This window comes from Tsukamurella sp. M9C, from assembly GCF_020169415.1.
In the GTDB taxonomy this organism is placed as follows: Bacteria; Actinomycetota; Actinomycetes; order Mycobacteriales; family Mycobacteriaceae; genus Tsukamurella.
In genome coordinates this window covers 1-55,601 of record NZ_JAIULG010000017.1, presented here as the reverse complement: position 1 = coordinate 55,601, position 55,601 = coordinate 1, and the positions used below count along the sequence as shown (strand labels likewise).

Genomic DNA, 55,601 nt, shown 5'->3' with positions numbered 1-55,601 from the left:
TTCGCCGCGGGGCTTGCTAAGGTATTCGAGTTCCGCAAGGGGCTATAGCGCAGTTGGTAGCGCGCCTCGTTCGCATCGAGGAGGTCAGGGGTTCGATTCCCCTTAGCTCCACAGAGGGAGAACCCCTCCGACCACGGTCGGAGGGGTTCTTTCGTATCCGCGGTCGGTCACGTCGGGCGGTCGGCCAGGTGGGCGTAGTCGAAGAGGTCGACGTCGGGAGCCAGGGCGTCGTCGGCGACCCGCCCGTCGGGCCCGAGGTAGCGCCCGAACCGCTTGAGGGAGCGCACGGAGTAGTCGATGCGGTCGATGTGCAGATCCGGGACGGCGGCCTCGAGACGCGCGACCACCATGTCGGCGTCCGCGATCGACCGTCCCCAGAACTGGAGCAGGAACGGGCTCGCCCCACTGACACCCGCCACGAGCCGGGCGCCCGGCATCCGGCAGGCGACTCCGATCAGGCTGCGCCAGCGGGCGGTCCACCGGATCGACAGGAAGAAACCCGATTCCATGCCGAGAGTCTCGCGGCTCACGTCGCAGCGGGTGCTGAGCATCCGGTTCTCGAGCAGTTCCGGAAGGCGGCGGCGCACCGTCCGGTCGGAGAGCCCTGTCGCGGTGGCCAGTTCCGTGTAGGTCGCGCGCCCGTCGCGCATGAGAGCGCGGAACAGTCGGATGTCCGTCTCGGACGGCCGCGCGACATCGCCCGTCTCGCGTGCGCGCCAGATCGTCGGGTGCTCCTGGTCGACGGGGCCGGCCAGTTTGGGTTGCCACACGGTCCCGTCGTGCATGACTGATCGGCAGAGCTGGAGGTGGACGTCCATCACCCCGTCGATCTCGGCGATCTCGGTGGCGGTCGCCTCGATCCCGCGGAGCGACGTCGCGGCGACGCCGGCGAGGAAGGTCCGTTCGCCGTCGAGCTGGTCGACCCAGTAGGTCGCGGGATGCGCGGTGATCGTGGCCCCGACGTGCCGCCGTCGGCGCGGGGAAACAGTGATCCAGACGTATCCCGTCACCGGAAACAGTTGCGCGGGATACGCAGTGATCCAGGCGTACCCGTCGGTGACCAGACGATTCCAGCGCCGCGACGCCGTGGTGCCGCTGATGCCGAGCGCGCCTCCGATGTCCGTCCAGGGGGCGCGTGGCCTGGCCTGGAGCTCCGCTACCAGTAATTGATCGTCGTCCGCGAGCACGTCGTGACCGGAATTCGCCACGACCGGGCCGTCTGCGCCGTATATCAGCGCGGCGACTCGATCGATCGCTCCGCTCCATACGCTCTGCTCCACCCACTGAGTATGACGGCGATCACACGCCGGACCTGAACCGGGAGACCGATTTGCACCCCATCACTCGCACTACCGTGATCCTGCTGTTCACGGCCTGGTGCATCGACTACATCGACCGATCGGTGATCGGCGTCGCGCTGCCGCTGATCGGCAAGGATCTCGGCCTGGAGAAGGGCCAGCTCGGCCTCGTGATCTCGGTCTTCTTCCTCGCCTACGCCGCGGCGCAGCTCCCCGGCGGCATGCTGGCCGACAAGTTCGGCGCGATGCGGATAGCCGTGATCGGGCTCATCGCCTGGTCGATCTTCACCGGCCTCACGGCGCTGGCGACCTCTTTCGTCACCCTGATCGCGATCCGGATCCTGTTCGGTCTGGCGCAGGGGATCTTCCCCGGCGCGGCGATGAAGTTGCTCGCGGAGCGATCGCTGCCCGATGAGCGGATGACCGCCAACGGCTGGGTCAACAGCTCCAATGCGATCGGCGTCGTGATGGCGATGATCGTGGCCGCGATCCTGCTGCCGCTCGTCGGCTGGCGCGGCATGTTCCTCGTCATCTCGATCTTCGGCATCGTCATCACTTTCGTCTTCATCAAGGGCATGCCCGCCCCGATGCACGACGTGCCCGCGAACGACGTCGCCAAGGGCCGCACCGCCGCGTTGCTCCGCACCCCCGCCATGTGGTGGTTCGCCCTGGCCTTCTTCGGCTACGACATCCTGATCTGGGGCTGGAACGCCTGGACCGCGACGTATCTGCAGGAGGAGTTCGCGCTCTCCCCGTCGGCCTCGGCGCTGCTGGCCCTGCCGCCGGGCCTGGCCGCCGCGTTGATGATCGTGCTGGCGGGCCGCTACTCGGACCGGATCGGCGGCAACCCGATCCGGCTCATCGTGCCCGGCATGACGATCGCCGGCCTGCTGGTGATCAGTCTGCCCTTCATGCCTAACGTCTTCACCTACGTCGCCGCGACCACGCTCATCGTCGGCCTCGCGTCCTCTGCCTACATCGGATCGTTCAGCATCCCGATCAAGCAGCTCGACCCGAAGGTCACCGGCATCGCCGCCGGGATGATCCTGCTCGGCGGCATGATCGCGGGTGTGCTCTCACCCACGATCGTCGGCTTCCTCGCGCAGAACTCCGGCTGGACCGCGGCCTGGATGTTCCTCGGCCTCGGCGCGGTGGTCTCCGTGATCGCCGCCTACGCCGCTCCCCGCAACGCCGAGGCGTTCCGGGCCCGCGTCCCCTCGTCCCTGCTCTACCACGCTCCAGCCACTGATGTTGTTCCCGGAAAGGACCTCGCCAAGTGAACCGCGACCTCTGCTACCTGCCCGCCACCGAACTCCTCGAGTTGTTCCGCTCGCGCGAGGTGTCCCCGGTCGAGGTGCTCCGCGCCCAGCTCGAGCGGGCCGACGAGGGCGACGCCCTCCTCTGCTCCCTGGTCGAGCGCATGGACGACTGGGCGTTGGAGCGCGCCTGCGAATCCGAACGACGGTACGCCGACGGGACCGCTCTGCCGTTGGACGGGATCACCGTGGCCACCAAGGAGAAGCACGCCATCGCCGGTTACCGGGTGACCGAAGGGTCGCTCGCGTGGGAGGGCTACTCCGCGCCCGAGGACCATCCCGTGATCGAGCGGCTCCGCGCCGCCGGCGCCGTGTTCCACGCCCGCACCTCCACGCCGGAGTTCTCCATCGCGACGTACACCCACACCAAGAAGTGGGGCATCACCCGCAACCCGTGGAACCCGGACTTCTCGCCCGGCGGCTCGTCCGGCGGTGCGGGGGCCGCGGTCGCGGCCGGTTTCACCACGCTGGCCACCGTCTCCGACATCGGCGGATCCACCCGCGGCCCGGCCTGTTTCAGCGCTGCAGTCGGATACAAGGCGCCCTACGGCCGCGTGCCGGGCGCCGGCCCCATGACGCTCGACTACTACCGCGGCGACGGCGTCATGGGCCGCACGGTGGCCGACACGCTGCTGGCGACGAACCTCGTCGTCGGGCAGCATCGCCTGGACCAGACGTCGTTGCCGACGGTGACCATCTCCGACGATCGTGACGTGCGCGGCATGCGGATCGCGTTCTCACCGGACCTCGGTGGTTTCGCCGTCGACCCCGAGGTCGTCGCGAACGCTCGGGCCACCGCGAACGCGCTCGCCGAGGCCGGCGCGATCGTTGAGGAGGTTCGATTCGGCTGGAACATCGACGATCTGCGGGTCGGCACCGCCGGCCACTTCGCGCAGATGGTCGCGTCGCTGATGAACAGCATCGTCGGCGACCGGACCGCGCTGATGAACGACTACGCCCGCAACTTCCTCGATCTGGCGAGCATCGCCCGCGAGCACATGACGATGTTCGACGCCGTCCGCGCCGAGTACAACCTCATGCAGGGTCTCGCCGACGCGATGGACGGCTACGACGCCTTGATCTGCCCCACGAGCGCAGCCGTGGGCTTTCCCGCCGGCGACACCATGGCCGACGGAATCGAGATCAACGGCACCGTCGTCCCCTGGACCGAGGGCCTGTTGACCATGCCGTTCAACGTCAACAACCGCTGCCCGGTGCTCGCGATGCCCAGCGGCTTCGCCGCCAACGGCATGCCCACGGGCGTGCAGGTCGTCGGGCATCCGTACGACGACGACACCGTCTTCGCCGTCGGCCGGGCGCTCGAGGAGCTGCGCGGCAATCCGTTCGCGGAGCGCCGACCCGCGACCGGCGGATAGCGACGTCCGAGTCGGGGAGACGTGAGTCGGGCGGGGCCGGTGCATTCGGCCCCGCCCGATCACCTCGTGCGGGGTACCGTGAGTCGTCGATCCACGCCGAGGAGGCCCACCGTCATGTTCACCAAGAAGGGCGACGCCGCCGTTCTCGCCAAGCTCCGCGCCATGCCCGCGCCGTACGCCGAGATCGGGGAGCGCCTGCACGCCATCATCCGCGAGAACGCGCCGGGCCTGGAGCCCGTCGTGCGCTGGGGCCTGCCGTTCTACGTCGGCGGCGGCGAGGACATCTGCTACATCAAGCCCGGAGACACGTACGTGGCCTTCGGCTTCGGCGAGACGGTGAACCCCGCCTTCGAGGAGGGCGCCTCCATGCACCCCATCGTCTGGAACATCACCGCCCTCGACGCCGAGACCGAGGCGCGGATCGCGGCCCTGGTCGCGAAGGCCGTCGCCTGACGGCGCACCGTCGACGATGACCCCGCTCGAGCAGCTGCGGCGCTGGGAGGACTCCGGCGGCACCTGGACGGTCCTGCGCCGCACCGATGAGCGGGCCGTCGTCGCCCTGCTGCGCTGCGACGGCGGCGAGATCGTCGACCGCCTCGAGTCCGACGATGCCGCCCTCCTCGGCTACCTGGCCGGGGCGGCCGACGGGGCCTGACGCGCGTCAGGCCGCGACGATGCTGCGCTTGGCCAGCCCCATCCAGAAGCCGTCGATCGGCTCCTCGGGCGCGGCCTCGGGATCCGTCGCCGCGCCGAGCGTGACGAACAGCGGTGAGAAGTGCTCGATCCGTGGGTGCGCGTAGGGCATCCCCGGCGCCTCCTCGCGGAACCGCATGAGCCCGTCCACATCCCCGGCGGCGAACCGCTCGTGCGCCCACGCGTCGAACTCGACCGACCACCCGGGCGCGACGGCGTCGGCGCTCGGGTCGGTGAGGAAGGGCAGGCCGTGGGTGGTGAACCCGGAGCCGATGATCATCACGCCCTCCTCGCGCAGCTCCGCGAGCCGCCGACCCAGCCCGAACAGCGCCTTCGGCTCGAGCGTGGGGAGCGAGACCTGCAGCGTCGGGATGTCGGCGTCCGGGTACATCACCGTGAGCGGCACGTACGCGCCGTGGTCCAGCCGGCGCTGCGAGTCCCGGTGCACGGGTTGGTCGTCGGGCGCCATGGCCGCGACCCGGTCCGCCAGGTCGGGCGCGCCGGGGGAGGGGTAGACGGTGCGGTAGTACCGCTCGGGGAAGCCGCCGAAGTCGTAGGTGAGCGGGACACGGGAATCGGTGGCGCCCACGGTGAGCGGCGCGGCCTCCCAGTGCGCGGAGACCACGAGGATCTGCTCCGGACGAGGCAGGTCGGCGGCGAGGCGCTGCAGCTGCGCGACCCATCGCTCGTCGTCGACGAGCGGCGGTGCGCCGTGGCTGAGGAACAGCGCGGGCATGGTGGTCATGAGTTCCCTCCCGGAGGGGTCGAGGAGTGTCAGGGCAGCCGCGGCGCGGCCATCGCCGTCTGCACGGACTCGGCGAGCCGTAGTACGGCGTCGGCCACGCCGGCTCCCGCGGGGGTGAGTCGGTACTCGGTGTGCGGGGGATTGGTGCCGGCCGAGTAGCGGCTCACCAGCCCGTCGCGGACGAGGTCCCGCAGGGTCTGGGTGAGCATCCGGTCGCTGATGCCCTCGACCTGGCGCCGGATCTCGCCGAAGCGTTGCGGCTCCGAGCGCAGGCGCCCGAGGACGAGCGCGCCCCACCGTCCGGTGACGTGGGCGAACACCTCTCGCGAGGGGCAGTCCTTGGCGAAGACGTCGAAATCAGCCATGGCGGAAAACCTTACACGTACGGAATTATTGCGCTTACGTTTCGTCTGTGCTTCCATGGTAGCGACAAACGCTTGAAGCTTCAACCATCTTAGGAGATCTCATGGTCAAGAAACTGGTCGCCACCCAGTTCACGCTTCTCACGCTCGCCCGGGTCATCCTCGGCGTCGTCTTCTTCGCCCACGGCTGGCAGAAGGTCGTCACCAACGGCCTCAGCGGCACCGCCGGCGCCTTCGAGAAGATGGGCGTCCCGGCGCCCACCCTGTCGGCCTGGTTCGCCGGTCTCGCCGAGCTGCTGGGCGGTGCTCTCCTCATCGTCGGCTTCGCCGTCCCGATCGTCGCGATCGTGCTGATCATCGACATGCTCGGCGCCATCTTCACGGTGCACATCGACAACGGCTTCTTCGCCACCGGTGGCGGCATCGAGCTGCCGCTCGTGCTGATCGCCGGCCTGCTCGCCGTCGCCGCCGTCCCGCAGACCTCGCTGGGCGTCGACGCGCTGCTGCTCAAGAAGAAGCTGGAGGGCGCCAAGTGAGGATCACCGTCTTCGGCGCGTCCGGCTACTCCGGCGGCCACATCACCACTGAGGCCCTGAGCCGCGGCATCGAGGTCGTCGGCGTCGCCCGCGACGTCGCCAAGGTCCCGGCCGGCGCCACCGCCGAGGCCGGCGACGTGACCGACGCGGCCTTCGTGGCCCGCGCGGTCGAGGGCGCGGCCGTCATCGTCTCCGCCCTGCCGACCGCGGCACCGTCGGGCGACGGCACCGAGCTGCGCACCGCTGTGGAGGGACTGGTCGCCGCCGCACGCAGCACCGGCGCCCGCCTCGGCGTGGTCGGCGGCGCCGGCAGCCTGCTCGTCGCCGAGGGCGGACCCAAGCTGGTCGACACCCCGTCGTTCCCCGACGAGGTCAAGCCGATCGCCCAGGAGCACGACCGCGCGCTGGACTACCTGCGCACCGTCGACGACGTGGACTGGTTCTACCTCAGCCCCGCCGCGAGCTACGGCTCCTTCAACCCCGGCGAGAAGCGCGGCACCTTCCGCACGAGCGGCGACCTGCTGCTCACCGACGCCGACGGCAACTCCGAGATCTCCGGCGCCGACTACGCGATCGCGTTCGTCGACGAGATCCTCACCCCCGCGCACGAGCGGGAGCGGTTCTCGGTCGCCTACTGATCCGACGCGGCCCGCGCCGCGCCGTCGTATCCTCGCTGCAGGAACCAACTGCAGGGGGTGTGATGGCGCGGCGCGAACCCGTCTATCAGGTGGTCCTGATGCTCGCGAAAAGCATTGTGGGCGCACAGGGGCTGCGGGTGGAGTACCGCGGCCTGGAGAACATCCCTGCTACCGGCGGCGTGATCGTCGCGGTCAACCACACCAGCTACGTCGACTTCCTCGAATCGGGCCTCGCGATCAAGCGCACGGGCCGGTGGCCGCGGTACATGGTCAAGGCCGAGCTCCGCAAGGTGAAGATCATGGCCTTCATCATCAAGCACTGCGGGGCCATCGGCGTCGACCGCGAGCACGGCGCCGAGAGCTACCACGAGGCCGAGGCCGCCCTCGAGCGCGGCGAGGTGATCCTCCTGTACCCCGAGGCCACCATCAGCCGCAGTTTCGAGCTCAAGGAGCTCAAGTCCGGCGCCGCCCGCATGTCCATCGAGGCCGACGTGCCGATCGTGCCGATGGCCGTCTGGGGTACGCAACGCATCTGGTCCAAGGGCACGCAGCGCCGCATCGGCCGGCATCGCTTCCCCGTCGTCGTGGAGGTCGGTCCCGCCCTCCATCCCGACGGTGACGACCCCGTCGCCCTGACCGCCCGGCTGCGCGCCGCCATGGGGGAGACGCTGCTGGACGCGCAGCGCGGATTCCCCGCCCCGGCGGGCGAGGACTGGGTGCCGGCCAGGCTCGGCGGCGGCGCTCCGCCGCCCGACGAGGCGCTGCGGCTCGAGCAGGAGGAGTTCGCGCTCCGGAAGGCCAAGCGCGAGGCGAAGCGTCGGGCGAGCGAGGGCTGAGCCGCCACCTATGGTGTGCACCACCTGCGGTTGGTAGGTTCTCCCTGTTCGTTCATGAGCAAGTGGAGGAGACCCATGACGCAGCCGCCTAACTACCCTGGTGACAACCAGGGCGGCTACCCGCAGAACCCGCAGGATCCGCAGCAGGGCGGATACCAGCAGGGTGGCTACCCGCAGCAGCCCCCGCAGCAGCCGGGGTACGGGCAGGGCGGCTTCCCGCCCCCGCCCGCGGGAGGCTTCCCGCCGCCGCAGGACCCGGGGTACGGCCAGGGCGGCCAGGGCTTCCCGCCTCCGCAGGGTGGCCAGGGTTTTCCGCCTCCGCCGCAGGGCGGCTTCCCGCCTCCTCCCGGCGGCGGCTACGGCGCGCCGCAGTTCGGCGGCCAGCAGCCCTTCAACGTCGGTGACGCCTTCTCCTGGGCTTGGAACAAGTTCACCAAGAACGCTGCGGCGCTGATCGTCCCGATGCTGGCGTACGCCGTCGTGCTCGGCATCGCCGGCGCACTGTTCGGCTTCCTGTTCACCGCGACGCTGTCCGAGACCACGGTCAGCACCACGCAGTACGACTACGGAACCTCCGCCGAGATCACCGGTCAGCCGACGGGCCTGACGTGGGTCGTGGCGATCCTGGGAATCGGACTGATCGTGTTCCTCGCGATGCTGGTGCAGTCGGCGTACCTCTCCGGCCTCCTGGACATCGCCGACGGTCGCGAGGTGGCCATCGGATCGTTCTTCAAGCCGCGCAACTTCGGCGCGGCCGCCGTCGCGGCGCTGCTCGTGGCGCTCGCCGTCACCGTCGGCTACATCCTCTGCATCGTGCCGGGGATCGCGGCGGCCTTCCTGCTCGCGTACGCGGGTCACTTCGCGGTGGACCGCGGGCTGAGCGGCCCGGATGCGCTGAAGGCCAGCTTCGAGACGGTCAAGGGCAATGCCGGGAACTCGATCCTCACCACGCTGCTGGCGGGCATCGTCGGCGGCCTCGGCACCGCGCTCTGCTACGTCGGTGTCCTCGTCACCGGCCCGCTCGCGGCCCTGGTCCAGGTGTACGCCTACCGTCGCCTCTCCGGCGGCCAGGTGGCTCCGCCCACCCCCTAGGGAAACCGTCCTCACGGAAGCCGAACCAGGGCCCGCTCACCGAACGGTGGGCGGGCCCTCGGTTTGTGTCGTTAAATGAGTGCGACCGCAAAACGGGAGCGCCGAGCTCCCGACCCAGGGGAGGTTTCCGTGACGCAACCACCGAACGATCCGACAGGCGATCAGCCCGGCGTTCCGCCGCAGGGCGCCGTACCCCCGCAGCCCGGGCAGGGCTTCCCGCCGCCGGTGCCGCCGCAGGGCTACGGGCAGCCCGGATTCGGCCAGTACCCGCCTGCGCCGCAGGCGCACTTCAACCTGGGGGACGCGATCTCCTGGTCGTGGAACAAGTTCACCAAGAACGCCGCCGCGCTGATCGTCCCCATCATCGTCTACGCGATCGCGCTGGTCGCCGCCTCCGCGCTGGCGTACCTCCTCATCAGCCAGTTCGGTGTCGGTGATGTGATCGAGGAGTCGGACGGCTCGACCACCGTCGATCTCACCACCGCGGGCTCCGTGGCCACGGTGATCTTCTCCTTCGTCGGCGCGCTCATCCTGTACATCTGCCTCGTCGCGTACACGTCGGGCCTGCTGGACATCGCCGACGGCAAGCCGGTGAGCATCGGCTCGTTCTTCGCGCCGCGCAACGCCGGCCCGTCCATGCTCACCGCGCTGCTCCTGGCGATCGTCGCCAGCCTGATTTCGGCCATCCCGTACGTGGGCTACATCGGCTCGATCGTCGTCGGCCTGGTCACGATGTACATCCTCCCGACCGTCGTGGACCGCGGGCTGGGCGTGGGCGAGGCCTTCAAGCAGGGTTTCGCCGTCTTCCAGAAGGACGTGGGCAACTCGATCCTCGTCTACATCGTCACCGTGGTGATCCTGGCCATCGGCGGCGCACTGTGCGGCGTCGGCCTGCTCGTCGCGGCGCCCGTCGCCTCGCTCGTGCTGATCAACGCGTACCGCTCCATCTCGGGCGGCGCAGTGGCGCCGAAGACGCCGTAGCGGCGAGGTAGGACGCACACGATGGACGCCGCAGCGCAGGCACGGAAGATCGCGATCATCGGAGCGGGAGTCATCGGCCTGTCGTGGGCGGAACTCGCCCGCGCACACGGCTGGCGCGTCGCGTTCTCTGATCCCCGGCCCGACCTCGCCGAGCTGGTCGCGGCGGAGTTCCCCGGCGATGCGCAGGTGGAGGTCGCCGCGGACCTCGCCGCCGCGGTGGTGGGCGCGGACCTCGTCCAGGAGAACGGTCCCGAGCGGCTGCCGATCAAGCAGGATCTGTTCGCGCAGATCGTCGCCGCGGCTCCATCCCACGCGGTGCTCGCCACGTCGAGCTCCTCGATCCCCGCGACGCCGATCGCCGCGGACCTCGACGACCCCTCGCGGGTGATCGTCGGGCACCCGTTCAACCCGCCCGCGCTCATGCCGCTGGTCGAGGTGGTTCCCGGCGAGCGCACGTCGGAGGAGACGACGCAGCGGGCCGTCGCGCTGTACCGGGAGCTCGGCCGGTCGCCGGTGGTGCTGCGCAAGGAGATCCAGGGTTTCGTCGCGAACCGGCTGCAGGTGGCGATCAGCCGCGAGGCCCGCTACCTCGTCGAGAACGGCGTGGTGAGCGTCGAGGACCTCGACGTCGCGCTGAGCAATTCACTCGGCCTGCGCTGGGCGGCCACAGGGCTCTTCGAGGGCAACGCGCTGGGCGGCGGGCCCGAGGGTGCGCGGCACCTGTTCACCGGGATCGGCGCCGAGGTCGGCAAGATCCCGCTCGGCACCCCGTCGAACACCCCCGAATCGACGGAGGCGCTCATCGAGAAGGTCGACGCGGCGTACGGCACCGGGCAGGAGAACTACGAGCGCCTGCTCGCCCGGCGCGACCGGCGCACGCGCGCCGTCCTCGACGCGCTCCGCTCCGTGGACGACGGGGCGTAGCCGGTCACCGCAGGAACTCGAGGACCGCGCGGGCGAACGCGGCGGAGGACTCGCGGTGCACCGTGTGCCCGCCGCGCAGCTCGACGAACTCGCCGTGGGGCAGCGCGTCGGCGACGAGCCGCAGGTACTCGGGGCGGAGGAAGTCGCGGGGGCCGCCGGAGATCACCAGCGTCTCCTGGTCGGTCGCCGCGAGTCGCTCCCACCACGCCGGATCGGGGTGGAACTGCGGCGAGACCGAGTCCATCATCGTCTTGTCGAACCGCGAGAGGGCGCCCGGCGTCTGCACGACCTGCTTGACGCCCAGCCACACCCGGCGGGGCGTCAGCGGCACGTCCATCGACTCCGCGACCTGCTCGGGTTCGAGCGCCACGGGCGGCATCTCCTCGAGGACGAGGCGGCGGACACCGTCGGGCAGGCGCCACGCGAGCCGCAGCGCGGCCTGGCCCCCGAGGGAGTGCCCGACCACGTCGAAGGTCTCCAGGCCCGCGTGCCGCGCCACCCGCTCGGCGTCTGCGGCGAGCTCGTCGAGCAGGTACTCGGGGCTGTGGTCGCTGCGCCCATGGCCGCGCTGGTCGTACGTCACGGTGTCGCGGCCGGCGGCGTGCAGGGCGCGGACGGTGCGCCGCCAGGTGCGGTGGTCCGCGGCCATGCCGTGGATGAGCAGCACCGGCGGGCCCGTCGGATCCGGCACGCGGCGGTGCTGCACCGCCAGGCGCACGTCGCCGGTGGTGACGATCTCCTCGCGCATCAGCTCATGGTGCCATCACGCCAAGGCGTAACTCAGCGCGACGCACACCCCGGTGCCCGCGACGATGCTCAGCACCGCGTTGCGCCGCCACCGGTGCGCCAGCGCCGTCGCCGCCACGCCCGCGATCTGCGGGATCCCGTGCGCCGGCGCGGCGTAGTCGACCTGCGCCATGCAGTACACGGCCAGCACCACCACGGCGCCCGCGGGCATCCACCGTCCGAAGTCGGCGAGGAGCGGCGAATCGCGCAGTACCGAGGCCAGGCCGAACGGTGCCAGCCGCAGCGCGACGGTGACCGCGGCCGCGATCGCGATGCCCGCGAGCAGGTATCCGGTGCTAGGCATGCGCCGCCTCCTTCGCGTTCCGGCGGGCCACGACGTGCCGGACCACCAGCAGCCCGGCGAAGCCGCCCATCGCGACCAGCAGCATCGCGCCCGGCGCCGCGGCGAGCGCGACCGCGCAGGCGGCCAGCGCGAGCGCGAGCGTCGTGCGGTCCGGGTGCGCGTCCATCGCGAGCACCACGAACAACGCGGTGAGCACGAAGTCGACGCCCGGCACGTCGCGCAGGAAGGCGCCGCCCGCGAGCCCGCCCACCAGCGAGCCCGCGACCCACGCCACGTGCAGGCCGATCTGGGTGCGCAGGATCATCTTCCCCGTCATCGTGGCCGACGGTGCCGTGCTCACCAGGGCGTAGGCCTCGTCGGTGAGGGCGTAGACGCCGTACGCCTTCCCGACGCGGCTGCGGATCCGGTCGAGCGGGAAGGTGAGGCCGTAGAACAGGTGTCGCGAGTTCACGAGGAACGTCGTGGCGGCGATCGCGGCGAGCGGCGTCGCCGCGGCCAGGAGGCCGGCGAGCAGGAACTCGACGGACCCCGCGTACACCGCCATCGACAGCACCGGCGCGATCCACCACGGCAGGCCGTTGCCCGTGACCACCACGCCGAGGCCGATGCCGAGCACGAACAGGCCCAGCTGCACCACGGCGACCTTCGACGGAACTCCCATGGGGAACAATTCTATTTCGCATCCCGCGCAATGTGCTTGCGAAAATAGTTCGATCGGGGCTCGCTGTGGCAATATCTCCGACGTGGATGCACTCGATCGAGCAATCATCGACGAGTTGGTGCACGACGGGCGGCTCACCAACCAGGAGCTGGCGCAGCGCGTGGGCCTCACGCCCGCGCCGTGCCTGCGCCGCGTGCGGCGGCTGGAGACCGACGGGGTGATCACCGGCTACACCGCCGTGCTCGACCCGGCGGCCCTGGGCCGCGGCTTCGAGGTCATGATCAACGCCGACCTCGGGGCCAACGACCGCGCGTCGGTGGAGGCCTTCGAGGCGCGGATCGCCTCGTTCGACGAGGTCATCGAGGTGCGCCGCATGTTCGGCCTGCCCGACTACCTGATCCGCGTGCGCGTCGCGGATCTCGCGACGTACGAGCGCTGGGTCACCACGCACCTCATGGGCGACCCGGCGATCGTGCGCGTGGACTCCCGCATGACGATGAAGGTGGTCAAGTGAGCTCCGCGGAGGCCGATTCCCTCGTCGCGCAGCGCATCGCCGAGGATGCGTGGCCCGGCGGCACCGTCGAACCGCTGCTGGTCAGCGAGAACGCCACCTTCCGCGTGCGCGGCGGGCCGCGGCCGGCGGTGCTGCGACTGCACCGGCCCGGGTACGTCGGCGACGCGGCGATCGCCTCCGAGCTGGCGTGGATCGCCGCCCTCCGCCGCGATACGACGGTGCCCGTGGTCGAGCCGCTGAGCGACGTCCTGATCGATGGCCCGACGGGCCGCCGCGCGGTGCTGTTCGCGGAGCTGCCCGGCGGCCCCGTGCCCGACGAGGCGCTCGACGTCGCGCACTTCGCGGCGCTCGGCGAGATCGCCGCGGTCTTCCACGGGCACGCCGAGTCCTGGCGACGGCCCGCCGATTTCACGCGCTTCACCTGGGGCGTGGAGGAGACGATCGGGCCGCGGCCCCGCTGGGGCTCCTGGCGCGACGGGCTCGCAGTGGGGGAGGCGCACCGTCGGGCGATCGCGCCGGCGGCCGACCGCGCGGCGGAACGGATCGACGCCTTCGGCCGCACCGCCGACCGATTCGGGCTGATCCACGGCGACCTGCGCGCCGCGAACCTCATCACGCCGGGCGCGGGATTCACCGTGATCGACTTCGACGACGCCGGGTTCGGCTGGCACCTCTTCGAATTCGCGGCCGCCGCGTCCTTCGTCGAGACGGACCCGCGGCTGCCGGAGTGGGCGGCCGCCTGGGCCGCGGCGTACCGCCACCGTCGGGCACTGCCCGACGCGCACGCCGCGCTCCTGCCCGACTTCGTGCTGCTGCGGCGACTGCAACTGCTCGGCTGGCTCGGCACGCACGGACATGCACTGGAGGCGGATCCCGGATTCGCCGACGGCACCGTCGAACTGGCGCAGGCGTACCTGGCCGGGCGGCTACTGTGAGCGCGTGAGCTTCTCGGAATCGGTCGCCGCGCACGTCGTGCGCTACGGCGGCACCTTCGCGCCCCTGCCCATCGACCGTGCCGCGGGCACCTACGTGTACTCGGGGGAGCGGCGGTGGCTCGACTTCACCTCCGGCCAGATGAGCGCCATTCTGGGGCACAGCCATCCGGCCATCGTGGCGACCGTGCAGCGGGAGATCGCGACACTCGACCACCTGTTCTCCGGCATGCTCTCGCCGCAGGTCGTGACGCTGGCCGAGCGGCTCGCGGCCACCCTGCCGGAGCCGCTGAGCCACGTCCTGCAGCTGACCACGGGCGCGGAGTCCAACGAGGCCGCGCTGCGGATGGCCAAGCTGTACACGGGCAAGCACGAGATCGTCAGCTTCTCGAAGTCCTGGCACGGCATGACCGCCGGCGCCGCCGCGGCGACCTACTCGTCGGGACACAAGGGCTACGGGCCCACCGCCCCCGGCAACTTCGCCCTGCCGACGCCGAACGCCTACCGCTCGCGGTTCGTGGACGCCGCGGGCAAGTACGACTGGGAGTCGGAGCTGGACTTCGGCTTCGAGCTCATCGACGCGCAGTCGACGGGCTCGCTGGCCGCGTGCCTGGTGGAGCCGATCCTGTCGTCGGGCGGCATCATCGACGTGCCCGTCGGTTACCTCGCGGCGCTGAAGCGCAAGTGCGAGGAGCGGGGCATGCTGCTCATCGTCGACGAGGCGCAGACCGGCCTCTGGCGCACGGGCGCCGCGTACGCCTTCGAGCGCGACGGCATCGTGCCCGACATCCTGACCCTCTCGAAGACGCTCGGCGCGGGCCTGCCGATCGCGGCGGTGGTGACCTCCGCGGAGATCGAGCGCGTCTGCCACGAGCGGGGCTTCCTGTTCTTCACCACGCACGTCAGCGACCCGATGGTCGCCGCCGTCGCGACGACGGTGCTGGACGTCCTGGGCGACGGTGTCGCGGCCTCGGTCGCGGCGCGCGGGGCGCGGCTGCGCGCGGGGCTCGACGAGCTGGCGCTGCGCCACGAGGCCATCGGCGACGTGCGCGGGCGCGGCCTGATGCAGGGCATCGAGCTGGTGCGCGACCGGGACTCCAAGGAACCCGCGAACGAGCTGGGCAAGCTGGTGACGGAGCGCTGCTACGAGCGCGGCCTGCACATGAACGTGGTGCAGCTGCCCGGCATGGGCTCGATCTTCCGCATCGCGCCACCGCTCACGGCGTCGGACGCCGAGATCGACGCGGGCCTGGAGATCCTCGATTCCGCGTTGCAGGGGTAGCTCATCGGCCACCGGAAAATATATCCGCGCGGGCCGATGAGTTCCGGCGACGAGGCCCGTCTAACCATGTGACGGTGTTCGAGAGCGAACGCCGCGGACCAAGGAGCGACGCCATGCACAAGATGATCTTCGTGAACCTGCCCATCGCCGACGTCCAGCGCTCGCGCGACTTCTTCACCGCCGTGGGCTACACCATCAACGAGCAGTTCAGTGACGAGAACGCCATCTCGGTGGAGCTGGGCGAGAACATCGTGGCGATGCTGCTCAAGACCGACTTCTTCGGCACCTTCCACGAGGCCACGACGGCGGCGCCCGGCGTGAAGGAGACCCTCATCGCGCTCAGCGCGGAGAGCCGCGAGGAGGTCGACGAGGTGGTGAACCGCGCCGTCGCCGCCGGCGGCACGGAGGGACGCTCCGAGGATCACGGCTTCATGTACGGCCGCTCCTTCGACGATCCCGACGGCCATACCTGGGAGATCATGTGGATGGACCCGGCCGCCGCCGCGGGCGGGCCCGAGGCCGCGCAGGGCTGACGTGACCGTCGTCGACGCCGGCTTCGACTCCGCCACCGCGCCGCTGCGCGCCGAGCTCCTCGCGCACTGCTACCGCATGTCGGGCTCCGCGTCCGACGCGGAGGACCTGGTGCAGGAGACCTACCTGCGCGCGTGGAAGGCCTTCCACCGCTTCGAGGGCCGGTCGTCGGTGCGGACGTGGATGTACTCCATCGCTACCAACGTCTGCCTCACGGCCGCCACGGCCCGGCGGGTGCTGCCCGTCGGGCTGGGCGGCGAGCCGTCGAATCCGCTGGAGCCGGTGGTGCCGTCGACGGAGGTGCTGTGGCTGCAGCCCCTCCCGGACCGCGCGCTCGGCGATCCGGGGGAGGCGGCGGTGGCGCGGGAGGGCATCGGGCTGGCGATGGTCGCGGCGCTGCAGGTGCTGCCGGCCAAGCAGCGGGCCGCGCTGATCCTGCGCGACGTCCTCGAGTTCTCCGCCGCCGAGACGGCCGCGGCTCTCGAGACCTCCGTCGCGTCGGCGAACAGCGCCCTGCAGCGGGCGCGGGCCTCCATCGGCGACGGTGCCGCCCAGGAGGGCCGCAGGGCCGCCGAGCTGTCCGACCACGAGAAGCAGGTATGGGACGAGTTCTGCGCGGCCTTCGAGCGGCACGACATCGACGGCGTCGTGCGAATCCTCGCCGCCGACGCCACCTGGGAGATGCCCCCGATCCCGGGCTGGTACCGCGGCGCCGAGGCCATCGGCGAGCTGTCGCGGACGCAGTGCCCCGCGCAGGTCGCCGGGGACCTGCGGATGGTCCCGACGGTGTGCAACGGCCTGCCCGCCGCAGCGATGTACCTGCGCTCGCCGGCGGCGGACGGGGCGGGCGGCGACGTCTGGCTGCCCTTCCAGCTGGACGTACTGACCTTCACCGACGGCGAGCTCACCCACGTCTCCGCGTTCCTCGATCCCGCGGACCTGTTCGCGCTCGCCGGGCTGCCGGCCGAACTGCGCTGAATCAGCGGGCGGCGCCGTCGGCGTAGGCGGCCACGGCGAGGCGCCAGGCCCGGTTCCGCGCGTCGACGGTGGGGCCGAGCAGTCCGTGCCGGTCCTTCGTCGCCAGGCCCTCGAGGAGGGCGCCGAAGCCGAGCGCGATCGCCTCGACGTCCGCCCGGTCGGCGCTGCCCGTGAGTGCGCCGAAGGCCTCGACGAGGACCTGCCGGCACTCGTGCACCGGGTGCTCGGGTGGGATCGGGCCGATGAGCGGGCGGGCGAACATCACGTCGACCAGCGCGGGCTCCTGGGCGGCGAAGCGGCGGTAGGCGTCGGCCCAGGCGGCGAGCACCTCGCGGGGCGGACCCTCCGCCTGCGGCAGGGTCTCGACGAGCAGGGCGAAGCCGCGCAGCGCGACCGCGTTCACGAGGCCGTCGCGGTTCCCGAAGAGCTGGCCCAGCGCGGCGATGTTCGTGCCCGCGGCGGCCGCGGCGCGTCGGGTCGTGAGCCCGTCCGCGCCCTCGGCGCGGACGATCTCCAGTGCGGCGGCGGCGATCCCGTCCGCGACCTCGGGCGTCCTGGTTCTCTGTCTCGGCATCTTCCTCGGCAATCGTATCAGTGATATGTTTCGGCCATGACGACCCTGGATCACGTCCTCACCCGCGTCCTCGACTCCATGCCCGTCGCCCGCTGGCTCCAGCTCTCGGTCGACGATGTCACACCCGACCGCGCCGTCCTCTCGATGCCGGTCGTCCCCGACGTCACCTTCGACGGCGTGCACTGCCACGGCGGCATCGTCGCCATGCTGGCCGACATCGCCGCGGTCGGGGCGGCGTTCGCCGCGATCCACGACTCCGGCCGCGTCGCCGCGACCACCGCCATGAACTCCCACAACCTCCGCCCGGCGCGCGGGGAGCGGCTCGTCGCCGTCGGCCGCCTCGTCGGCCCCCCCGGCCGCACCATGATCGCCGCCGCGGACGTCTTCACCGACTCCCTCGACGGCACCCGCTGCCTCACCGGCCTCTACACCGCCACCGCCCTCGACCGCCCGCTCACCGCGCCCGCCGGCTGAGTCTCGCGGCGGCGCGCCCGGAGGCGGGAGCCTGCAGGCTGCCTTCCCGCCGACTCTCGGATTCTGTCCGTTATGGACTCGTCGTCCGAACCGGACAGAAATCGAGAGTCCCGAGATCGCTGCAGTGCAATGCACAGGGCCGTGCCCGGCCGCGCTGCATCCGCCCCCACTCGCCGCTGTTTTCGCGGTCCTCGCCCGGGCGGCGCGCGGTCGTCGTAGCGTCGACGTCGGGATACGTGAGCTTCGGGGGGAGCCATGCACAACTTCCAGGAACGAACCATGCCGATCCGCGATCGGGCGCTGCACGAGGCGGCGGTCCGGGCCGCGCTCGAGCTCGTCGCGGTCGAGGGGCTGGACAGCGCGACCCTGACGGAAGTCGCGCGCCGCCTGCGCCTTCCGAGCGGGGAGCGCGTGTCCGAGCGGACCCTGCGGCGCAAGTACGGCGGCACCGCGCGGCTACTCTTCGCCACGCCGTGGTGGCTGCCGGAGCCGGCCGACGCCGTGCGCGTCGTCCTCGCCCCGCGCCCGCGGCGCACCGAGGGGCCGGTGTGGCCGAGCGGCCCCGCGGCCGAGGCGGCGTCCACCATCGCCGACGACTGCCGGTGCGAGGGCGGCGTGCCGGAGCGCGATCCGCGGGACCGCCCGGCCGGATGCGACTGCGAGGACGGGCGCACCGACGACACGTGGCCGGACGCCGCGTTCTTCACCGACGCCGGCATCGACGATCCGCTCGGCGGTCTCGCCCACGCCTCGCCGACACCGATCGCCCTCCGCGATCTCCTCCACGACCTCCACTCCGTGCTCACCGGCCACCTCGTCGCGACCGGGTGGGCGGCGAACCTGCCCTGGATGCGCGACCTGCGAGAGGAGCGGAGGGAGATCGCGGCATGGCTCGCACTCGCGGAGGCGACGTGGGCGGACTCGCTGGGCCGGACCCTCGCCCGCGTCTTCGACCTCGACGCGACCGGAGGAGCCGCCGCGGCCGCCGCCTTCAGCGCGGTCGCGCGAACGCTCGAGCCGCTGGTCGGCGACCTCGGCGTCGCCCACCACCGTGCCGCGAACCACCGCGCCGCGAACCACAGTTCCGCGCAGGCCCGTGCCGCACGTGGAAACGGGTTGGCCGCCATCGCATCGTCCGCTGAGGCCGACCTGGCCGCGGCCCGCGCCCGCGCGTTCGACGTGCTCGGCACCGTCGTGTCCGTTCCGGACAGAATCCGAGAGCCGCGCGGCAGGAGCACCGTCGCACCCGGCGGGAGGTACGCCGCGCTCCCGAACCGGCGCCGTCCGAGCGCTACGGGATGAAGCGGTAGCCCATCCCGGGCTCGGTGACGAAGTACCGCGGGTGCGCGGGGTCCGGCTCCAGCTTGCGCCGCAGCTGCGCCATGTACACGCGCAGGTAGTTGGTCTCGCGCGAGTACGACGGGCCCCACACCTCGTGCAGCAGCGTCTGCTGCGAGACCAGCCGATCCGCGTTGCGGACCAGCACGTCCACGATCTTCCACTCGGTGGGGGTGAGGCGCACCGTCGCGCCGTCGCGGGTCACCGTCCGCGCCTCGAAGTTCACCTCGAAGGCCTCGGTCTTCGCCGGCGCCGGCGCGTCCACCAGGCCGGTCCGCCGCACCTGCGCGCGCACGCGGGCGAGGAACTCGTCCATCGCGAAGGGCTTGGTCACGTAGTCGTCGGCGCCGATGTCCAGCGACTCCACCTTGTCGTCGCTGCCGTGCCGCGCGGAGAGCACGATCACCGGGGAGGTGCAGAACTCCCGCAGCTTCGCCAGCACCGCGGTGCCGTCGAGGTCGGGCAGGCCGAGGTCGAGCACCACCACGTCGGGCGTCCGCTCGCGCGCGATCTGCAGGGCCGACCGGCCGTCGGACGCCGTCTCCACCTCGTAGCCGCGGGCCTTGAGGTTGATCCGCAGGGTGCGCAGGATCGCGGGCTCATCGTCGACCACCAGAACGAACGTCACGAGACCACCTCATCACTCGACACCGGCTGCGCGGCGGGCAGGTCCACGATCATGGTCAGGCCGCCGCCGGGGGTGTCCTCCGCGGTGAGCGTGCCGCCCATGGCCTCGGTGAGCCCGCGGGCCACCGCGAGCCCGAGCCCGACGCCGTTGCCGGCCGGGGCGTCGCCCATCCGCTGGAAGGGCTTGAACATGGCCTCGCGCTGCTCCTGCGGCACACCAGGGCCGTGGTCGCGGACGTGCACCTGCAGGCGGTCCCCGTCGGGGGTGTGCACGCCGGAGACGCCGACGGTGACCGGCCCGCCCCGCGAGTGCCGCACGGCGTTCTCCACGAGGTTCGCCAGCACTCGCTCCAGCAGCCCGGGATCCGCCAGGGCGGTGGGCGGCGCGTCGGTGTCGGCGCAGGCGAAGTCGAAGGCCAGGTCGGCGTCGGGGAGCGCGGTCCAGATGGCGGGCAGGACCTCCTCGATCCCCACCTCGCGGGTGAGCAGCGTGAGCGAATCGGACTGCAGCCGCGACATGTCGAGCAGGTTCCCCACCAGCGAGTCCAGCCGGTCGGCGCTCTCCTCGATGGTCGCGAGCAGCTCGGCCTCGTCCTCGTCGGACCACTCCACGTCGTCGCTGCGCAGCGACGAGACGGCGGCCTTGATCCCGGCCAGCGGGGTCCGCAGGTCGTGCGAGACCGCGCTGAGCAGCGCCGTCCGCGCGCGGTTGCCCTCGGCCAGCGTCCGGGCCTGCTTGGCCTCGGCGCTGAGCGCCTCCCGGTCGAGCCGGGCCGCCGCGTGCGCGGCGAAGGCGACGAGCAGCCCGTGCTCGGAGGCGCTGAGCGGAGCGCCGTTGACCACCAGGGCCACGTTGTCGCCGACCATCGCGGCGTCGGTGCCGTCCTCCGGGCTGAGCGGCGACTCGCGCCGCCCGGCGACCAGCTGCCAGGGGGAGTCGGCGTCGTCGCGCCGCAGCAGGGAGGCGCCGCGCAGCCCGAAGGTCACGATGGCCTCGTCGAGCAGGGCGGGGATCTCGTCGTCGGTGTTCTCGGTCGCCAGCAGGGTGTCGGCGAGGCCGCTGAGCACGTCGGCCTCGGCGCGGGCGCGGGCGGCCCGGGCGGTCTGCCGGGCGGCCAGGGAGACCACCGACGCGACCGCGATCGCCGTCAGCACGAACATGGCGACGGCGAAGACGTTCTCGCCCGACGCCACCGTGAACGTGTACAGCGGCGGCGCGAAGTAGTAGTTGAGCAGCACCGATCCGAGGATCGCCGCGGGCACCGCCGGCCGGATGCCGCCGACCAGGGCCACCGCCACCGTCAGCATGAGGAAGAGCATCAGCTCGGTGGGCAGCGAGTGCCACTGCCGGGTCTGCGCGAGCAGCGCCGTGAGGAGTACCGGCCCCGCGATCGCCAGCACCCAGCCGGCGATGGTGCGCCGCTTGCCCAGCAGCACGGGGTCGGGGCCGTCGATGCGGGGGAGCAGCCGGCGCCGGCCCGCGCCCGCGGCCCGCTCGTGTGTGACCACCTGCACGTCGATGTCGCCGGAGCCCTCGATCACCGCGTCCGAGACGGGCCAGCGCACCACCGAGGTCAGCGCTCGGTGCCGCGACTTGCCGAGGATGATCCGCGAGGCGTTCACCGAGGTCGCGTACTGCAGGATCGCGGCGGCCACGTCGTCGCCGGTGACGATCTGGAAGGTGCCGCCCAGCGATTCCGTGAGCTGCCGCAGTTGCGCCAGCGAGGCGGGCGAGGCGCCCGAGAGGCCGTCGCTGCGCGCGACGTACACCGCGCGCAACTCGCCGCCCGCGCCCTTCGCCGCGATCCGGGCCCCGCGGCGCAGCAGCGTCCCGCCCTCGGGGCCGCCGGTGAGCGCGACGACGGTGCGGTCACGGGTGGGCCAGGCGGCCGAGATGCCCTGCTCGGAGCGGTACTGCTCGAGCCGCTCGTCCACGCGGTCGGCCAGCCACAGCAGCGCGAGTTCCCGCAGCGCCGTGAGGTTCCCGATGCGGAAGAAGTGCGAGAGCGCGGCGTCCACCTTGTCGGGCGCGTAGATGTTGCCGTGCGCCATGCGCCGCCGCAGGGCCTCCGGCGTCATGTCGACGAGCTGCACCTGCTCGGCGCGGCGGACCACCCCGTCGGGGATCGTCTCGCGCTGCCGCACGCCGGTGATCGACTCCACCACGTCGCCGAGGGACTCGAGGTGCTGGATGTTGACCGTGGTGATCACGGTGATGCCGGCGTCGAGCAGCTCGGCGATGTCCTGCCAGCGCTTCTCGTTCTTCGAGCCGGGGGCGTTGGTGTGGGCGAGCTCGTCGACGAGGACCACCGTCGGGTGCGCGGCGATCACCGCGTCGACGTCCATCTCCTCGAGCACCGCGCCGCGGTACTCGACCTTCCGGCGGGGGATCACCTGCAGCCCCTGGACCTGGGCCTCCGTCTGGGGCCGGCCGTGGGTCTCGACGTAGCCGACGACCACCGACGTCCCGCGCGAGGCGCGGCGCACGCCCTCGGTGAGCATGGCGTAGGTCTTGCCCACGCCCGGCGCGGCGCCCAGGTAGACGCGAAGAAGCCCCTTCGGCATGTCTCCCCTCCTCCTCCGCCCGGGCTACTTCGCCGCGGCGGCGAGGTCGGTGAGCGCGAGGTTCAGATTCACCACGTTAACCCGCTCCTCGCCCAGGTAGCCGAGCTGTCGGCCGTCGGTGTGCGCGGCCACCAGCGCGGTCACCCGCTCCGGCGCCAGGCCCCGGGCCTTCGCGACGCGCGCCACCTGCTGCCGCGCGTACGCGGGGGAGATGTGCGGGTCCAGGCCGGAGAAGCTCGCCGTCACGGCGTCGGTCGGCACGTCCGACGGTGCCACCCCGTCCTCCGCGGCGACCTTCGCGCGGCGCTCCGCGATGAGCGCGACCAGCTTCTCGCTGTTCGGGCCGAGGTTGGTGCCGCCGGAGGCGGGGGTGTCGTACTCGCCGGCGGACGGGCGCGGATGGAACCACTGCGGACCGTCGAACTTCTGGGCCAGCAGTTCGGACCCGACGACGGTGCCGTTCTGTTCGACCTGCGAGCCGTTCGCCTTCGCGCTGAAGGCGACCTGCCCGACGCCCCAGATCGCCAGCGGGAACAGCGCGCCGAGGACGACGGTCATGACGATCAGCATGCGCAGGCCGGCGAGGAGCTGACGCGGTGTGGAACTCAACATGTCAGTGCCTTTCGGGACGATCAGGAGAGGCCGGGGATCAGCTGGACGACGAGGTCGATCAGCTTGATGCCGAGGAAGGGGACGACGATGCCGCCGAGGCCGTAGATGGTGAGGTTGCGCGCGAGCAGCTTGTCGGCCGACTTGGCGGTGTACTTCACGCCCCGCATCGCGAGCGGGATCAGCGCGACGATGATCAGCGCGTTGAAGATCACCGCCGAGAGGATCGCCGACTGCGGGCTGTGCAGCCGCATCACGTTGAGCACGTCGAGGCCGGGGGCCAGGGGCACGAACATCGCGGGGATGATCGCGAAGTACTTCGCGATGTCGTTGGCGATCGAGAACGTGGTCAGCGCGCCGCGGGTGATGAGCAGCTGCTTGCCGATCTCCACGATGTCGATGAGCTTCGTCGGGTCGGAGTCCAGGTCGATCATGTTCCCGGCCTCCTTCGCGGCGGAGGTGCCCGTGTTCATCGCGACGCCCACGTCGGCCTGCGCGAGCGCGGGCGCGTCGTTGGTGCCGTCGCCGGTCATCGCGACGAGGCGGCCGCCCTCCTGCTGCTGCTTGATCAGCGCCAGCTTGTCCTCGGGGGTGGCCTCGGCGAGGTAGTCGTCGACGCCCGCCTCCGCGGCGATGGCCTTCGCGGTCAGGGGGTTGTCGCCGGTGATCATGACGGTGCGGATGCCCATCGCGCGCAGTTGCGCGAAGCGCTCGCGCATGCCCGCCTTGACCACGTCCTTGAGGTGCACGACGCCCTGCAGGGTCGGGGCGGCGCCGGGCTCGGCGTACGCGACGACCAGCGGGGTGCCGCCGGTTCCGGAGATCTCGTCGACGGCCAGCCGCACGTCGACGACGCCGAGCGCCTCGGAGACGGCCTCGCCGAGGGGCTCGCCGGGCCCGTCGACCCGGTGCTCCGCGGCGACCCACGCCAGCACGGCCGCCGAGGCGCCCTTGCGGATGCGGGTGCCGTCGGGCAGGTCGACGCCCGACATGCGGGTCTGCGCCGTGAAGGGCACGACGGTGCCGAGGCGGACCGTCGGGACCTCGTGGCCGTGCTCCGTCGCCAGGTCGACGATGGAGCGCCCCTCGGGCGTCTCGTCGGCGAGCGAGGCGAGCAGCGCGTGCCCGGCGAGGGTGTGCTCGTCGACGCCCGCGACGGGGTGGAACGACGTGGCGCGCCGGTTGCCGTAGGTGATGGTGCCGGTCTTGTCGAGCAGCAGCGTCGAGACGTCGCCCGCGGCCTCCACGGCGCGGCCCGACTTGGCGATGACGTTGCGCTGCACCAGCCGGTCCATGCCGGCGATGCCGATCGCGGAGAGCAGCGCGCCGATCGTCGTGGGGATGAGGCACACGAGCAGCGCCACGAGCACCACCACGTCGACCGCGCCGCCCGAGTAGATCGCCATCGGCTGCAGCGTCGCGACGGCGAGCAGGAAGATGATCGTGAGCACTGTGAGCAGGATGTTCAGGGCGATCTCGTTCGGCGTCTTCTGCCGGTTGGCTCCCTCGACGAGGCCGATCATCCGGTCGATGAAGCTCTTGCCGGGCTCGGTCTTGATCTCGACGACGATGCGGTCGGACAGCACGCGGGTGCCGCCGGTGACGGCGCAGCGGTCGCCGCCGGACTCGCGCACGACGGGGGCGGACTCGCCGGTGATCGCCGACTCGTCGACGGTCGCCATGCCTTCGACGACGTCGCCGTCGCCGGGGATGACCTCGCCGGCCTCGACGATCACGAGGTCGCCGACGTGCAGCTGCGATCCGGGGACGTGCTCCTCGCCGGACGCGGTCCTGCGCCGCGCGATCGTCTCCGTCTTGGCCTTGCGCAGCGAATCGGCTTGCGCGCGGCCGCGGCCCTCGGCGACGGCCTCGGCGAGGTTCGCGAAGAGCACCGTCGCCCAGAGGAAGACGGCCACGGACCACGCGAACACGGACGGGTTCACGATCGCCAGCGCGGTGGTGTAGACCGAGGCGATCCACACCACGAAGACGACGGGCTGCCGGATCTGCGTGCGCGGGTCCAGCTTCGCGGCCGCGCGGGGCAGCGCCGACTTGAGCTCGGCGAGCGAGAACGCGGAGCGCCGCTTCGGTGCCTGGGTGACGGCCTTCGGGTCCGACGGGGTGGTGTCGGTCAGCGTGTTCGTCACTGGGTGACCTCCGAGATCGGTGCGAGCGCGAGGGCGGGGACGAAGGTCAATCCGGCCACCAGGACCACGACGCCCACGGTGAGGCCCACGAACAGCGGGCGGTGGGTGGGGATGGTGCCCGCGGTGGCGGGCACGGGGTGCTGCTTGGCGAGCGCGCCGGCCAGGGCGAGGATCGCGACCATCGGCGCGAACCGGCCGAAGAGCATTCCGGCGCCCAGGGTGTAGTTGAACCACGGGGTGTCGACGGCGAGTCCGGCGAAGGCGCTGCCGTTGTTGTTCGCGGCCGAGGCGTAGGCGTAGAGGACCTCGGAGAGGCCGTGCGCACCGTCGTTGGTCATGGCGGCGACGCCCTGCTCCTGGACCACGGTGGCGGCGGTGCCGACCAGCACCAGCGCGGGCATCACCAGGATGTACAGCGCGGCGAGGGTGATCTCGGTGCGGCCGATCTTCTTGCCGAGGTACTCGGGGGTGCGGCCCACCATGAGGCCGCAGAGGAAGACGGTGAGGACGGCGATGACGAGCATGCCGTAGAGGCCGGATCCCACGCCGCCGGGGCTGATCTCGCCGAGCAGCATGTTCACCAGCGCGGCGCCGCCGGCGCCGGGGGTGAGGCTGTCGTGCGCGGCGTTCACGGCGCCCGTCGACGTGCTGGTGGTGGCGGTGGCGAACAGGCCGGTGCCCCACTGGCCGATCCGCAGCTCCTGGCCCTCGAGCGCGGCGCCCGCGGCCCTGCCGGCCGTGCCCTGGTTGCCCAGCTGCGCGCCGATGGAGATCGCGGTGGAGACGGCGAAGATCACGGTCATCGAGCCGAGGATCGCGTAGCCCTGCCGGTGGTTGCCGACGAGGTTGCCCAGCATGCGGGGCAGCGCCACGGGGATGAGCAGGATGAGGAAGATCTGGAACAGGTTGGTCGCGGCCGTCGGGTTCTCGAAGGCGTGCGCGGAGTTGGCGTTGAAGTAGCCGCCGCCGTTGGTGCCGAGGAGTTTGATGACCTCCTGGCTCGCGACGAGGCCGCCGGTGAGCACCTGCTTCTGCCCGTCGAGCCCGACGATCTCGTGCCGCTGCCACAGCGTCTGCACCACGCCCTGCGCCATGAGGATCACGGCGCCGATCGCGGCGATCGGCAGCAGCACGCGCAGCGTGATGCGGGTGAGGTCCACCCAGAAGTTGCCCAGCCGGTCGGTGCGGGAGCGGACGAAGCCGCGGATCAGCGCGACGGCGACCGCGATGCCGACGGCCGCGGAGACGAAGTTCTGCACCGCGAGGCCGATCGCCTGCGCGATGAGGTTCATGGCGCTCTCGCCCGAGTACCACTGCCAGTTGGTGTTGGTGACGAAGGAGATCGCGGTGTTGAGGGCCTCGTCGAAGCGCCACTGCTTCGGCTCGACGCCGGGCAGCCAGCCCTGCACGAGCAGCAGGATCGTGAGCGCGACGATGCTGACGGCGCTGAACGCGAGCGCGGCCAGCGCGTAGACCCGGTAGCCCTGCTCGGCCTCGGGGTCGGCGCCCACGAGGCGGTAGACGACGCGCTCGACCCGCCAGTGCTTCGGCGTGGTGACCACGTGCGCCAGGTAGTCGCCGAGCGGGCGGTACGCGATGGCCAGCGCCGCGACCAGGGTGCCGATCGTCAGCAGGCCGGAGAGGGTGCCGCTCATCAGAAGCGCTCCGGGCGCAGCAGGGCGTACAGCAGGTACGCCAGGGTGAGGATCGTGGCCGCCAGAGCCAGCGCGTTGGAGATGTCCATGGGCTCCACTGGACCACCGGGAACGGGCGTTTTCACGCCCCCTTAACGCCCCCGATGCGGGTCTTGACGCGTTCTTAGCGGATGATGTTTCGGTGAACTCAGCAGCTTCCGCGCCCGCGCCGCAGCGGGTACCGCCGGAGGTCTGGGTCCTCGTCGCGGCGAGCTTCGTGATCGCCCTCGGATACGGCGTCGTCGCGCCCGCCCTGCCCGCCTTCGCCCGCACCTTCGACGTGGGCATCGGCGCCGCGTCCGCGGTCGTCAGCGCCTTCGCGATCATGCGGCTCGCCTTCGCGCCCGCCACCGGCCCGTTGGTGAAGGCCTTCGGCGAACGCTGGATCTACATGACGGGGCTCCTGATCGTCGCCGCCTCGACGCTCGCCGTCGCCTTCGCGCAGAGCTACTGGCAGCTCATGCTCTTCCGCGGGCTGGGCGGCGTCGGATCGGTGATGTTCACCGTCTCGGCGATGGGCCTGATGATCCGGATCGCGCCCGCCGAGATCCGCGGCAGGGTCAGCGGCGTGTACTCGTCGAGCTTCGTGCTCGGCGGGATCTGCGGCCCGCTCCTGGGCGGCGCGCTCGTCGGCTTCGGCCTGCGGGTGCCGTTCGTCGTCTACGCCATCGCGCTCGTCGTCGCCACGCTCGTCGTGGGGATCGCGCTGCGCGGCAGCACCCTCGCGGGCCGGGAGGAGGCCTCCTCCGAACCGGGCACGACGGTGCGCGAGGCCCTCGCCGACTCCGCCTACCGGGCCGCGCTCTTCACCTCGGTGGTGTTCGGCTGGGTGTACTCGATGCGGGTCTCGCTGCTGCCGCTGTTCTTCGCCGCCGTGCTCGATCAGCCCGCCGCGATCGCCGGCTACGCGCTGGCCGCCTACGCCGCCGGCGACGTGCTCGCCATGTTCCCCGCGGGCCGCGCCTCCGACCGCTACGGCCGACGCCCCTTCATCGTGGTCGGCATGCTCGTCATCGCCGCGGGCACGCTGGCGCTGGGCTTCACCGATTCGGTGCTGGTCGCCTTCCTCGTCACGGTCGTCGCCGGGATCGGGACGGGCCTCGTCGCCCCGACCATGCAGGCCTCCCTCGCCGACGTGCTGCAGGGCAAGGGCCGCAGCGGCGGCGCGCTCTCGGCCTATCAGATGGCGCAGGACGCGGGCACCATCTCCGGCCCGCTGCTCGCCGGCGCCATCGCCCAGTACCTCGGCTTCACGTGGGCCTTCGCCATCACGGCCGCGCTGTGCGTGGTCGCCGCGTTCGTATGGATGCTGGCGCGCGAGACCCGCGTCGCCGCGACGGCCTGAGCGCGGCGCCCGCCCGTGCGCGCCTACGGCCGCACCCCCGTCGTGGTCGGCGACGTGCACCGCATCGACGACTCTCGGATTCTGTCCGCTTCGGACACCGTGTCCGAACCGGACAGAATCCGAGAGTCTCGTCGCAGCGTGAACGGGGACCTTCGCCCCGGCCTGCCGGGCCGACGCCCCGCCCTCCGGGCCCTACTGCCAGCTGGGCAGCCAGAGCTCCAGACGCCACCACCACATCGGGATCGGCGTGGCGGTGAGGATCGGCCACAGCCAGGCGAAGTTGAGCACCACGATCGTCGCGTAGAGCACCACCAGCCAGCGGCCCAGCTGCAGCCGCTCGAAGCCGAAGTACCGGGCGCGGCCGTCGAGGCCGAGGACTTCTCGGCAGATCAGCGCGATCATGATGCACAGGAAGGGCATCAGGGTGAGCGCGTAGAAGTAGTACATCTGCCGGTCGAGGTTGAGGAACCACGGCAGATAGGTCGCGAAATACATGGTCACGGGCGCGGCGTAGGCCCAGTCCCGCTTGACGAACATCTTCCACAGCGCCCACAGCACCACGGGCACGGCGATCCACGTGAGCGCCGGCGTGCCGACCGCCATCACCGCGCGCACGCACGGCCCGTCGCCGCACATGCCCCCGGACTGGTCCGCGGTGTAGTGGTAGAGCATCGGCCGCAGGCCCATCGGCCAGGTCCACGGCTTCGACTCCCACGGGTGGTGGTTGCCTGCGGAGTTCGTCAGGCTGTCGTGGAAGTCGAGGATCGTGGTCTCGTAGAAGAACAGGGAGCGCAGCGCCGCGGGGACCCAGCCGAACGGGCCGCCCTCGCCGACCTGGTTGCCCACCGCGTACCGGTACACCGACGTCTCCGAGGTGAACCACGGCCAGAAACTGCCCAGGTACACCAGCACCGGGACCACCCCGAGCGACATGCCCGACGGGATCAGGTCGCGCAGCAGCACCCCGCGCCACGGACGCAGCACGCCGTACTGGCGTCGGTTCGCCACGTCGAACGCCAGGGACAGCACCAGGACGCCGATGAGGAAGTAGATGCCCGACCACTTCACGCCGCACGCCAGGCCCACCATGATCGCGGCGGAGAAGCGCCACCAGCGGAAGCCCAGCCGCGGCCCGTACAGCGAATCGGTGATCCGCCCCTCGAGCGCCGCGCGGTGCAGCCGCTCCCGCATCTGGTCGCGGTCCACGAGGATCATCGAGAAGGCGGCGAAGCCGAAGAAGACGAGGAAGATGTCGAGCAGCGCGACGCGCGAGGAGACCATCGTCAGGCCGTCGCAGATGAGGAACAGGCCGGCCAGGCCGCCGATCAGCGTGGACCGCGCGAGCCGCCGCGCCGCGCGGATCACCAGGAACACCAACAGTGTGCCGCACACCGCCGACATGAACCGCCAACCCAGCGGGCCGTAGCCGAACAGCCACTCGCCGATCGCGATCATCCACTTGCCCACGGGCGGGTGCACGACCAGCCCGAAGCCGGGGTTGTCCTCGATCCACTGCCCGCCCGAGAGCACCTGCCAGCCCTGCGGCGCGTAGTGCTTCTCGTCGAAGACCGGCGTCTGCACCGGCGTGCTGCCGATGAAGCCCGTGTTGCTCGGATAGCCCAGGTTGAAGAACCGCGTCGCCGCCGCGACGGCGGTCAGCACCAGCGTCACGGTCCAGCCGAAGGCGCGGTCCGTCGCGCCGAACACCGCGGGCGGGAGCCTCGGGCCGGGGCTCACCATCTCGCGGTCCTCGCTACGCCCCTCGGGCATCGCCACAGCTGTCACGCGAACCATCGTAGGGTGTGACCCGTGGGAACAGAGGACGCGCGCGGGGCACTGATCGTCGCCGGAGTGCCGATGGGCAACCCGGGTGACGCCACCGCGCGCCTGATCGCGGCGCTCGGATCCGCCGACGTGATCGCCGCCGAGGACACCCGTCGGGCGCGCTCCCTGGCCGCCTCGCTGGAGGTGGAGATCGCCGGGCGCGTGCTCAGCTTCTACGACCACAACGAGGCCGGTCGCATCCCGCAACTGCTCGCCGCGCTCGATGCCGGCGAGAGCGTCCTCCTCATCACCGACGCAGGCATGCCCTCGGTCTCCGACCCCGGATACCGCCTGGTCGCGGCGGTCGTCGAGGCCGGACACCGGGTCACCTGCTTGCCCGGGCCGTCGGCCGTGACCACCGCGCTGGCTCTGTCGGGGCTGCCCGTCGAGCGGTTCCTGTTCGACGGTTTCGCCCCGCGCAAGTCCGGTGCCCGGCGGTCCTGGCTTTCGGAGCTCGTCACCGAGCGGCGGGCGGCCGTGTTCTTCGAGTCGCCGCACCGGCTCGCCGACACCCTCGCCGACGCCGTCGAGGTGCTGGGAACCGAGCGGCGCGCCGCGGTGTGTCGCGAGCTCACCAAGACCTACGAGGAGGTCCGCCGGGGCACGCTGGGCGAGCTCGCGGCGTGGGCCTCCGACGGGGTGCGCGGCGAGATCACCGTCGTGGTCTCCGGCGCCGATCCGGTCTCCGCCGACCCCGAGGACCACGTCGCCGCCGTGCTGCGCCGCGTCGACGCGGGGGAGCGGCTCAAGGACGCCTGCGCCGCCGTCGCCGCGGAGACCGGCGCCTCCAAGCGCGACCTCTACGAGACGGCGCTCGCGCAGCGGCGCTCGGATTCCGACGACTGACCCGGTACCGGAACGTCAGGCGGCCGCCGCGCGCGGAACCCCGCTCGCGCCCGCCGCTGACGCCCGGCGCATGAGGATCAGCCGGAGCGCCCCGACCACGACGATGCCGCCCACCGCGAGATCGAGGTAGTGGCAGGCCATCGCGCCGAGGTACGTCGGGCCGCCCCACGCGTTCACCGTGAAGTTCGGGTCCAGCCCGGCCAGCACCTGCACGCCCGCCCGGAAGGCGGCGAAGACCAGCAGGAACAGCAGCGGCGCCGCGAGCGCCAGCCGCGCCGGTGTGAGGGCGGGCGTGCGGGGCGGCCACCGTCGGGCCCGGATCCCGAGCACGAGCAGTGCCCCGATCACGGCCACCACCGCGTGCTGCGGCCAGGCGGCGGTCCACGGGACGAAGCCGGCGACGACGGGATCGCGCTGGGTGTAGAGGTGGCCGCCGAACGCGAGCCCGGCGGCGAAGGCCACCGCCAGGAGCAGCAGGAAGTGGCGGAGTGCGGGAGTGCGGAGGTCGATCATGGTCCCAGCCTGGTGCCCGCTGGCGCGGGCCGTCGTCACCCGTGCGGGGGAGATCCCGGCTCGAACGGGTCCGCTCGCTCCGCCCCCGGCGCCGGGAATCCGACGATCGACGCCGCCTTGTCGAGGCACTCGCGCCACTCCGCGTCGGGCTCGGAGTCGATGGTGATGCCGCCGCCCACGCCGAGCCGCAGCGCACCGTCGCGCGCCTCGACGGTGCGGATCGCGACGTTGAGGTCCAACCCGGTCAGCGGATGGTCGATGCCGATCGCGCCGCAGTAGCTGCCGCGCGTGTGCCGCTCCCACGCGGTGATCCGCTCCCGGGCGGAGAGCTTCGGGGTGCCCGTGACCGACGCCGGCGGGAAGGTCGCGTCGAGCAGCTGCGCGCGGGTGGTGCCCGGCCGCTGCCGCGCGGTGACCGTCGAGACCAGGTGCCAGACCCCGGGCGCCGGCTCGACCCGCAGCAGCTCCGGCGTGCGGACCGTGCCGGTCGCGGCGACGCGGCTGAGGTCGTTGCGCACCAGGTCGACGATCATCACGTTCTCCGCGACGTCCTTGACGCTGGCACGCAGGTCCTCCGCCGGCCTGGTCAGCGGCAGCGTGCCCTTGATGGGCCGCTCCGTGAGCAGGCCGTCGCGCTCGGTGAGGAAGGTCTCGGGGGAGAACGAGGCGACCGCGCCCCAGTCGCCCTCGAGGTAGGCGGCCTTGGCGGGGCGGGTGGCGGCGGCGATGTCGGCGAACAGGTCCAGCGGGTCGCCGGTGAGGTCGCCGCCGAAGCGGGTGCACACGTTCACCTGGTAGACGTCGCCCGCGCGGATCGCCTCCTGGCACGCGAGCACGGCTGCGCGATGATCGCCCCGGTCGGGCGGGGTCCACGCGGCCGCCCACGGGCGCGGGGCAGGCGCGGCGTCGGGGATCGGGAACGCGGGATCGGTGCAGGCCCAACGGCCGTCGGCGTCGAGCAGGAGCAGCGGGCCCGGATCGCCGCCGATGACCGCCGGGACCAGGCGGGGCTCGCCGGTCGTGTCCGGGTAGCCGACGATCCCGAGCCACGGCGCACCGTCGGGCGCGATGCCCGGATCGAGCTGCGGCGCGGGCGCGATCACGGCGCGGAAGCCGCCCCACGCGCCGAACAGCGCGGCGGGCCGGTGGCCGCGCTCGCGTAGCGCCCGCAGCATGTCGACCGGTTGCACCGCGCCATCCTGTCACGGCGCCGCCGGGCGATCTCGGGGAGGAATGGGGGTTTCACCGGATGTGCGCGGAGGGCGCGGGCCGGAAGAGTGGGTCTCGGCCGGCGGATCTCTCCCACCCACCCGATCCGCCCGCCACCCCAACTCACGAGGAGGAGTGATGAATCCGGTGATCGACGGAGGTACGGCCCTCGGCGAGCGACTGGCCTGGGTGCACGTCGCCCACGGCGAACGCAGCCAGGTCCGGTTCTACGCGGAGGGCGAGTACGCGGGTACCGCCGCCGCTGTTCCGACCGTCGACACCGAGGTCATCGGCGTGGACTACGACGTGGTCTACGTCCGCTACGGCCGGGACATCGCCCGCTTCCGGCTGGACGAGTCCGGCGCCGTCGTCGCGCTGGACGCGGTTCCCGCCTCCGCCCTCGCCGGCTGACGTCCGTCCCGGACGGCGCCGGGCCCCGTCGATCCACTTCGCGATTCCGCCCGGAACACGCTTGCAGTGCACCGATAAGCTGGGCGCACCATGGCTGCAGACAAGGCTTTCTACATCACCACGGCGATCGCCTACCCGAACGGCGTGCCCCACATCGGGCACGCCTACGAGTACATCGCCACCGACGTGATCGCGCGCTTCCAGCGACTCGACGGCCACGAGGTCTTCTTCCTCACCGGCACGGACGAGCACGGCATCAAGATGCAGCAGACCGCCGCCAAGGAGGGCATCGAGGTCAAGGCGCTCGCGGATCGCAACGCCGCCGCTTTCGAGGCGCTGCAGCGCGCCGTGGGCTCGACCTTCGACCGGTTCATCCGCACCACCGACGCCGATCATTACGAGGCGTCGAAGGCCATCTGGCAGAAGATGGTCGACGCCGGCGACATCTACCTGGGCAAGTACTCGGGCTGGTACTCCGTGCGCGACGAGGCCTACTACGCCGAGGACGAGACCACCGTCACCGAGGACGGCACCCGCGTCTCCACCGACACCGGCACCGAGGTCGAGTGGACCGAGGAGGCGTCGTACTTCTTCAAGCTGTCCGCGTACCAGGACCGGCTGCTCGCCCTGCTCGACCGCGAGGGCGGCTACCTCGAGCCCGCGACGCGGCGCAACGAGATCGTCAGCTTCATCAAGGGCGGACTCCGGGACCTCTCGATCAGCCGCGACACCTTCGACTGGGGCGTGCCCGTCCCCGGCGACCCGGATCACGTGATGTACGTCTGGGTGGACGCGCTGACCAACTACCTCACCGGCGCCGGCTACCCCGACACCGAGTCGGCGCAGTTCCAGACGTTCTGGCCGCCCAAGCTGCAGATCATCGGCAAGGACATCATCCGGTTCCACGCCGTGTACTGGCCTGCGTTCCTCATGAGCGCCGGGGTCGAGCTGCCCGAGCGGGTCTTCGCCCACGGCTTCCTGTTCAACAAGGGCGAGAAGATGAGCAAGTCGGTCGGCAACGTCGTCGACCCGCACGCCCTCATCGCCGAGTACGGCCTCGACGCGCTGCGCTTCTTCCTGCTCCGCGAGGTCTCCTTCGGCCAGGACGGCAGCTACAGCCACGAGGCGATCGTCGGCCGGATCAACGCCGACCTCGCCAACGAGCTGGGCAACCTGGCGCAGCGCTCGCTGTCGATGATCAACAAGAACTGCGCGGGCACGGTCCCCACGCCGGGCCCGTTCACGCCCGCCGACGAGGCGCTCCTCGCCCGGGCCGACGGCCTGCTGTCGACGGTCCGCCGGCACGTCGGCGACCAGGCGCTGCACCTGTACCTCGAGGCGATCTGGGAGGTCCTCGCCGAGACCAACCGGTACTTCTCGGCGCAGGAGCCGTGGAAGCTCAAGGCGAGCGACCCCGAGCGCATGGGCACGGTGCTCTACACGACCGCCGAGGTCGTCCGCCAGGTCGCGCTGCTGCTGCAGCCGGTGATGCCGGAGTCGGCGGAGGAACTGCTGACCCTGCTCGAGCAGCCGAAGGACCGGCGCACGTTCGAGGCCGTCGGCACCCGACTGGCCGCGGGCACCGCGCTCCCCAAGCCGCAGGGCGTCTTCCCCCGGTACGTCGAGCCCGAGTCCGAGTAGCCGCGGTACCTCGGCCGGACGCGGTCTCCCGCGCCCCGGCCGGCGGGCCTACGGCGTGGTCGCGAGGATGGAGAACTGGGCGGCCGCCTTCTGCCGCGCGAGCGCCGCGTTGCTGTCCTGGACCGATCCGACGTAGCGCCCGACGGGCACCCAGCAGTACGTGAGGCTGCCGCCCGTCATGCACTTCACCGACGGGAGCTGGGGGATGCCCGGCACGGCGGGGTTCTTGGCGGCGGCGGTCTGCACCATCGTGGTCGCGGCAGCGGCATCGCGCGTGCGATAGACGACGCTGCCGGCGCCCGTGTTGCCGATCAGGTCGATGCCGGCGGCGAGATAGGTCTCGGTCCTGGTGATGTCCTGGATTCGGTGCAGCTGCCCGTTCCACGTGTACCAGTTCTCGAAGAGGGTCGGATCCTGTGCGTCGGGCGCGGGGAGCGTCCTGGACAGGATGCCGTCCTTGTCGAGGTCGAGCTTGCGGATCTGGTCGACGGCGGTCGGCGTGAACGCCTTGAGCTTCGGCAGCTCCAGACCGTAGGCCTTGGTCACGAACTGCGCGCCCTGATCCGTGGTCGGCCCCGTGCCGCTGACGTTCACGACGAAGGGCCCCTGCACGACGTAGGCGTCGACGGTGCCGGGCTTGAACTCGGACGCGAGCACGTCGGGCGCACCGTCGACGGTGACGCGGACCTTCGGGGCGGACGCGGTGGCGGTGCGGATGGCGTCGAGGGCCGCTTTCGCGGCGTCGGGGGTCTCGAAGCGGTAGAGGCCGATCCGCACTGCGACGGTCGGCTTGTCGAGCGCGTCGCCGCGCGTGGTCGTCATGCCCACCCGCATCTTGTTGGCCTGGAAGGCCCGGGCGGTGGCGTCGGGCACGCGGCTGCGGAGGCCATCGCCGACGAGCACGGGGTACGAGCGCAGCCCCGCGCCGCCGATGATGAGCCGCGGGTCGACCTCGTTGGCCTGGATGAGCGCCTCGTCGCCCATCCGATTGCCCTCGGCCACCCACGACCGGTTCTCCGAAGCGGTGATCGTGCGGGCCTTCGTCGGGTACGCGCCGTAGTCCAGGCCGGCGGGGACCGGCACCGTCGTCCCGGCGGGCGCGCTGGGCGCCGCCGACGACGAGACGGCCGGCGATCCCGACGACGGGGCCGCGACGGGCTCCCCGCCGGTCGTGTTGCAGGCGGCGAGCAACGCGGCACCGCCGATGACAGCGGCGGACAGGACGGACTTCTTCATTCGTTCTCCTCGGTCGGACACCGCACGGAGCACACCAGGCACGGCTTCGCGGCTGCTTAACGTCGGATTAAACATGGTCCGAAGACGGGGCCCCGGAGCGGTACCGGGACAATGGAGCGCATGGGGAAGAAGAAGCCGCCGCCTCCGCTGCCCGCGCCGCTGCCCGGCCTCGTCGACGCGCACACGCACCTCGACGGATGCCGCGCCCGCACGCCCGAGGCCGTGCGGGAGCTGGTCGACCGGTCGGCGTCCGTCGGCGTCGACCGCGTGGTCACCGTCGCCTGTGATCTCGACCAGGCGCGGTACGTCATCGAGGCGAGCCGCTGGGACGAGCGGGTCTTCGCCGCCGTGGCCCTGCACCCGACCGACGCGCACCAGCTCGAGGTCGACGGTGCGCCGGCGGAGCTCGAGCGCCTGGCCTCCGACCCGCGGTGCGTGGCGATCGGCGAGACGGGGCTCGACTGGTACTGGCTCGGTAAGCGGGAGGACGTCGCGACGCCGGCGCAGCAGCACGCGGCCTTCGAGTGGCACATCGACCTGGCGAAGCGCCTGGGCAAGCCGCTGATGATCCACAACCGTGAGGCGGACGCCGACATCCTCACGGACCTCGAGCGCTTCGGCGCCCCGGAGACGGTGATCTTCCACTGCTTCTCCGGCGACGCGGCGATGGCGCGCGAGTGCGTGGACCGCGGCTACGTCCTGAGCTTCTCGGGCACCGTGACGTTCACGAACGCGACGGAGCTGCAGGAGGCCGCGCGCCTCGTTCCGGACGATCAACTGCTCGTCGAGACCGACGCGCCGTTTCTCACACCCCACCCGTACCGGGGTACGCCCAACGAGTCGTACTGCATCCCGTATACCGCGCGCTACCTCGCTGACCTGCGCGGAGTCGCTCCCGAGGAGATCGCGGCGGCCACCACCGCGACGGCGGAGCGTGTGTTCGGGGCCACATTCGCGGGCGCGAAATGAACAGAAGCTGGCACGCCTCCCACTTCTCCGTTACCGTACTGTGATGTAACGGCGACCGAAACGTCGCCGAGCGCCACACCTGCAGTCCACCCATGGGAAGTCACCAGTGCCTGAGCTCGACGCAGACGACAACACCACCACGGTGGATCAGCCCACCTCGCACCCGCGCCGCGGCGCCTTCGGTTCCACCCGGGAGCGCACCGCCGAGTTCGACGTGACCCAGGTCTTCGCCCGGTTCACCGACATCGAGGGCCGGCCCCTCGATCCCGAGGCGGACCGCGAGATCATCGACCTCGAGGCCGAGGTCTACGGCGACGACGCCGTCGCGGAGGCCGAGAGCCTGGCCCTCGAGGCCGAGGAGAAGTACAACGCGGAGCACCCGCAGGCCGAGGCGCTCCCCGAGCCCGCCGTCCTCGACACCGAGGCCGACGAGGTCCTTGAGCCCGCCGCGGAGACCGCGTCCGACGACGACAAGCCCGGAATCCTCGACGGCCTGTCGGCGAAGCTCGAGAACACCCCGGTCCGCGCCGTCACCGGCGCCATGCTGGTCGCCCTGATGGCCTCCGGCGGCACCGCCGCCGCGCTGTACCAGGACTTCACGGTCACCGTCGACGGGCAGACCCACGAGGTCTCCACGATGAGCCGCTCGGTGAAGTCGATCCTCGGCTCCGCCGGCATCGACGCCGACGCCTCGGACCGGGTGAGCCCCGGCCTCGGCGAGTCGGTCAAGCCCGGTCAGCAGATCACCGTGCAGCACGACCGCGACATCGCGGTCAACGTCAACGGCAAGGTCCGCACTGTCAAGACCACCGACCTAACGCTCGGCGCCGCCCTCGCCTCGGCCGGCCTCGGCGACGCGAAGAACTTCGTCTCCCTCCCGCTCGACGCGCAGGTGCCGCTCGACGGTGCTGCCGTCTCGGTGGTCACGCCCGTCACCGCCACCGTGCTCGACGCGGGCGGCAAGGTCGTCGCCAACGCCGCCGGGCGCACCGTCGGCGAGTACCTGGCCAAGATGGGCGTCCCGCTGATCCAGCAGGACGCCGTCAAGCCGAGCGCCAACACCCCCGTCACCCCCGGCATGACCATCTCGGTCAACCGGAACCGGACCGCCACCGTGACGGTCACCGAGCCGTACACGGCGCCGCCGAAGAAGGTCGACGACCCGAAGCTGACCAACGGCAAGACGCAGGTCACGAACCCGGGCAAGCCGGGCAAGCAGGAGGTTCAGTACCGCGAGCACGTGGTGGACGGCAAGGTCGTCTCCCGCGAGCGGATCGGCTCCAAGGTCCTCGACGCGGGCATCGCCGGCGTCACCGCCGTCGGCACCGCCCCGGGCGCGCCCTACGTGGCACCGGGCTCCGTGTGGGACCGCCTGGTGCAGTGCGAGGCCACCGGCAACTGGGCCATCAACACCGGCAACGGCTTCTACGGCGGCGTCCAGTTCACGCAGCAGACGTGGATCGCGTTCGGCGGCGGCAAGTACGCGCCCCGCGCCGATCTCGCGACCCGCGAGGAGCAGATCGACATCGCCCGCAAGACCCTCCGCGGCCAGGGCTGGGGCGCATGGCCCTCGTGCTCGTCGAAGCTGGGCCTGTCCGGCAACTCGGAGTAAGTAGACTCAGCCGTTGTGACCGGCGCCGAGTTCAAGAATCAAGCACGACTGCTCGGCCCCGCGGAGATCCGCGCGCTGGCCGGGCAGTTGTCCGTTCGTCCCACGAAGACGTTGGGGCAGAACTTCGTGCACGACCCGAACACGGTCCGCAAGATCGTCGCTGCCGCCGACGTGCGCCCGGACGACGTCGCGCTCGAGGTGGGGCCCGGCCTCGGCTCCCTCACCCTCGCGCTGCTCGACGCCGCCGCCTCCGTCACCGCCATTGAGATCGATCCCGTTCTCGCGGAACAGCTCCCGAAGACGGTGGCCGAACGTGCGCCGGAATTCGCGGGGAACCTCACGGTGATCGGCGAGGACGCGCTCAAGGTCTCCGGTGCGCAGGTGTCCGTCGCGGGATCGCCGACGGTGCTCGTCGCGAACCTCCCGTACAACGTCTCGGTGCCGGTGCTGCTGCACCTGCTGGCCGAGGTCCCCACGCTGCGGACCGTGCTGGTCATGGTGCAGCTGGAGGTCGCCGACCGGCTCGCCGCGCCCCCGGGTTCGCGCGTCTACGGCGTCCCGTCGGTGAAGGCGGCGTACTACGGGCGCGTGCGCAAGGCCGGCACCGTCGGGCGGGCGGTGTTCTGGCCCGAGCCCAACGTGGAGTCCGGCCTGGTCCGGATCGACCTGCACGGCCCCGGCGGCCGGCCCGACGTGGACCGGGTCCGCCTGTGGGCGGCCGTCGACGCGGCCTTCGCGCAGCGCCGCAAGACCCTGCGCGCCGCCCTCGCGACCTGGGCGGGATCGCCCGCCGCGGCGGAGGAGCTGCTGGTCGCGGCGGGTATCGACCCGCGTGAACGCGGCGAGAAGCTGTCGGTCGAGCAGTTCGCCGCCCTCGCCGCCGCTCGGCCCGCCGACGCCGCCCCGTAGTCTGGACCGCGTGCTTTCCGTGGTACCGACCCCCCTGACCGTGCGGGCGCCCGCCAAGGTGAACCTCCACCTCGGGGTGGGCGACGTGCGGCCCGACGGCTTCCACGAGCTGGTCACCGTCTTCCAGGCGCTCTCCCTGCACGACGACGTGACCCTCACCCCGTCCGACGCGCTGACCCTGCATGTGACCGGCGAGGGCGTCCGCGACGTGCCGACCGACCCCACCAACCTGGCGGCGCGCGCCGTCGTCGCGCTCGCGGAGCGGTACGGCCGGGACCCGAACATGCGCATCGACATCGCCAAAGGCATCCCCGTGGCGGGCGGGATGGCCGGCGGATCCGCGGACGCGGCCGCCGCGCTGCTCGGCGCCGCCACCCTCTGGGGCCTCGAGATCGGCCGCGACGACCTCGACGAGGTGGCCGCGACGCTCGGCTCCGACGTGCCCTTCTCGCTGCACGGTCACACCGCGCTCGGCACCGGCCGCGGCGAGCGGCTGATCCCCGCGCTGGCTCGCGGCGAATTCCACTGGACGCTCGCGCTGGCCCGCGAGGGCCTGAGTACCCCCGCCGTGTACCGCGAGCTCGACCGGCTGCGCGAGGCCGGCGATCCGCCGCGCGCAGGCAGTCCCGACGCGCTGCTCGCCGCCGTGGCATCCGGCGATCCGCACCGCCTGGCGCCGCTGCTCACCAACGATCTGCAGGCGGCCGCGCTCTCGTTGCAGCCGGGACTACGGCGCACGCTGCGCGCCGGCATCGAGGCGGGCGCGCTCGCCGGCATCGTCTCCGGCAGCGGCCCCACCTGTGCGTTCCTCTGCGCGAGCGCCGACGACGCCGTCGACGTGGGCACCGAGCTCGCGGGCGCCGGTGTCTGCCGGACGGTGCGCGTCGCCTCGGGCCCGGTGCCGGGCGCCACCGTCGTGCCGTAGGCGCACGCCCCCTCGCGCCGCCGCGCGCCTCACCCCACCCTCTCGGATGAATGGCGGACAACTCCTTGCGCCATACCCCCTAGGGGTATAGGTTCGAATCAGATACCCACTGGGGGTACCCCTGATCGAGGAGGAACCATGGACGGCCGGGAGACGACGCGGCGCTCGATGAATCCGGCGGCCAAGCTGGCGGTCTACGGCGCCGGCCTCGTGATCGCCTTCGGCGGCGCCTACGGCATCGCCGGCGCGGTGGTGCCGGACGGCACCGTCGCCCAGTGGAACGCGCAGGCGGACCAGGGCCACGGCGGGCACGCCGCCCCGGCCGCAGCCGCCCCCGCGGCGCCGACCGCGCTCAAGGGCGTCTCGCTCAGCGCCGAGGGGCTCACCTTCGCCCCCGTCGCCGCGCCGCGCGCGGTCGGGGAGGCCGGCGCCCTGAGCTTCCGCATCGAGGACGCCGCCGGCGCACCCGTGACGGCGTACACGACCACGCACGAGAAGGACCTGCACCTCATCGTGGTCCGCGCCGACGGCAGCCTGTTCCGCCACGTCCATCCCACGCTCGACCGCGCCACCGGCGTCTGGTCGCTGCCGTGGAGCTGGGCCGAGGCGGGCACCTACCGCCTCTACGCCGACCTCGCGCCCGCGACCGGGTCCGCCGTCACGCTCACGCGCACCGTCGAGGTCGCCGGCGGCTACGCACCCGCCGACCCGGCCCGGTCGCGCACGGCTCAGGTGGACGGCTTCACCGTCCAGCTCGACGGTGACCTCGTCGCCGGTGCCTCGAGCCCCGTCACGCTGCGCGTGAGCCGCGACGGCGCGCCCGTCACCGCGCTGCAGCCCTACCTCGGCGCCTTCGGCCACCTCGTCGCGCTCCGCCAGGGCGATCTCGCCTTCCTACACGTGCACCCCGAGGGTGCCGAGCCGAAGCCGGGGGACACCGGCGGGCCCGCCATCGCCTTCCAGACGCAGGCCCCCACCGCGGGGCGCTACCTGCTGTACCTGGACTTCCAGGTCGACGGGGTGGTGCGCACTGCGAGCTTCGTCGTCGACGCGGCCGCGTCCGCGGCGCCGCCGAACCTCACGACCCCATCCGCCCCCGCTCCGGCCGACGGCCACGGCGGGCACTGACCACCACAGAAGAGGAGGAATCGACCATGAGCACACCCGGCAGTACCACCGGCGGCGCGCACATCGAGCTGGACATCGGTGGCATGACCTGCGCCTCGTGCGCCAATCGGATCGAGCGGCGCCTCAACAAGATCGACGGCGTGAGCGCCACCGTCAACTACGCCACCGAGAAGGCGAAGGTCGTCGCGCCCGAGGGCGTCGACCCGCAGCGCATCATCGACGAGGTCGTCGGCACCGGCTACAGCGCCACGCTGTCCGGGGCGGCGGCACCGTCGGGGCCGGGCGGCGAGGAGAGCACCCCCGCGGACGTCGAGCTGGCCTCGCTCCGCACCCGGCTCATCGGCGCCGTCGTGCTCAGCGCGCCCGTCATCGCCATGGCGATGATCCCTGCGTGGCAGTTCACCTACTGGCAGTGGGCCTCGCTGGCGCTGGCCTCGCCCGTGATCCTGTGGGGCGCATGGCCCTTCCACAAGGCGGCGTGGGCGAACTTCAAGCACGGCACGGCCACGATGGACACGCTCATCTCCATGGGCACACTGTCGGCGTTCCTGTGGTCGCTGTACGCCCTCTTCCTCGGCACCGCAGGGGAGCCGGGGATGACGCACCCGTTCTCCCTCACGCTCGCGCCGTCCGACGGTGCCGCGAACATCTACCTCGAGGTGGCCGCCGGCGTCACCATGTTCATCCTCGCCGGGCGCTACTTCGAGAAGCGCTCCAAGCGGCGGGCCGGGGCGGCGCTGCGCGCGTTGCTCGAACTCGGCGCCAAGGAGGTCTCCGTCCTGCGCGACGGGGCCGAGGTGAAGATCGGCGTCGACGAGCTGCGGGCGGACGACGAGTTCATCGTGCGGCCCGGCGAGAAGATCGCCACCGACGGCGTGGTCGTCTCCGGGACGTCCGCGGTCGACGCCTCGATGCTCACCGGCGAATCGGTGCCCGTCGAGGTCGGACCGGGTGACGCGATCACCGGCGCCACGGTCAACGCGGGCGGACGACTCGTGGTGCGCGCCACCCGCGTCGGCGCGGACACGCAGCTCGCGCAGATGGCGCGGCTCGTGGAGGAGGCGCAGACCGGCAAGGCCGAGGTGCAACGCCTCGCCGACCGGATCTCCGGCGTCTTCGTGCCGATCGTCATCGCCATCGCCGCGGTCGCCCTGGGTGGCTGGCTCGGCGCGGGCTTCCCGGTCTCGGCGGCGTTCACCGCCGCGGTCGCCGTCCTCGTCATCGCCTGCCCCTGCGCGCTGGGCCTCGCCACGCCGACGGCGCTGCTCGTCGGCACCGGCCGGGGCGCCCAGCTGGGCATCCTCATCAAGGGGCCCGAGGTCCTCGAATCGACCCGCCGCGTCGACACCGTCGTGCTCGACAAGACCGGCACCGTGACCACCGGCCGGATGACCCTGGTCGACGTGATCACCGAGCAGGGCGTCGACCAGATCGACGTGCTGCGCTACGCCGGCGCCCTCGAGGACGCCTCCGAGCACCCGATCGCCCAGGCGATCGCCAAGGGCGCGGCGGATAAGGTCGGAATCCTTTCTTCCGTCAACGGTTTCGCGAACGTCGAGGGACAGGGTGTGCAGGGTGTCGTCGACGGCCACGGCGTGATCGTGGGTCGCGAGTCGCTGCTCGCCGATTGGGCGCTGCACCTGTCCGACGGGCTCGTCGCAGCCAAGGCGGACGCCGAGGCGCAGGGCGCGACGGTCGTCGCGGTCGGCTGGGACGGCGCGGCGCGGGGGATCCTCGTGGTCTCCGACGTCGTGAAGCCCACCAGCGCGGAGGCGATCCGGGAGCTGCGGGCACTGGGTCTGACGCCCGTGCTGCTCACCGGCGACAACGAGGCCGCCGCCCGGAAGATCGCGGCGGAGGTCGGCATCGACGAGGTGATCGCCGAGGTCATGCCGCAGGACAAGGTCGCCGTGGTGACCCGCCTGCAGGCCGAGGGCCGCGTCGTGGCGATGGTCGGCGACGGGGTCAACGACGCCCCCGCGCTCGCCGCCGCCGACCTGGGACTCGCGATGGGCACGGGCACCGACGTCGCGATCGAGGCGGCGGACATCACCCTGGTCCGCGGGGACCTGCGGGCCGCCGTCGACGCGATCCGCCTGTCGCGCACCACCCTCCGGACGATCAAGACGAACCTGTTCTGGGCCTTCGCCTACAACGTCGCGGCGATCCCGGTGGCGGCGCTCGGCATGCTCAATCCGATGCTCGCCGGCGCGGCGATGGCCTTCTCCAGCGTCTTCGTCGTCGGGAACAGCTTGCGCCTGCGTGGATTCCGCAGCGCGGCGGGGCGGGCTCCGGCCGATCGCCCCGGAGACCGGATCCCTTCCACCGATCGAGAGGACACCACCGACATGAGCTGCTGCAGCACGAACTCCTCGCAGCCCGAGGACATCCGGCTGAGCGTCGCGCCCGCGAACACCGCGCAGGCGGCGGACGAGAACACCACCTGCCCCGTCATGGTCGGCAACCCGGTGGTGAAGTCCACCGCCGAGGCGCGCGGACTGTTCCGCGACTTCGACGGCGAGCGGTACTTCTTCTGCTGCCCCTCGTGCGCCCCGAAGTTCGACTCGGACCCGGCGAAGTACGCGGCGAACGTCGCCTGAGCCGAGCGAGGAAGCGCCGGTCGGCGCGCGGGTCAACCGCGCCTCGGCCGGCGCTTCGGCATGATCGCGTCTACGAATTCCAACTCAGCGGCCGGCCGCGGACATCTGCGTCGCGCCTGCCACGAGGAGTGGAAATTCGTGAGCGGATCGCCTATTCGAGCGCCTCCGACAGCTCGAGCCACCGCAGTTCCTGCTCCGCCAGCTCGTCCTCCAGCGCGGAGATCTTCTTCATCTCCTCAGCGAGGCCCGCGTAGTCGCCCTGGTCGTGCTCGGCGAGCGCGAGCTTCGCCTTCTCGACCTGCTCCGTCAGCTTGGTCATCCGGCGCTCGACGGCCGTGACCTCCTTCTGCGCCGCCCGCAGCTCGGCGCCGCTGAGCCCGGACTCGGCCGGGGCGCCGGAGTCGGAGGTGGCGGGCACCGTCGAACCCGCACGGCCGGAACCGGAACCGGATCCGGAGCCCGCGCCGTGCTGGGCGCGCCGCAGGGCGAGGTACTCCTCGACGCCGCCGGGCAGGTGCCGCAGGCGGCGCTCGAGGATCGCGTACTGCTGGTCGGTGACGCGCTCGAGGAAGTAGCGGTCGTGCGAGACCACGATGAGCGTGCCCGGCCACGAGTCGAGGAGGTCCTCCATCGCGGCCAGCATGTCGGTGTCCAGGTCGTTGGTCGGCTCGTCGAGGATCAGCACGTTCGGCGAGTCGAGCAGGATGAGCAGCAGCTGCAGGCGCCGCTTCTGTCCGCCGGAGAGGTCCTTGACCGGCGTCGAGAGCTGCGCGCTCGCGAAGCCCAGCCGCTCCAGCAGCTGCGAGGGGGTCAGGTCCTGCGCCTTGGAGCCGCTGCCCACGGTGAAGCTGGTGGCGAGGTTCGCCAGCACCACCCGGACCGGATCCTCCCAGTGCTGCTCGAGCTCGTCGAGCCGCTGCGTCAGCGTCTGCACCTTGACGGTCTTGCCGCGCTTGACGGTGCCGGTCGTGGGCTGGACGGCACCGTCGATGAGGCCGAGCAGCGTCGACTTGCCCGCCCCGTTGACGCCGAGGATGCCGGTGCGCTCGCCGGGCGCGACGCGCCACTCGACGTCGCTGAGCACCTGCTTGTCGCCATACGCCACGCCGACGTCGAGGATGTCGACGACGTCCTTGCCGAGCCGCGAGACCGCGAGCGACTGCAGCTCGGTCTTGTCGCGGATCTCGGGGACGTCGGAGATGAGCGCGTTCGCCGCGTCGATCCGGAACTTGGGCTTGCTGGTGCGGGCGGGGGCGCCGCGGCGCAGCCAGGCCAGCTCCTTGCGCGCGAGGTTCTGCCGCTTCTGCTCGATCGACGCCGCCTGCCGGTCGCGCTCGACGCGCTGCAGGATGTACGCGGCGTAACCGCCCTCGAAGGGCTCGACGATGCGGTCGTGCACCTCCCACGTCGCGGTGCAGACCTCGTCGAGGATCCACCGGTCGTGGGTCACCATGAGCAGGCCGCCCTGGTTCGCGGGCCAGCGGGTCTTGAGGTGGCCGGCGAGCCACTCGATCGCCTCGACGTCCAGGTGGTTCGTCGGCTCGTCGAGGATCAGCACGTCGTGCTCGCCCGCGAGGAGCTGCGCCAGTTGCACCCGGCGACGCTGCCCACCGGAGAGCTCGCCGAGGCGCGCGTCCCACGGCAGGTCCGTGAGCAGGCCGGCGAGGATATCGCGTACCTTCGGATCGCCCGCCCAGACGTGCTCGGGGGTGTCGCCCACCACGGAGTGGCCGACGGTGTCCTCGTCGTCGAAGAGGTCGGTCTGGGTGAGCACGCCCACCCGGACGCCGCCGCGTCGGGTGACGCGGCCGGAATCGGGCTCGCGGGTGCCGGCCAGCAGGCCGAGCAGGCTGGACTTGCCGTCGCCGTTGCGGCCGACGATGCCGATCCGGTCACCCTCGTTGACGCCGAGGGAGACCGAATCGAAGACCGTCTTGGTCGGGTACTCGAGGTGCAGCGCATCCGCGCCGAGAAGATTCGCCATCGCGCGTCCAGGTTACGCGGGCACCTGCCATACTGATTTAGTTGGATATGCGACTAATCGCGAGGAGTGGGCTGTGAGCGACGCCGAGATCGTCACCACCGTGGCCGGGGGCACCGGCCACATCGAGCTGAATCGTCCGAAGGCGCTCAACGCGCTCACCATGGACATGGTGCACGCGATCGACGCGGCGCTGCAGGCCTGGGAGTCCGACGACGCCGTGACCCGCGTGCTCCTCACCTCCGCCTCGCCCAAGGCCTACTGCGCCGGCGGAGACATCCGCGCCATCCGCGACCAGGTGGTGGCGGGGGAGGACTTCACCCCGTTCTTCCGCGACGAGTACGACATGAACCTGCGCCTCGCGGAGTTCCCCAAGCCCGTGATCGCCCTCATCGACGGCGTGAACATGGGCGGCGGCGTGGGCGTCTCGATCCACGGCTCGCACCGCGTCGTCTCGGAGAAGGCGCTCATCGCCATGCCCGAGGTCGCGATCGGCTTCCTCCCCGACGTGGGCGCCACGCACATCCTCGGCCGCCTCCCGAAGGGCTTCGGCGAGCTCATGGGCATGACCGCCGCCCGGATCGGCGCCGGCGACGCGCTCGCCGTCGGGCTCGCGACGCACTTCGTGCCCTCGTCGGCCATGCCCGACGTCAAGGCCGCCCTCCTCGCCGGGGAGGAGCTCGACGGTGTCCTCGCGCGCTTCGGCGACACCGCCCCCGCCTCGACCCTGCCGCTCGACGAGATCGCCGACGTCTTCGGTCGCGACTCGGTGACCGAGATCCTCGCGGGCCTCGCCACGACGTCCGGCGCCTGGGCCGACACTGCCCGCGAGCAGCTCTCCACGGCCTGCCCCACCTCGGTCTTCGTCACCTTCGACCTGATTCAGGAGTCGCGCAACCGGACCCTGGCACAGTGCCTCGACGAGGAGGCCGTCGTGGGCGCCCGCCTGGTCCGCCGCCCCGACTTCGTCGAGGGGATCCGCGCGGTGCTCGTCGACAAGACGCGCGACCCGAAGTTCTCGCCCGCGTCGGTCAGCGACGTCGAGGAGCGCGAGATCGAGGCGATCATCGGCAACTGATCCGCTCGCGGATCAGCCGCGGCCGGCAGCGGTCGCGAGGAAGTCGCGCAGCACGATGCTGTCGCGGAGATAGCGCTCGTACGGGAAGTCCTGTGCGGTGAGGGCCTTTTCGAGCTGGGCCGCGTAGTCGGTGCTCGACGCGTGGAACTGCTCCGCACCCTTGTCCGTCAGGCGCACCAGGCGCCGGCGGGCGTGCTCGGGATCGGGTTCGACGGTGACCAGCCCCTCCGGCGCGAGCGCGGTCAGCATGCGGCTGACGGCCGCGTCGGAGACGAGCATCGCTTGCGCCAGCTCGTGCTGCGTCGCGGGCTGCACCTCCTCGAGGGTGCCCAGGAGCCGCATCCGGCTGTAGCTCAGCGCGCCGGGGGCTCCGTACTCGCGCGTCACGACACCGAGCAGCATCGTGATGTGGTTGAGCACGTCGCCCAGGCCCTCGTCGGGATCGTTCATGTCTCCAGGCTACAGGAGTCTTGACCCGTTAATATTAACGTGTTAAGACTGAGTTATGAACGCATCGACGCAGTACCTCATCCACACGTCCACCCCGCTGATCTTCCCGATCGCCGCGGCGATCTGGGCCGCTGTCCGCTCCTCCCGCCGGCCCGGCGAGCGTCTCGAGATCTGGCAGCGGGCGATGCTCGTCGCCGCCGGCCTGGGCGCGGCGTGGGTGGGCGTCTTCTTCCTCCTCGTTCCGGACGTGATGGCGAACGAGATCGGATTCCCCGCCGGGAATCCCTTCCAATTCGAGATCGCCTTCACCAATCTGGGCTTCGCGGCGATGGCCTTCGTCCTGGTCTTCCGGCATCGGGGATTCCGGCTCGCCTACGGCGTCGGCTACGCGATCTTCCTGTGGGGCGCGGCGTTCGGGCATCTCGACCAGTGGTTCGCGCACGGTGACCACCAGCCCGGCAACACCGGCGGCATCCTCATCGTCGACATCCTCGTCCCCGCGGCGATCATCGCGCTCGCGATCGCGGACCGTCGCCACGCATCGGACGGCGATCGCGTGAGCGTCGGCGTCGGCGCCGGCCCGCTCCCCGCGTCGCACTGACTGCGGACCGGCTCGCAACGCGTGAGCCGCTGTGTGAGCTCGAACGGCTATGACAGCGTGACCGCCAGTGACACACCGGATATGTCGTGGTTCCGGGTGTCACTGGCGGTCACGATTTCATAGTGTCCGGAACTCGGGGGGTGCGACGTCGCGCCCGCGTTCACGCGGATGCCAGTCACACTCGACTGGATATGTACTCCGATGCCAGTTGCTCACGAGGATGGGTCTCATGATCGTTTCGTGGACCGCGGTGGCGGGAATGGTGGTGACGGCGTTGGCGATGGTGCTCACGCCCGGGCCGAACATGATCTACCTCGTCTCCCGCAGCATCGGCCAGGGCCGCGCGGCCGGACTGATCTCGCTGGCCGGCACCGGGGCGGGCTTCCTCGTCTACCTCACCCTCGCGAACGTGGGGCTGGCCGTCGTCTTCGTGGCGGTGCCGTGGCTCTTCATGGGCTTCAAGGCCGCCGGCGCGCTGTATCTGGGTTGTCTCGCGTGGCAGGCGCTGCGTCCGGGCGGCCGCGGGCTGTTCGAGACCACCGACCTGCCGCGCGACTCGAGCGCGAAGCTCTTCCGGATGGGGCTCCTCACCAACCTGCTCAACCCCAAGGCGGCGATCATGTACCTCGCTCTGATCCCGCAGTTCGTCGACCCCTCCCGCGGGCACGTCGCCGCGCAGGGCTTCCTCCTCGGGGGTATCCAGATCACGGTGTCGATGCTGGTCAACGCCGCGATCGTGATCGCCGCGGGTGCGGTGGCGGCGCTCATCGCGCGGCGCCCGACGTGGGCGGCGTGGCAGCGCCGGATCACGGGCACGCTGCTCGGCGCCGTCGCGCTGCTCCTCGCCCGCGAGGTCCCGCAGCGCGCCCGCGTGTGAGTGCCGGCGTCAGCCCACCTGGTACGTGCCCGTAGCGCTCGCGACCAACACGTCGCCCGTCTGCGAGTACATGTCGCACCGCACGTGGCTGGTCTTCCGGCCCGTGGACAGGCGGTGCGCCCGCACCCGGAGGCCGTCCGCGATCAACGGGGCGATGAAGTTCAGCGACAGCGACGCGGTGACGCCGCGCAGCTTGTCCGGCACCGGGCGGCCCGCCCACGCCGCGACCATCACGCCGATGTCCGCGGCCGCCGCGATGAGGCCGCCGTGCATCATCGTGCCGACCGTCGTCAGATCGGGCCGGTAGGGCACGAGGAGCGTGGCGGCGCCGTCGGAGATCTCCTCCAGCTGCACCCCGAGCAGAGCGACGAAGGGCGACGCGGGCACGAACTGCCGCATGATCTCGGAGCCGTCGGCGGCGCCGGCGTCGAGCTGATCGGGCGAGACGGTCATCGAAGTTTTCCTAGTCTGACTATGAAAACGAAGTATGACTAGGATAGTGCCATGGAATCGCTCCTGACGGAACCCGCGGACAAGCGCCGCCGCCGCACGCGTGCCGCGCTGCTGGACGCGGCGCGGGACCTGTACGGGCGGCCGCAGGGCTATCGGGGCACCTCCGTCGACGAGCTGGCCGCCGCCGCGGACGTCGCGTTGACCAGCATCTATTCGAACTTCCCGGGCGGGAAGGCGGACCTCTACGCGGTGCTGGCCTGCCGGGTCGGCAGCGAGCACGTCGCGGCGATGGGGGCAGCAGTCGCGGGAAGCGCGGGGGAGGAGGCCGCGCGCCGGGCTTTCGACGAGTACCTCGACTTCCACCGCCGCGAGCCGATCGCCTTCCGGCTGCTGGGCCTCACCGACGTGCACGGTGAGGACTCGGAGGTGGTGCGCGCCGCCCGGGCGGAGGTGCGCGGCTACCTCGCGACGGCGCTGGACGCGGTGATCGTCGCCGTCGGCGACCCGGCCGACGCGGCGCGCAGCGAGGTGATCCAGTGCTGGGCCGGCATCAACGGGCTGCTCGCCCTCGCCGCCCGCGGCCTGATCGACGCCGCCGAGGCCGACCGCCTCATCGGCGAAGTCCGCGCTCGCTGTGCCGCGAACCTCGCCGTCTCCCGCTGACCGTGGCGCACGCCACGCACGGTGATGTGAAGGAATCGCGACGGTCCCACCGTCGGTTCCGTGACGTTCGTCCGTTTGTGTCGGCTTCGTGAAAGCTGTATTCAGCCAGTCGGTTTCGTGAAATCCGTCGGTACGGTCGAAGTATGAACGAGAAACGGAATCCCGCAGTCCCGCCCCTCGCACGACGGCTCGCCGTCGGACTGGTCGCCGCCGGAGCCGGCGCCGCCCTCCTCGCGGCCGGGCCTGCCGCCGCGCAGCCCAGAGACCATGTGGTGAGCCCGTCGGCGGTCGCTCCCGGCGGTGCGCCCGGCGGCGGCGCCAATCACTCGAACGTGCCGCCGGGGTCCGCGCTGTGGCCCGGAAACATGAATCCGGAGTCGGATTCGGGATCGGCCCGCGATGCGGGGCCGGGCTCCGCGACGCCCATCGACCCGGGGGATCATCCCCGCGACGCGCCGGGCGCCGACAGCCCCCGGTTCTGAGGGGGCGCCGGGCCCGGCAGCGGACTACTCGTAGTCGTAGAAGCCCTTGCCCGCGGCCAGTCCGGTGCGGCCCCGGTCGAGGTAGTTCTCCTTGATCCACGCGGCGAAGCCGCGATTGCGCTCGTCGCCGGCCGACATGATGTTGTACGGCGTGTTCAGCCCGATGATGTCGAGGATCTGGAAGGGGCCCATCGGCGAGCCGGTGCCGATCCGCCACACCTTGTCGACGTCCTGCGGCGTCGCGTAGCCGTCCGCGGCGAGCTCGACGCCGGCGTTGAGGAACGGGATGAGGAGCGAGTTGAGGACGTAACCCGCCTTCTCCTTGTGGATGGGGATCGGCACCATGCCGATCTCGCCGGCGAACTCGACGACGGTGTCGAAGACGTCCGGCGAGGTCGCCGGCGTCCCCATCACCTCGGCGGTGTTCGACGTCCAGATGCGATTCGCGAAGTGCAGGGCCAGGAACCGATCCGGGCGGCCCGTCGCGTCCGCGATCGCGCTCGGGAGCAACGACGAGGAGTTGGTCGCGAAGATCGTCGCCTCCGGCGCGAGCGAGTTCAGCTTCCCGAAGGTCTCCCGCTTGAGCTCCAGGATCTCGGGGATCGCCTCGATGATCAGGTCCGCCTCGCGCGCCGCGGCGGCCAGATCCGCGGTCAGGGTCAGCCGGCCCAGGGCGGCGGCGGCCCTGCCGTCCGCGGCCCCGTCGACCTCTCGCTCGTACGTGGCGACGAGCCCGGCGAAGGTGGCGCGGCCGCGCTCGAGCGCGGCGTCGTCGATGTCGTACGCGGTCACCTCGAAGCCGCTGTACGCGGTCTGGAAGGCGATCTGCGCGCCGAGTACGCCGGTGCCGAGCACGGTGACCTTGCGGATGTCGGTCATGAACGGATCCTCACTCTCGAAGTCGTGACGTGATCCATCCTCGTCCCGGTCGCCGGGCCGCGCACTGAGTTGTAGAACACAACTCTGTGAGCCGAGGGTCAGTCGGCCGCGGCGACCAGCGGCTCGAGCGAGAGGGAGGGGTGCTCCTTCTCGATGTACTGCAGCCGCCACTTGTCCGAGAACAGGGCGAGCAGCGCGCCGTCGTTGCGCTCGAAGACCTCGACGCCGCGCTGCCGGTTGAGCTCATCCGCGCTGGCGGCGTCCGTGCGGCGCGCCACCGAGTAGCCGAGGTTCTCGACCTGGACGTCGACGTTGAACTCCGTCTTCATCCGGGCGACGACGACCTCGAACTGCATGGGGCCGACCGCGGCCATGACGGGCGAGGCGTCGCCGCGAACGTCGTTGCGCAGCAACTGGACCACGCCCTCGGTGCCGAGCTGCTCGATGCCCTTGCGGAACTGCTTGTACTTGCCCGCGGAGTCGGCGCGGACCACCGCGAAGTGCTCCGGCGCGAACGAGGGGATCGGCGGGAACTGGACCTTGGCACCGTCGTACAGGGTGTCGCCCGGGGCGAGGGCGTTGGCGTTGACCAGGCCCACGACGTCGCCGGGGTAGGCGGTCTCCACGGTCTCGCGGTCGCGGCCGACCACCGTCATCGCGTACTTGGTGGCGAAGGGCTTGCCGGTCTGCGCGTGCTGGACGACCATGCCGCGCTCGAACTCGCCGGAGACGATCCGCATGAACGCCAGGCGATCCCGGTGCGCGGCGTCCATGCCCGCCTGCACCTTGAAGACCACGGCGCTGAAGGGGTCGGTCACCTCGCGCTCGGACTCGTCGATCGCGGTGCGCGAGTGCGGCGCCGGCGCCAGCTCGACGAGGGCCTCCAGCAGTTGCCGCACACCGAAGTTCAGGATCGCCGAGGTGAAGATCACCGGCGAGGTCTGGCCCGCCAGGAACATCTCCTGATCGTGGCCCTGCCCCATCTCGGTCATGAGCTCGGTCTCCTCGACCGCCTCGGTCCACACCTCGCCCTCGCGATCGAGCGCGGCGTCGGTCGAAAGATGTTCCTCCGGAGCGATCTTCGCGCCGCCCGCCGTGCGGGTGAAGTGCACGTACTCGTCCTTGCGCACGTCGCGCAGGCCGCGGAAGTCGCCCGCGATGCCGACGGGCCAGAACAGGGGAGTCGGCGTGAGGCCGATGCGCTCGGAGATCTCGTCGAGCAGCTCCAGCGGCGTGCGGCCCGGCCGGTCCCACTTGTTGATGACGGTGATGACGGGGATCCCGCGGTGGCGGCAGACCTGGAAGAGCTTGAGAGTCTGCGGCTCCAGGCCCTTCGCGGCGTCGATGAGCATGACCGCCGCGTCGACGGCCGTCAGCACGCGGTACGTGTCCTCGGAGAAGTCGGCGTGGCCGGGGGTGTCCACCAGGTTGATCACGGACGGCTCCGCGTCCGCGTCCGCACCCGCGGAGGTGTAGTTGAACTGCAGCGCCGTCGAGCTGACGGAGATGCCGCGCGCCTTCTCCATCTCCATCCAGTCGGAGACCGTCGACTTGCGGCCGGCCTTGCCGTGGATCGCGCCGGCCTCGTTGATCACCCGGGCGTGCAGCGCCAGGGCCTCCGTCATCGTGGACTTACCCGCGTCGGGGTGGCTGATGATGGCGAAGGTGCGGCGGCGGGAGACCTCGTCGGCAATGGAACTCACGGGGAGCCAGTCTACCTGTTCGCGCAGGTAGATCGTGTCGCGGTCAGGCGGGGCGCGAAAGCGCGTAGACCACGTGGTCCGGCGGGTCGACGGGGTTGTCGGGCGGGATGTCGACGTGGCCGACGAGGGCGAAGCCGGCGCGCTCCAGCGCGCGCCAGGAGCGACGGTTTCCCGCCGCGACGGCGACGACGACCCTCTCGCCGGCCAGCTCGGTGAAGATCACCTCGCACATCGCGGCGATCATGGCTGTGCCGAGGCCCCGCCCGGTGGCGGAGGGGGTGCCGATCAGGTAGTCGACGCCCCAGTCCGCGGGCCCGAGGTCGACCAGCGACGCCACCGCCACGGTCTCCGGCTCGTCGGCGTAGTCGATCCACCGCTGCCGCTGGATCAGGCCGAACGCCACCCCCGTCTCGTCGAGGGCGAGGAAGTCGAGCGAGGGCTCGGCACCGTCGACCGACGGCCCGAAGTCGCGCTCGATCGCCTCGGGGGAGGTCTCGTGGTGCCACCACCGCCGGTTGTGCGGCTCGCCGAGCCACGACGCGAGGAGGGGGAAGTCCTCGCGCGTGACCCGGCGGAAGGCGATCACCAGGTGTGCACCGTGTTCTGGGCGGGCTCGAGGCCGTCACGGATCAGCAGCTCGACCGCGTCCGCGGCGTTGGCGATCAGCAGCGGCACCTCGGGCTTCTCCGTCTTGGCGAAGGGCTTGAGCACGTAGTCTGCCGGGTCCTGCCGGCCGGGCGGTCGGCCGATCCCGGCCCGGACGCGCAGGTAGTCGCGCGTACCGAGGTGCTGCGTGAGGGACCTGAGCCCGTTGTGGCCGCCCTCGCCGCCGCCGCGCTTGAGCCGGACGAGACCGAAGTCGATGTCCAGCTCGTCGTGCACGGCGATCACGTCGGTCGGCTCCACCGAGTAGAACCGCGCGAGCGCGCCCACGGGCTCGCCCGAGAGGTTCATGAAGGACTGCGGCTTCGCCAGGTACACCTGGCGGCCGACGAGCCGCGCGCCCGCGACCTCCGCCCCCGACTTCTTGTGCCGGGAGAAGGAGGTGCGGGCGCGCGATGCGAGCTCGTCGACCACGTCGAAGCCGATGTTGTGCCGGGTTCCGGCGTACTTCTCGCCGGGGTTACCCAGCCCCACGACGATGAGTGGCCGGTCGGTCATTTCAGTTACTCGGCAGCCTCGGCGGCCTCGGCCTCATCCTCATCCTCGGACGCCGCGGAAGCGATCTCGGTGATGTTGATGACCAGGGCCTCGGGGTCGGTCAGCACGGTGACGCCCGCGGGGAGCTTCAGCTCGCCGGCGGTGATCTGGGTGCCGGGCTCGAGGTTGTGGACGTTGACCACGACGTTCTCGGGGATGTTCAGCGCGTCGGCCTCGATCTCGATCTCGTTGAGCTCCAGCGACGCCTGCGCGCCACCGATCGGCTCGCCCTCGATGATCACGTACACCGAGACGGTGACCTTCTCGCCCTTCTTGATGACGAGGAGGTCGGTGTGCTCGATGTAGTTGCGCAGCGGGTGCACGACGACCTGCTTGGTCAGCGCGAGCTGCTCCTTGCCGTCGATGTCCAGGTTCAGCACGGCGTTGGTGCCGTCCTTACGCAGGATGGTGGCGAAGTCGCGGGCGACGACGGTGAAGTGCTGCGGCTCGGTGCCGTGGCCGTAGAGCACGACGGGCACGAGGCCGTCGCGACGGGCGCGGCGCGCGGCGCCCTTGCCGAACTCGGTGCGGACGGTGGCGACGAGCTTGTTGGTCTCGGACATGAGACTCCTTCGGTGCGGTGATGCGGCCCCGGCGTCCGAGGCGGCCCGCACTGCGCCCTGCGGATCCGCGGGAGAAGTGCCGTTCGCGTCGATCACGGCGGCCGGGGCCGCCCTCGCCGAGAAGGTCGCCGCACAGTCTACCGAACCGCCCGCTCAGGAGCGAAATCGAAGCTTCGCCATTCCGTCATGTCCAGTTCGCGCGGCGTCCACGCCACATCGGCACCATCGATAACGTGAACAACTCCCCGCTGTGGTCGCCGCAGGACGTCGCGGAGCGCTTCGTCGACGCCCTGGGCAGCGGCGATTACGACATCGCCGAGAGGTTGCTCGCGAAGCACGTCGTGTACCGGCGCACCGGCGGCAGGCCCCTGCGCGGTCGGGTCGCCATCGCGCGCCATTTCCGCTGGCACGCGCGGACTCGCGTCGCGATGCAGGCGGTCCTGCTGGCGTCCGAGCAGTCCGGCTGCGCCGTGGCCGTCACCGAGCGCGTCACGGCCCTCGTCTACGGGCCGCTGCGGGTCCAGTTCCAGGTCCGGGGCACCTTCGAGGTCGACGGTGGCCGCATCGTCGCCTGGCGCGACGAGGCCGACGTGCGCGCGGTCGCCCGCGCCGGAGCGCGCGCCGTCGCCGGCGTCTTCTACGCGCCCGCCCGGCCCAACCTGCCCAGAGTCGTCATGGCCGGTGCAACAC

At 71.5% G+C, this 55,601-nt stretch carries 58 protein-coding genes and 1 tRNA gene; 34 read left to right on the top strand and 25 right to left on the bottom strand.

The genetic code is table 11. The features are described from left to right. Positions 1–38: 38 nt before the first annotated feature. Positions 39–111 (top strand) — tRNA-Ala (locus tag LB823_RS10635). Between the two features lie 56 nt (positions 112–167). Here the strand turns inward: LB823_RS10635 and LB823_RS10630 are convergent. Further along, entirely contained in the window at positions 168–1,208 is a 1,041-nt protein-coding gene (locus LB823_RS10630) for an Lrp/AsnC family transcriptional regulator (RefSeq protein ID WP_224647024.1), read from the bottom strand. Positions 1,209–1,354: 146 nt separating this feature from the next. On the opposite strand from LB823_RS10630, the gene LB823_RS10625 reads away from it, so the two are divergent. The 4 genes from LB823_RS10625 to LB823_RS10610 all read left to right on the top strand — a co-directional run bounded on the left by LB823_RS10625 (position 1,355) and on the right by LB823_RS10610 (position 4,645). Next, positions 1,355–2,578 carry an MFS transporter gene (locus LB823_RS10625; RefSeq protein WP_224647022.1) on the top strand — a complete coding sequence of 408 codons (1,224 nt, stop codon included), beginning with the start codon at positions 1,355–1,357 and terminating at the stop codon, positions 2,576–2,578. Continuing rightward, a complete protein-coding gene (locus LB823_RS10620) occupies positions 2,575–3,990 on the top strand; it encodes an amidase (protein ID WP_224647020.1) in 1,416 nt (471 codons plus the stop codon). The genes LB823_RS10625 and LB823_RS10620 overlap by 4 nt, the downstream gene beginning before the upstream one ends. Before the next feature lie 114 nt (positions 3,991–4,104). Further along, complete coding sequence (locus tag LB823_RS10615; protein ID WP_224647018.1) at positions 4,105–4,443, top strand: DUF1801 domain-containing protein; 339 nt, start codon at positions 4,105–4,107, stop codon at positions 4,441–4,443. A gap of 16 nt (positions 4,444–4,459) precedes the next feature. Further along, a complete protein-coding gene (locus tag LB823_RS10610) occupies positions 4,460–4,645 on the top strand; it encodes a hypothetical protein (protein ID WP_224647017.1) in 186 nt (61 codons plus the stop codon). 6 nt (positions 4,646–4,651) lie between these two features. On the opposite strand, the gene LB823_RS10605 is transcribed toward LB823_RS10610, so the two are convergent. Both LB823_RS10605 and LB823_RS10600 read right to left on the bottom strand, forming a co-directional pair. Beyond that, positions 4,652–5,428 (bottom strand): dioxygenase, encoded by a 777-nt coding sequence (locus LB823_RS10605; RefSeq protein WP_224647015.1) that lies wholly within the window; start codon positions 5,426–5,428, stop codon positions 4,652–4,654. A gap of 29 nt (positions 5,429–5,457) precedes the next feature. Beyond that, positions 5,458–5,793: a helix-turn-helix domain-containing protein gene (locus tag LB823_RS10600; protein ID WP_224647013.1), complete on the bottom strand. Its 336-nt coding sequence runs from the start codon at positions 5,791–5,793 to the stop codon at positions 5,458–5,460. A 101-nt stretch (positions 5,794–5,894) separates the two neighbouring features. On the opposite strand from LB823_RS10600, the gene LB823_RS10595 reads away from it, so the two are divergent. From LB823_RS10595 to LB823_RS10570, 6 genes are all read left to right on the top strand, one after another. Beyond that, positions 5,895–6,326, top strand: coding sequence for a DoxX family protein (locus tag LB823_RS10595; protein WP_224647011.1), 432 nt, complete (start codon positions 5,895–5,897; stop codon positions 6,324–6,326). Beyond that, entirely contained in the window at positions 6,323–6,964 is a 642-nt protein-coding gene (locus LB823_RS10590) for an NAD(P)-dependent oxidoreductase (RefSeq protein WP_224647009.1), read from the top strand. Before LB823_RS10595 ends, LB823_RS10590 begins: the two co-directional genes overlap by 4 nt. Positions 6,965–7,026: 62 nt before the next feature. Further along, positions 7,027–7,800, top strand: a complete 774-nt coding sequence (locus LB823_RS10585; protein WP_224647007.1) for a 1-acyl-sn-glycerol-3-phosphate acyltransferase — start codon at positions 7,027–7,029, stop codon at positions 7,798–7,800. A gap of 75 nt (positions 7,801–7,875) precedes the next feature. Further along, on the top strand, positions 7,876–8,892 hold the full coding sequence (locus tag LB823_RS10580; protein ID WP_224647005.1) for a hypothetical protein: 1,017 nt from the start codon (positions 7,876–7,878) through the stop codon (positions 8,890–8,892). 129 nt (positions 8,893–9,021) lie between these two features. Next, positions 9,022–9,873, top strand: a complete 852-nt coding sequence (locus LB823_RS10575) for a hypothetical protein (RefSeq protein ID WP_224647004.1) — start codon at positions 9,022–9,024, stop codon at positions 9,871–9,873. 21 nt (positions 9,874–9,894) lie between these two features. Next, a complete protein-coding gene (locus LB823_RS10570) occupies positions 9,895–10,797 on the top strand; it encodes a 3-hydroxyacyl-CoA dehydrogenase NAD-binding domain-containing protein (protein ID WP_224647003.1) in 903 nt (300 codons plus the stop codon). A 4-nt stretch (positions 10,798–10,801) separates the two neighbouring features. Here LB823_RS10570 and LB823_RS10565 read toward each other — a convergent pair whose 3' ends face one another. The 3 genes from LB823_RS10565 to LB823_RS10555 are packed head-to-tail and all read right to left on the bottom strand — an operon-like array spanning position 10,802 to position 12,548. Beyond that, a complete protein-coding gene (locus LB823_RS10565) occupies positions 10,802–11,545 on the bottom strand; it encodes an alpha/beta fold hydrolase (RefSeq protein ID WP_224647002.1) in 744 nt (247 codons plus the stop codon). Positions 11,546–11,560: 15 nt separating this feature from the next. Continuing rightward, entirely contained in the window at positions 11,561–11,887 is a 327-nt protein-coding gene (locus LB823_RS10560; protein WP_224647000.1) for a branched-chain amino acid transporter permease, read from the bottom strand. Continuing rightward, positions 11,880–12,548 carry an AzlC family ABC transporter permease gene (locus tag LB823_RS10555; protein ID WP_224646999.1) on the bottom strand — a complete coding sequence of 223 codons (669 nt, stop codon included), beginning with the start codon at positions 12,546–12,548 and terminating at the stop codon, positions 11,880–11,882. Before LB823_RS10555 ends, LB823_RS10560 begins: the two co-directional genes overlap by 8 nt. 82 nt (positions 12,549–12,630) lie before the next feature. On the opposite strand from LB823_RS10555, the gene LB823_RS10550 reads away from it, so the two are divergent. From LB823_RS10550 to LB823_RS10530, 5 genes are all read left to right on the top strand, one after another. After that, entirely contained in the window at positions 12,631–13,062 is a 432-nt protein-coding gene (locus tag LB823_RS10550) for an Lrp/AsnC family transcriptional regulator (RefSeq protein ID WP_224646997.1), read from the top strand. Further along, complete coding sequence (locus tag LB823_RS10545) at positions 13,059–13,997, top strand: phosphotransferase enzyme family protein (protein ID WP_224646995.1); 939 nt, start codon at positions 13,059–13,061, stop codon at positions 13,995–13,997. The genes LB823_RS10550 and LB823_RS10545 overlap by 4 nt, the downstream gene beginning before the upstream one ends. A gap of 4 nt (positions 13,998–14,001) precedes the next feature. Further along, positions 14,002–15,276 (top strand): aspartate aminotransferase family protein, encoded by a 1,275-nt coding sequence (locus LB823_RS10540; protein WP_224646993.1) that lies wholly within the window; start codon positions 14,002–14,004, stop codon positions 15,274–15,276. A 113-nt stretch (positions 15,277–15,389) separates the two neighbouring features. Continuing rightward, positions 15,390–15,809, top strand: coding sequence for a VOC family protein (locus LB823_RS10535; protein WP_224646991.1), 420 nt, complete (start codon positions 15,390–15,392; stop codon positions 15,807–15,809). Between the two features lies 1 nt (position 15,810). Then, positions 15,811–16,785, top strand: a complete 975-nt coding sequence (locus tag LB823_RS10530; RefSeq protein WP_224646990.1) for an RNA polymerase subunit sigma-70 — start codon at positions 15,811–15,813, stop codon at positions 16,783–16,785. 1 nt (position 16,786) lies between these two features. On the opposite strand, the gene LB823_RS10525 is transcribed toward LB823_RS10530, so the two are convergent. Further along, the gene (locus LB823_RS10525; RefSeq protein WP_224646988.1) at positions 16,787–17,359 is read right to left on the bottom strand and encodes a TetR/AcrR family transcriptional regulator; all 573 of its coding nucleotides are present in this window, start codon (positions 17,357–17,359) and stop codon (positions 16,787–16,789) included. Positions 17,360–17,395: 36 nt separating this feature from the next. On the opposite strand from LB823_RS10525, the gene LB823_RS10520 reads away from it, so the two are divergent. Together LB823_RS10520 and LB823_RS10515 are read left to right on the top strand one after the other, a co-directional pair. Further along, positions 17,396–17,833 (top strand): PaaI family thioesterase, encoded by a 438-nt coding sequence (locus tag LB823_RS10520; RefSeq protein ID WP_224646986.1) that lies wholly within the window; start codon positions 17,396–17,398, stop codon positions 17,831–17,833. A 279-nt stretch (positions 17,834–18,112) separates the two neighbouring features. After that, on the top strand, positions 18,113–19,135 hold the full coding sequence (locus tag LB823_RS10515) for a hypothetical protein (protein ID WP_224646984.1): 1,023 nt from the start codon (positions 18,113–18,115) through the stop codon (positions 19,133–19,135). Here the strand turns inward: LB823_RS10515 and LB823_RS10510 are convergent. The 6 genes from LB823_RS10510 to LB823_RS10485 are packed head-to-tail and all read right to left on the bottom strand — an operon-like array spanning position 19,125 to position 26,863. Further along, positions 19,125–19,799 carry a response regulator gene (locus LB823_RS10510; RefSeq protein ID WP_224646983.1) on the bottom strand — a complete coding sequence of 225 codons (675 nt, stop codon included), beginning with the start codon at positions 19,797–19,799 and terminating at the stop codon, positions 19,125–19,127. The genes LB823_RS10515 and LB823_RS10510 overlap by 11 nt on opposite strands. Further along, positions 19,796–22,363, bottom strand: a complete 2,568-nt coding sequence (locus tag LB823_RS10505; protein WP_224646981.1) for an ATP-binding protein — start codon at positions 22,361–22,363, stop codon at positions 19,796–19,798. Before LB823_RS10505 ends, LB823_RS10510 begins: the two co-directional genes overlap by 4 nt. Positions 22,364–22,387: 24 nt before the next feature. After that, a complete protein-coding gene (kdpC, locus tag LB823_RS10500) occupies positions 22,388–22,975 on the bottom strand; it encodes a potassium-transporting ATPase subunit KdpC (protein WP_224646979.1) in 588 nt (195 codons plus the stop codon). 20 nt (positions 22,976–22,995) lie between these two features. Then, a complete protein-coding gene (gene kdpB, locus LB823_RS10495) occupies positions 22,996–25,119 on the bottom strand; it encodes a potassium-transporting ATPase subunit KdpB (protein ID WP_374201307.1) in 2,124 nt (707 codons plus the stop codon). Further along, a complete protein-coding gene (gene kdpA, locus LB823_RS10490) occupies positions 25,116–26,774 on the bottom strand; it encodes a potassium-transporting ATPase subunit KdpA (RefSeq protein WP_224646977.1) in 1,659 nt (552 codons plus the stop codon). The genes kdpB and kdpA overlap by 4 nt, the downstream gene beginning before the upstream one ends. Continuing rightward, the gene (locus LB823_RS10485; protein ID WP_074850389.1) at positions 26,774–26,863 is read right to left on the bottom strand and encodes a potassium-transporting ATPase subunit F; all 90 of its coding nucleotides are present in this window, start codon (positions 26,861–26,863) and stop codon (positions 26,774–26,776) included. The genes kdpA and LB823_RS10485 overlap by 1 nt, the downstream gene beginning before the upstream one ends. Positions 26,864–26,955: 92 nt before the next feature. Here LB823_RS10485 and LB823_RS10480 point away from each other — a divergent pair, with 92 nt between their 5' ends. Then, entirely contained in the window at positions 26,956–28,158 is a 1,203-nt protein-coding gene (locus LB823_RS10480) for an MFS transporter (RefSeq protein ID WP_224646975.1), read from the top strand. A gap of 192 nt (positions 28,159–28,350) precedes the next feature. Here LB823_RS10480 and LB823_RS10475 read toward each other — a convergent pair whose 3' ends face one another. Then, complete coding sequence (locus LB823_RS10475) at positions 28,351–29,952, bottom strand: dolichyl-phosphate-mannose--protein mannosyltransferase (RefSeq protein WP_224646974.1); 1,602 nt, start codon at positions 29,950–29,952, stop codon at positions 28,351–28,353. 15 nt (positions 29,953–29,967) lie between these two features. On the opposite strand from LB823_RS10475, the gene rsmI reads away from it, so the two are divergent. After that, positions 29,968–30,828 carry a 16S rRNA (cytidine(1402)-2'-O)-methyltransferase gene (rsmI, locus tag LB823_RS10470; protein ID WP_224646973.1) on the top strand — a complete coding sequence of 287 codons (861 nt, stop codon included), beginning with the start codon at positions 29,968–29,970 and terminating at the stop codon, positions 30,826–30,828. Between the two features lie 15 nt (positions 30,829–30,843). Here rsmI and LB823_RS10465 read toward each other — a convergent pair whose 3' ends face one another. Next, positions 30,844–31,341 (bottom strand): hypothetical protein, encoded by a 498-nt coding sequence (locus LB823_RS10465; protein WP_224646972.1) that lies wholly within the window; start codon positions 31,339–31,341, stop codon positions 30,844–30,846. 35 nt (positions 31,342–31,376) lie between these two features. Further along, a complete protein-coding gene (locus LB823_RS10460) occupies positions 31,377–32,531 on the bottom strand; it encodes an aminodeoxychorismate synthase component I (RefSeq protein ID WP_224646971.1) in 1,155 nt (384 codons plus the stop codon). 157 nt (positions 32,532–32,688) lie between these two features. Here LB823_RS10460 and LB823_RS10455 point away from each other — a divergent pair, with 157 nt between their 5' ends. Further along, positions 32,689–32,961 (top strand): hypothetical protein, encoded by a 273-nt coding sequence (locus tag LB823_RS10455; RefSeq protein WP_224646970.1) that lies wholly within the window; start codon positions 32,689–32,691, stop codon positions 32,959–32,961. 90 nt (positions 32,962–33,051) lie between these two features. Further along, positions 33,052–34,602, top strand: coding sequence for a methionine--tRNA ligase (metG, locus tag LB823_RS10450; RefSeq protein ID WP_224646968.1), 1,551 nt, complete (start codon positions 33,052–33,054; stop codon positions 34,600–34,602). Positions 34,603–34,650: 48 nt separating this feature from the next. Here metG and LB823_RS10445 read toward each other — a convergent pair whose 3' ends face one another. Then, a complete protein-coding gene (locus LB823_RS10445) occupies positions 34,651–35,838 on the bottom strand; it encodes a hypothetical protein (protein WP_224646966.1) in 1,188 nt (395 codons plus the stop codon). 120 nt (positions 35,839–35,958) lie between these two features. Here LB823_RS10445 and LB823_RS10440 point away from each other — a divergent pair, with 120 nt between their 5' ends. From LB823_RS10440 to LB823_RS10410, 6 genes are all read left to right on the top strand, one after another. Continuing rightward, positions 35,959–36,807, top strand: a complete 849-nt coding sequence (locus LB823_RS10440; RefSeq protein ID WP_224646965.1) for a TatD family hydrolase — start codon at positions 35,959–35,961, stop codon at positions 36,805–36,807. Positions 36,808–36,913: 106 nt separating this feature from the next. Next, positions 36,914–38,419, top strand: coding sequence for a transglycosylase family protein (locus tag LB823_RS10435; protein WP_308011437.1), 1,506 nt, complete (start codon positions 36,914–36,916; stop codon positions 38,417–38,419). 15 nt (positions 38,420–38,434) lie between these two features. After that, positions 38,435–39,328: a 16S rRNA (adenine(1518)-N(6)/adenine(1519)-N(6))-dimethyltransferase RsmA gene (gene rsmA / locus LB823_RS10425; protein WP_224646963.1), complete on the top strand. Its 894-nt coding sequence runs from the start codon at positions 38,435–38,437 to the stop codon at positions 39,326–39,328. A gap of 10 nt (positions 39,329–39,338) precedes the next feature. Continuing rightward, positions 39,339–40,253: a 4-(cytidine 5'-diphospho)-2-C-methyl-D-erythritol kinase gene (locus LB823_RS10420; RefSeq protein WP_224646961.1), complete on the top strand. Its 915-nt coding sequence runs from the start codon at positions 39,339–39,341 to the stop codon at positions 40,251–40,253. A 168-nt stretch (positions 40,254–40,421) separates the two neighbouring features. Further along, the gene (locus LB823_RS10415) at positions 40,422–41,381 is read left to right on the top strand and encodes a heavy-metal-associated domain-containing protein (protein WP_224647068.1); all 960 of its coding nucleotides are present in this window, start codon (positions 40,422–40,424) and stop codon (positions 41,379–41,381) included. A gap of 26 nt (positions 41,382–41,407) precedes the next feature. Then, positions 41,408–43,981 (top strand): heavy metal translocating P-type ATPase, encoded by a 2,574-nt coding sequence (locus tag LB823_RS10410; RefSeq protein ID WP_224646960.1) that lies wholly within the window; start codon positions 41,408–41,410, stop codon positions 43,979–43,981. Positions 43,982–44,132: 151 nt separating this feature from the next. Here the strand turns inward: LB823_RS10410 and LB823_RS10405 are convergent, their stop codons facing one another. Continuing rightward, positions 44,133–45,965 (bottom strand): ABC-F family ATP-binding cassette domain-containing protein, encoded by a 1,833-nt coding sequence (locus tag LB823_RS10405; RefSeq protein ID WP_224646958.1) that lies wholly within the window; start codon positions 45,963–45,965, stop codon positions 44,133–44,135. Between the two features lie 73 nt (positions 45,966–46,038). On the opposite strand from LB823_RS10405, the gene LB823_RS10400 reads away from it, so the two are divergent. Then, positions 46,039–47,040 (top strand): enoyl-CoA hydratase/isomerase family protein, encoded by a 1,002-nt coding sequence (locus LB823_RS10400; RefSeq protein ID WP_224646957.1) that lies wholly within the window; start codon positions 46,039–46,041, stop codon positions 47,038–47,040. A gap of 12 nt (positions 47,041–47,052) precedes the next feature. Here LB823_RS10400 and LB823_RS10395 read toward each other — a convergent pair whose 3' ends face one another. Continuing rightward, positions 47,053–47,490 (bottom strand): MarR family winged helix-turn-helix transcriptional regulator, encoded by a 438-nt coding sequence (locus tag LB823_RS10395; protein ID WP_224646956.1) that lies wholly within the window; start codon positions 47,488–47,490, stop codon positions 47,053–47,055. A gap of 55 nt (positions 47,491–47,545) precedes the next feature. Between LB823_RS10395 and LB823_RS10390 the strand changes: the two genes are divergently transcribed. Together LB823_RS10390 and LB823_RS10385 are read left to right on the top strand one after the other, a co-directional pair. After that, complete coding sequence (locus LB823_RS10390; RefSeq protein ID WP_224646955.1) at positions 47,546–48,091, top strand: DUF6790 family protein; 546 nt, start codon at positions 47,546–47,548, stop codon at positions 48,089–48,091. 229 nt (positions 48,092–48,320) lie between these two features. Beyond that, positions 48,321–48,968 carry a LysE family translocator gene (locus LB823_RS10385; RefSeq protein ID WP_255603366.1) on the top strand — a complete coding sequence of 216 codons (648 nt, stop codon included), beginning with the start codon at positions 48,321–48,323 and terminating at the stop codon, positions 48,966–48,968. A 9-nt stretch (positions 48,969–48,977) separates the two neighbouring features. Here LB823_RS10385 and LB823_RS10380 read toward each other — a convergent pair whose 3' ends face one another. After that, a complete protein-coding gene (locus tag LB823_RS10380; RefSeq protein ID WP_224646954.1) occupies positions 48,978–49,421 on the bottom strand; it encodes a PaaI family thioesterase in 444 nt (147 codons plus the stop codon). A 51-nt stretch (positions 49,422–49,472) separates the two neighbouring features. On the opposite strand from LB823_RS10380, the gene LB823_RS10375 reads away from it, so the two are divergent. Both LB823_RS10375 and LB823_RS10370 read left to right on the top strand, forming a co-directional pair. Then, entirely contained in the window at positions 49,473–50,084 is a 612-nt protein-coding gene (locus tag LB823_RS10375; RefSeq protein ID WP_224646953.1) for a TetR/AcrR family transcriptional regulator, read from the top strand. Positions 50,085–50,227: 143 nt separating this feature from the next. After that, the gene (locus LB823_RS10370) at positions 50,228–50,566 is read left to right on the top strand and encodes a hypothetical protein (RefSeq protein WP_224646952.1); all 339 of its coding nucleotides are present in this window, start codon (positions 50,228–50,230) and stop codon (positions 50,564–50,566) included. Between the two features lie 24 nt (positions 50,567–50,590). Here LB823_RS10370 and LB823_RS10365 read toward each other — a convergent pair whose 3' ends face one another. From LB823_RS10365 to LB823_RS10345, 5 genes are all read right to left on the bottom strand, one after another. After that, complete coding sequence (locus LB823_RS10365; protein ID WP_224646951.1) at positions 50,591–51,445, bottom strand: 3-hydroxyacyl-CoA dehydrogenase; 855 nt, start codon at positions 51,443–51,445, stop codon at positions 50,591–50,593. 98 nt (positions 51,446–51,543) lie between these two features. Continuing rightward, positions 51,544–53,148, bottom strand: coding sequence for a peptide chain release factor 3 (locus LB823_RS10360; protein ID WP_224646950.1), 1,605 nt, complete (start codon positions 53,146–53,148; stop codon positions 51,544–51,546). Between the two features lie 43 nt (positions 53,149–53,191). Continuing rightward, complete coding sequence (locus LB823_RS10355; protein WP_224646949.1) at positions 53,192–53,734, bottom strand: GNAT family N-acetyltransferase; 543 nt, start codon at positions 53,732–53,734, stop codon at positions 53,192–53,194. Further along, positions 53,731–54,309, bottom strand: coding sequence for an aminoacyl-tRNA hydrolase (pth, locus tag LB823_RS10350; protein WP_224646948.1), 579 nt, complete (start codon positions 54,307–54,309; stop codon positions 53,731–53,733). Before pth ends, LB823_RS10355 begins: the two co-directional genes overlap by 4 nt. Positions 54,310–54,314: 5 nt before the next feature. Then, positions 54,315–54,911, bottom strand: a complete 597-nt coding sequence (locus LB823_RS10345; RefSeq protein WP_224646945.1) for a 50S ribosomal protein L25/general stress protein Ctc — start codon at positions 54,909–54,911, stop codon at positions 54,315–54,317. A 233-nt stretch (positions 54,912–55,144) separates the two neighbouring features. Here LB823_RS10345 and LB823_RS10340 point away from each other — a divergent pair. After that, the coding region (locus tag LB823_RS10340; RefSeq protein ID WP_308011436.1) for a limonene-1,2-epoxide hydrolase family protein at positions 55,145–55,601 on the top strand (457 nt) is incomplete at its 3' end.

Coding starts and splice junctions, on each gene's coding strand:
- LB823_RS10615 (WP_224647018.1), top strand. CDS start 4,105: ATGTTCACCAAGAAGGGCGACGCCGCCGTTCTCGCCAAGCTCCGCGCC.
- LB823_RS10610 (WP_224647017.1), top strand. CDS start 4,460: ATGACCCCGCTCGAGCAGCTGCGGCGCTGGGAGGACTCCGGCGGCACC.
- LB823_RS10605 (WP_224647015.1), bottom strand. CDS start 5,428: ATGACCACCATGCCCGCGCTGTTCCTCAGCCACGGCGCACCGCCGCTC.
- LB823_RS10600 (WP_224647013.1), bottom strand. CDS start 5,793: ATGGCTGATTTCGACGTCTTCGCCAAGGACTGCCCCTCGCGAGAGGTG.
- LB823_RS10595 (WP_224647011.1), top strand. CDS start 5,895: ATGGTCAAGAAACTGGTCGCCACCCAGTTCACGCTTCTCACGCTCGCC.
- LB823_RS10585 (WP_224647007.1), top strand. CDS start 7,027: ATGGCGCGGCGCGAACCCGTCTATCAGGTGGTCCTGATGCTCGCGAAA.
- LB823_RS10580 (WP_224647005.1), top strand. CDS start 7,876: ATGACGCAGCCGCCTAACTACCCTGGTGACAACCAGGGCGGCTACCCG.
- LB823_RS10570 (WP_224647003.1), top strand. CDS start 9,895: ATGGACGCCGCAGCGCAGGCACGGAAGATCGCGATCATCGGAGCGGGA.
- LB823_RS10565 (WP_224647002.1), bottom strand. CDS start 11,545: ATGCGCGAGGAGATCGTCACCACCGGCGACGTGCGCCTGGCGGTGCAG.
- LB823_RS10560 (WP_224647000.1), bottom strand. CDS start 11,887: ATGCCTAGCACCGGATACCTGCTCGCGGGCATCGCGATCGCGGCCGCG.
- LB823_RS10555 (WP_224646999.1), bottom strand. CDS start 12,548: ATGGGAGTTCCGTCGAAGGTCGCCGTGGTGCAGCTGGGCCTGTTCGTG.
- LB823_RS10535 (WP_224646991.1), top strand. CDS start 15,390: ATGCACAAGATGATCTTCGTGAACCTGCCCATCGCCGACGTCCAGCGC.
- LB823_RS10525 (WP_224646988.1), bottom strand. CDS start 17,359: ATGCCGAGACAGAGAACCAGGACGCCCGAGGTCGCGGACGGGATCGCC.
- LB823_RS10520 (WP_224646986.1), top strand. CDS start 17,396: ATGACGACCCTGGATCACGTCCTCACCCGCGTCCTCGACTCCATGCCC.
- LB823_RS10515 (WP_224646984.1), top strand. CDS start 18,113: ATGCCGATCCGCGATCGGGCGCTGCACGAGGCGGCGGTCCGGGCCGCG.
- LB823_RS10505 (WP_224646981.1), bottom strand. CDS start 22,363: ATGCCGAAGGGGCTTCTTCGCGTCTACCTGGGCGCCGCGCCGGGCGTG.
- kdpC (WP_224646979.1), bottom strand. CDS start 22,975: ATGTTGAGTTCCACACCGCGTCAGCTCCTCGCCGGCCTGCGCATGCTG.
- kdpA (WP_224646977.1), bottom strand. CDS start 26,774: ATGAGCGGCACCCTCTCCGGCCTGCTGACGATCGGCACCCTGGTCGCG.
- LB823_RS10485 (WP_074850389.1), bottom strand. CDS start 26,863: ATGGACATCTCCAACGCGCTGGCTCTGGCGGCCACGATCCTCACCCTG.
- LB823_RS10475 (WP_224646974.1), bottom strand. CDS start 29,952: ATGGTTCGCGTGACAGCTGTGGCGATGCCCGAGGGGCGTAGCGAGGAC.
- LB823_RS10465 (WP_224646972.1), bottom strand. CDS start 31,341: ATGATCGACCTCCGCACTCCCGCACTCCGCCACTTCCTGCTGCTCCTG.
- LB823_RS10455 (WP_224646970.1), top strand. CDS start 32,689: ATGAATCCGGTGATCGACGGAGGTACGGCCCTCGGCGAGCGACTGGCC.
- metG (WP_224646968.1), top strand. CDS start 33,052: ATGGCTGCAGACAAGGCTTTCTACATCACCACGGCGATCGCCTACCCG.
- LB823_RS10445 (WP_224646966.1), bottom strand. CDS start 35,838: ATGAAGAAGTCCGTCCTGTCCGCCGCTGTCATCGGCGGTGCCGCGTTG.
- LB823_RS10440 (WP_224646965.1), top strand. CDS start 35,959: ATGGGGAAGAAGAAGCCGCCGCCTCCGCTGCCCGCGCCGCTGCCCGGC.
- LB823_RS10415 (WP_224647068.1), top strand. CDS start 40,422: ATGAATCCGGCGGCCAAGCTGGCGGTCTACGGCGCCGGCCTCGTGATC.
- LB823_RS10410 (WP_224646960.1), top strand. CDS start 41,408: ATGAGCACACCCGGCAGTACCACCGGCGGCGCGCACATCGAGCTGGAC.
- LB823_RS10405 (WP_224646958.1), bottom strand. CDS start 45,965: ATGGCGAATCTTCTCGGCGCGGATGCGCTGCACCTCGAGTACCCGACC.
- LB823_RS10395 (WP_224646956.1), bottom strand. CDS start 47,490: ATGAACGATCCCGACGAGGGCCTGGGCGACGTGCTCAACCACATCACG.
- LB823_RS10390 (WP_224646955.1), top strand. CDS start 47,546: ATGAACGCATCGACGCAGTACCTCATCCACACGTCCACCCCGCTGATC.
- LB823_RS10385 (WP_255603366.1), top strand. CDS start 48,321: ATGATCGTTTCGTGGACCGCGGTGGCGGGAATGGTGGTGACGGCGTTG.
- LB823_RS10380 (WP_224646954.1), bottom strand. CDS start 49,421: ATGACCGTCTCGCCCGATCAGCTCGACGCCGGCGCCGCCGACGGCTCC.
- LB823_RS10375 (WP_224646953.1), top strand. CDS start 49,473: ATGGAATCGCTCCTGACGGAACCCGCGGACAAGCGCCGCCGCCGCACG.
- LB823_RS10370 (WP_224646952.1), top strand. CDS start 50,228: ATGAACGAGAAACGGAATCCCGCAGTCCCGCCCCTCGCACGACGGCTC.
- LB823_RS10365 (WP_224646951.1), bottom strand. CDS start 51,445: ATGACCGACATCCGCAAGGTCACCGTGCTCGGCACCGGCGTACTCGGC.
- pth (WP_224646948.1), bottom strand. CDS start 54,309: ATGACCGACCGGCCACTCATCGTCGTGGGGCTGGGTAACCCCGGCGAG.
- LB823_RS10345 (WP_224646945.1), bottom strand. CDS start 54,911: ATGTCCGAGACCAACAAGCTCGTCGCCACCGTCCGCACCGAGTTCGGC.